The sequence below is a fragment of the Rhodococcus sp. NPDC076796 genome, from assembly GCF_040702765.1.
In the GTDB taxonomy this organism is placed as follows: Bacteria; Actinomycetota; Actinomycetes; order Mycobacteriales; family Mycobacteriaceae; genus Rhodococcoides.
On record NZ_JBFBMS010000012.1, the window covers coordinates 1 to 57671 of the forward strand.

Consider the following 57671-nt stretch of genomic DNA (forward strand, 5'->3'; position numbering starts at 1 on the left):
AGGTCGGCACCGGGCTGGCCACGATGCCGGAGGATGACCGTCCAGGCTCGGTGACGGTGCTCGTGATGACCGACGGTCACGAGAACGCGAGCCGGGAACGGTCGAATCCTGCTGTGCGGGAACTGATCCAGTGGCAGGAAGCCGAGTGCAGCTGGGACTTCGTGTTCCTGGGATCGAACATCGACGCCGTCGAGGTGGGCACCGATCTGGGCTTTCAGGGCGGCAAGTCGATAACGTACGTCTCGACGTCGGTCGGCGTGACGGCAGCCTTCGAATCCGTGGCGGCCTATCAGCATCGGAAGCGATCGGCCGGTGTCGATGCGTGTTCGGTATCGGCTTTCACCCCGGAAGATCGCAGACGAGCGCGAGGGGAGTAAGAGCGGTCGGCGACGGCCAGGTGCGTGGCCACTCGCTGCAGAATCTCGACTGCCATCCGAGTGGAACCGCGCACGGCGCTGCTGCGTCTAACAAGCAGCTGCTCGATAGGTCAACAGATTCCGGACGTTAGCCGGGGGAGGTTTTGATGGGATCTGAACCGCTGTCGTTGGTGCTGGGGGAACTACAGGGTTTGTCTCGGTCGACTTACCGTGTTGCCGATGAGCTTGCTCGCGCACTCAGTTCGGTACAACCTGATGTCGAACGTGTGGCCGATGGTTGGGTTGGTGCTTCCGGTACTGCGTTCGATGCTCATTGGGAGAAGCTGTGTAGTCGTGCCCGCGTTGTGACACAGGAGCTCGCATTGATCGCAGTCGATCTCGAGCAAGCAGCTCGGGAGTATGTCGATGCAGATGATGTGATCGCACTGCGCGTATCGGTTCTCGACCTTGACTGAACCCGACGCTGAGTTCGCCGTCGAGCTGGGCGATCTCGAAACTTTGGTCACGCGGCTCGAGGGGTTGATCGAGTCTGTTGATCGAAACGTGGCTGAGCTGTCCGCGCAGGCAGCAAGTGTGAGGTCGTGTTGGAACGGTGAGGCAGCTGAGGCCTACACCGAACGACACCTTGCTTGGCATACCGCTGTGAGTGAGTTGACCGACGAAATTTCCGAGGTTCAGGCGCACCTCAGAAACGCGCACCACCAGTATTCGGATGCCGTAGCAACGAACCTGAAAATGCTTGGGCGGGAATGAAATTCTGTGGCTCCGAATAAACTCCATGTGGATCCCAACACTTACTACGCCGCCGCCAACGTGTGTTTCAGGGTGGCATCGGGCTTGTGCGACGCAGTGCGCTCCGCGGGGAGTGTGTTGGATCGGTGTGGCTCGATGGCAGGTGCCTACCCCGAAGGTGCCACCTGGGCCGGAAGATACGACGAACATGTCAATGACTTCTATTTGGGTGCGAACGATTTGGTGGAAGCGCTCGAAAACTACGGCGACGTGTTGACCCAGGCGGGCTACAACTACGCCGTCGCGGAGTGGGTAGCCAGCCAGTCAAGTGGTCTGCCGACTATGCCTGAGCTACCGAACTACATCGAAACGACCGTTCTCACACCAGCGCCAGCGGCAGGGGGAAGTGGTGAAGGGCTGCTCGACGACGGTCTCGGGCTGGTCGGAGAGATCGGAATACCAATTCCAGACGGTGACACAGACAAACTGGAGCTCGCCTTGGGCGCGTGGGACGTACTCGCGACGGGCAGTGGATCGACCAATCTGCCAGAGGATCTCGCCGCCGCGGCAGCGTTGTTTGCCGATACGACTGGCCCCGACGTCGAATTCATCGACGACGACTTACGTGAGTTGGGCACAGCGGCATCCGACTTGATCGCGGCAGCAGCTGAATTGCGCGACGCGTGTGCCGAATACAAGGCGTCGTTAGTAGAACTGCGTGAGGATCTCGAGTCGATCCTCACTGACCTCGCCAAAGAACTTGCGGTAACCGTAGCCGTGGCAATCGCGGCCTCGTTCATCACCTTTGGGGCCGGGGCTATTGCTGGTGCCGGTGCGTCGACCAGAGCAGTGCTGAAATACGGCAAGATCGTCCGAGAGGCCATCGTCCTCTGGAAATCAGCCAAAGGTCTGCGTACCAGCCTTGAATTCGCTAAGGACCTCAAGCGGCTGCGTGCAACTCTAGGACGAATCAAGGACCTGGGAAGGCGGACGAAGCCTGCCCCGGTGGGACCGCCGCCGCATGTTCCTACCGGGTGGGTACGTTCCCCCGTAAGGAATGGAAAGGGCGAGATGTGGCAGAAGCCGGGATCGTCCGGTAATTCCGACTCGATGCGGATCATGGATCCGACTGCGCGGTACCCGAACGGGTATGTTCGCTACTACAACGAACACGGTCAGCCAATCAACATGGACGGCAAACCGGGGCCCAACCCTGAGACCCATTTTCCCATCGAGCCGGACGGCTCATTTTCAGTCCCGAGAGGGTGGTAGCACGTGGACATTCCTCTGGTAGGTCAAGTGATCGCGTCTCTGGAGTTCGGGTTCTCCCTCGCGCTGCGTACGGATCATGACTACGAACTGCGCATCGAATCGTCTTTTCAGCTCGATGCGCCTGGGTCCGACGGGTTTAGAGGTGTGCCGGACGCAACGCTCTCCGAAAACACCGAGGTCAGGCGTCTCGAGGGTAGACAGGTCACGCTTGCGCACGCTTCCGAGGACGGCGACCTGCGAATCGAGTTCGCCGACCGCACAAGCCTTGTAGTTCCTTTCGACCCCGATTTCGAAGCCTGGACCGTTGCGGCACCCCAAGGTTTCAAGGCAGTCAGCCTGGCAGGCGGCGGTCTCACAGTCTGGGACTGAGGGGGGCGTCCCCGCAGGGTCGTTTGCGATCGACTGTGGGTAGAAGCCCCACTGAATGACCTGCGCAGGAGGCTTCGGCACACAATGCATCGCCAGGCCTGTGCCGTCGGACAAGGCGAGGGAGGGATAGGTCGCCCTATTCCGGTAGATCCACAGACCGCCAGATCGGACGCTCGAGAGGGTCTGATGTCCGTTAGCCTGTGCTGCATGTTTTGGCGAAAAGCGGACCGACGCAGTGCTTTAACCCTTGATCAATTCGATGCGTGCGTAGCGTCGAACAACTTGGATGTAGTCCGAGTCGAACTGGTGTACCAGCGGGCACGCAATGGGCGCGGCTCAAAGGTGGTTCTGACGAATCTCAGCCGCGGCGGCGGAGGAGATGCCTGGATGTGGTTCTACTATCCCGAAGTCGGCGATCTACTCGCTGTAACAGCGAGCTCAGGGTGGGGCCCACACAACAACCATGATGTTCTCTACGTTGGCAACAGATTCGGTGACACTGGCGTCTTCTTCAGGGTCGATTCGAAGACCCTCCGCAGGGGGCTGAGGCATCGCGCACGGCTTGAACGAGTGGCGGTGTAAGGGACGGACTTGCCCACGCCCATTCGGCACCGGGATCTTGCACCCGGTCGAGCCGGTAGGTTTCGGTTGTTTGCCCAGCGGCGCGAATCGAACTCTGAAACTATGCGTCTTCCCCCATTGGGGACGGTGGTGCTGTAGACCGGCGAAATCCTCGAGCAGAGTGGACTTACCGCAACCACTGGGCCCGACGACGGAGACGAGTTTGCCTCGGTGCCACCTCGGATGTGCCACGTGGACAACAAGGGATTCCTGATCGACGTAGTGTTGCCCGTACCGCTCGGCGAGTGGTCGAGTGGGGGTTCTGCGCGGGAGACAATCAGTAGCTGACGTCATCCGAAGGCTATATGAAGCCCAACGCTCGCCGTCGCCCCGCCGGCACTGAGGATGAAGTTGTGCCGTCCTTCGTCGCGAAACACCATCTGCATCGGCAGGAACCAGAACCGATTCTCGCCGGTGAAGCCGGCGCCGGGGATCTGGAGGCCGCGTTGGTTGACGACGGTGTTCGCCGTTCGCGTCTAGCACTTCGAGAGTCGCGGGGAAGTCTTTGCCGATGTCGTCGGGGCCCGTCTGCAGCAGCGCGATCAGGCGGCATTCAAGCATGCGGGTGTCGCGAGGAATCGTGCAGGAATCCCAGACGCCGCCGAGGATGTCGAGCATGTCGTTCGAGGCTCGCGCATACTCCGCGAAAGACAACCCGGTGATGATCATCGGCTTCCTCACTCGTTCAACTGCCCCGAGGCAAAACGACCTTGGCTAGCCGCGTCGACCGATACGGCCACGCGCACAACTCTAGGCGGCGCGGCGGTCGACCCTCGAACTCCTATGCCGTCGTACGCAATGCCCACGCCCGCGCGAGTGCAAAGGTTGCGACGAGTACGCACAGAACCGTCACGATCACGGCGACAAAGGTGGATGCCGTCGTGGAGAATCCGAGAATCCAAGCAGTCCCCGTTCCGACGAGGGTGGCGAGGACACCTCCGATCGGGAGAAAGGCAGCCACAACCTTGGTCGTCCGGGACGACAACGGATCGTGATTTGCCCTGAGCAGCAACCGAACCGAGGCGACTCCGAGCGCGTAGGCCAAAACTCCGGTGCCTGCGTATAGCGGCAGCAAGTACTCGGTCGAGACGCTCGAATTCAGACCGGAAAAGCTTGTTCCGACCAGAATCAGTACGGGCGTCATTCCCAGCGTCACGCCGATCAGACCGGCAACGGCGACCAGCCCCACTCGGCGAGAGGGATCGACGGCGAATCGAAAGCCGCACAGGTGCAGCACCAGGCCTGCGAGCATGCCGACCACTGCGCCGGTTGAAGCAGCGACAATGGGCTGCACCCACGGCCCCAGCGTGGTGTCCGGACCATAGAACGATCCGCCGGAGACGTACGCCGAGTACCCCGCAGTCGCGGTCGCCGAGTGACCCAGCACCGCAATCACTGCGCCGAGCAAAGCAAAACCACTTCCCTGTTTGATCACGTGCCAATGATGACGGATGTCCGATCTTCGTAGAGAAATTCGGCCGGAGTGTTGCCCTGACACGGCTTCGACCCCGGGGTGCGGCGATGTCCACTCGAGTGGGGACATCGTCGCACCGATTGGGAAACGCCAGGCACAACTGCGTCCCGATGCAATGGAACCGATGCATCGGTAGCTGCGTCCAACATCAAGGATGGGTTCCAAGGACGGAGTGCTGTGAGCAACGTGCGATTGCTGATCGGGAGTGCGGTCGGACTGATACTGCTGGCAACCGGATGCGCAGGGGCGACCGAAGGCATACCCGTTGCGGCACCGTCGACGACGTCGGTGATGACAACCGCTCCGGCGAATGGTGCGTGGGATCCGTGCACCATCCCGGACTCGGCAATCGAAGACGCCGGCTTGGCGGTAGAGACGGAGTCCTCCAACTTGGTGGGGGAGCTGCCGATTTCGGAGGACTGGATGACGTGTGTCTGGACCAACCCTCTGCCGACGCCGTGGTACTACCTCGGAATCTTCTCGTCCGACGAGAGCCTGGACTATCTACGTGGCAGTGGACGTTTCGGGCAGTTCGAGTCTATTGAGGGCCTCGACGGTATGCGGTTCCGGCGGACTGCTCAGTACGGCGAGGTCAACTGCGGCGTCGCCTTCGAACACCCGGATGGCGTGTTCTACCTCATCCTCGACGGCCTTCTGGCGACCGAGCCCCTTGGAGATCCGTGTGTCGAGGCCGAACGGTTGGCGCGTTCGCTCCGGCCATCCATGCCTTCATCGAAATAGTTGGGTAAGAAGTGATGGGGTCAGAAACTAACGAGCTGGCGGCTTCGATGCAGCAGTGGCAGTCGCTGTCGATGCAGGCAGAGTCCGGACAGCTCGAAATTCCCGAAGGCGTGGCGTTCCTGTGCGACGAGGTCTGCGCTGCCTACATTCGGCACTTGCAAGATATGGCGCGTAAGACGGAGTATTTGGTCGACGTCGAGGCATTCGGCACCTTGGATTCAGCCAGGCAGCTCGGCGAAAAGTTCGAGAGGATTGCCTTCAGTGGTGATCGATCGCTGCGCGTCGTGCTGACGCAACACATCGAGGTCATCGAGCTGATGCGGTCGGTGTTCAAGCGCTATTTCGATGAGGTCGAGTACGCCGATCAGCGGACCTTGAAGTCCATCGGGGAGATCGCGGAGGGTCTGGGCAGGTGACTTGTCAGCCGAGGTCCGTAGCGATCGGTGCCGCCGGCCGTCTGAAGAGATACTGCCCGATGTCGAATCGGTATTCGAGCGCCGACTCAGCAGCGATTGAAATACATTGAGCAGCAGACCAACCGAGAGTCGCGCACGAACGGCATGGTTCTACTGAGGGTCGTCCCTCATCTGGGCGGTACCGAATACGTTCGTACTCTGCATGGCAGGCACTGGACTCAGTCTGACGATCGCGTAGGCGAACGGGGGTGACGAGCCGCCAATCTATCGGATTGTCCAATCCGTACCCCTCGGCTACTGTCGAGGCAGGTTCAAGAGCGATAGCCGTAGGTACCTGGCCGGCTGTCCGGCAACCCCGTCTCCATCGACAGGGTGCCCCAGGGGAAGAACCGGCGCGTCCCGCAACCGCAGGCGCGCAAGTCGATGGAGGGTTGCACCTCCGGGGTGAGGTGAACGATGTCCGGTAGTGACGAACTCGAAGCAGCGCAGGCGAAGTGGGAACCCATTCCGCCGGAACGCCGTCGTACTTGGTGCCAGACGCTACTGAGTTACCCGCCGATCTGGTACGGCGTGTTCCCGATGATCGAGACCCGGAGGCGGGTGCTCGAAGGCGGGTACGCCAATGCGGAAGCCTGGATCGACCTTGCGAAACGTGCTGAAGCAGTAGGCTTCACACCTCAGACGTGGCTGATCTTTCGACAGAGTCTCGAACCCGCTTACCTGAAGGATCGATTCCCGTCCCATCCCGAGAACATGCCCAAGCGGCGTGGGAACGGCGGCGTCGAGACGGTGGTGGTCGATCCCGAAGACTTCTCCGAGTGGCCATGGCTGTTCGAGGCGGGGTATCGCGCGGGCGAGGCGACCTGGCATGCGCTGTCTCGCTGAGCTACCCGAGCACAGGCAGAACCGATTCGGCGGGGCCGCTTATGCATCCTCCCCGATGTCCTCGAACCACAGGCTCCGGCGCTCAGCAAGCATGCGTTCCATCAACTGCACGCATTCGGCGTTGTCGACGACGTCGACCTGCACTCCGTGCTCGCGTAGCAAGCTCTCCGATGTCTCGAACGACCGATTCTCACCTATGACGATTCGCGGAATCTCGTACAGCAAAGCGGTTCCCGCGCACATGAAACACGGAGACAATGTCGTGTAGAGCACTGATTTTCGGTACACCGAGGCGGGGAGTCGGCCTGCTCGTTCGATGCAGTCGGTTTCACCGTGACGGATTGCGCTGTTCATCTGGACGCGACGGTTCCGTCCCACAGCAAGAACTTCGCCGTCGTGCACGAGTGCCGCGCCGATCGGAACGCCGCCTTCTTCCCAGCCGATCTGGGCCTGTTCGATTGCCAGTCCGAGAAAGTACTGGTCTCCGCGCAATGGACTGTTCACATGCTCTCCTCGGTGTTCGGAAACAGCGTATGCAATTCGTGTCCTCGAATGGACCTGGGCACCACCTATCGCAAGCGGTACCGAGAATGCGATCGGGATCGGATGTCGGCGTGGCGATGAGCGGCGCGTTCCGACGTCAGCCGAAGGCGATGCGAAGCCCGACGCTCGCGGTGGCCCCACCGGCGCTGAGGATGAAGTTGTGCCGTCCTTCGTCGCGAAACACCATCTGCATAGGCAGGAACCAGAACCGATTCTCCCCGGTGAAGCCGGCACCGGGGATCTGCAGGCCACGTTGATTCACTATGTGTTCGCCGTTCGCGTCGAGCACTTCGAGAGTCGCAGGAAAGTCCTTACCGATGTCGTCGGGGCCCGTCTGCAGCAGCGCGACCAGTCGGCATTCGAGCATGCGGGTGTCGCGTGGAACCGTGCAGGTATCCCAGACCCCGCCGAGGATATCGAGCATGTCTTCGCTGACCCGTGCGTACTCCGCGAAAAACAACCCGGTGATGATCATCGGCTGGTGTCACCTGTTTCGTAGTAGGGAAGTGATTTCATCGCATCAAGAACGGCCGGGCGAAATGGTTGCGGCACTGTGTACTTGCCGTCGCAGACCAACCACCCGTCGGCAATGAATTGCTCCAGCATGCCGCGAAGTATCAACGCCTCGATGTGTTCGTACAGATCCCCGGCACCGGCCGGGCCGACTGCCGGGAGCCGCGTCCGCGGAGTGCTCGTCATCGCGGCGAGAACAATCTGTCCGGCAACGACGTCGACGGCTGGGGACGGACGGAGGGGATCCTCGCTGAAGAAGTAACGACGAATGACGTGCGATAGGGCCGTCCGGTGGGCGGCCAAGGAGCTGGCAAGTGAGTGGGCGAACTCGTGCGCGTGCGGACCGGGAACTGCTGTGGTGGAGGTCGACTCGATCAATCCGGCCGCCTTCGCCGCATTCCACAGTGTCATCAACCCTGAGATCTCGAGCATCGATCTCGACCTCGATGCACGCGCATCCAACTCCACGCCGACGGCTTTCGCCAACTCGCGAACCGACCCTGGCCGCGGAACACCCGTGCCCGTGATCGGTCGTGACGTACCGAGCCAGCCGAGGAGTGAGCGAAGCTGCGCAATCGGCTTCGACGCGGTCAGCGCCGCCAACTCTTCGTCGGCGTCTGGCGTTGCGGGCTCGATGCCGTGGGGCGTCACCCGTTCGACCGGGGACTCGACTGTCGGCTCGACGTCGTTGGCCAAGTCCGCGGTGGTGGTACGGGATCCCCGGCGACCGAACAGTGGAATCACTTCGGCGAGGTCGCGACCTGTGCGGTGGGGAGTCACACGCACATCTTATGGAAGACGCAGGGGCTCGCGCTGGTACCCACCTCCCGACCGTCACGTTTATGCTGGCCGCGATGGACGACAACGATGATTACGACGAGCTCGATACTGCAGCCCTCGACGTCTTGCGGGGACTCGGACCACTGAGCACCGAGGACTGGGCGATTGCCATGTCCGACCGAGGATTTGGACGCCGACGCGATATGTACGAACTCGTCGACACTGTCGATTCGGTCGATCTGGCCTTTCTGCCGGACATGCGGAACATCGCAGTCGCCACGCTGTTGGAGGGCCGCGTCCTCACTCACCGCCTCAACCACTGGGAGGTGGCGTCGGACATCATCGAGTCGATGGACGACCTGTCGCCCATCACGACCCTCTTGCAGTTCGCCGAGGATCCCGCTGGCCTTCGCACGAAGTACCGAGGTATCGGTGACGACGAGATCTTCACCATTCGCGGCATCGATGACCCGCAGTGGCCGCCCAGTGAAGCGCTCGTGCTCCCGCAGGGGACGTTGAGCGACTACGAACCAGGTGAACTCGTATCGCTCGTGGTGGCCGGCGGCGAGGTTCGGATTCGGTCGGTCGACGGCCCGCTGGAGCGTGTCGACCTCTCTGCTGCCGTGCGAGAGATTGTGCCCCAGGACGAGAGTGTCGATCGCGATGCTGTTGTCTACCAACTGATGTACGACCAACCGGACCTCTTCACGAAGCCAGGACCACCGCTGTCCGAGCTTTTTGCCGATGCAGGCTTCGACCAGTCGGACGACAGTGTGGCCCGAACAGGATTCGACTTCGACGCCGAGGCGGCCACCACTCGAATGAACGTCGTCTCCAACACTTTCGGAGTCGATGCCGCCGAGGCTCGTGCTCTGGTCCTGTTCGGCGACATCGTGCGGGACATCCGCGGCGAGGCCGCCTACGACGCCCGACAGCGTGCCGAGGCGGCGGTCTCGGACGGTGCAGATGAGCTCGCCCCACTTGCTCGATCCGAGGTTGCGGCACTGGCACTGCGGAGACAGCTCGACGGCGACGGGGCTGCGGAGGCGTTGCTGAACGTTGCGGATGCGCTGCTGATTGCAGGGCCGCGGCGGGTGACAGCAGCTGCGCACTGGTTCCGCGCTACCGCGCTGGACCGGCTCGGGGACGCACTATCGGCTGAGAAGGCGTTCGAGAAGGCACTCGACGCCGACTCGCACTTCGAACCTGCGGTGCTGTCTCTCGCCGAGTATGCGTCGACGCGGGGAGACGCGGTCCGCGGTCTGTCTCTACTCGGTCGTATCGATCCCGCCGCGGGCGCGGACCTACGAGAGATGTTGGAGCCCTACGTTCCTCGGGATCGGCCCGATCTGGGGCGTAACGACCGCTGCTGGTGCGGTTCGGGGCGAAAGTACAAGGTGTGTCATCTCGGGAAGAACGTTCTCTCGCTCGAGGAGCGCGCACAGTGGCTGTACCAAAAGGCCGGCGGCTACGCAGCCACGGCGAACTCAGCGGATCTCATTATCGGTCTGGCCGAGATCCGCACTGCGCATCTCGGCGGTGGTGACGATGCTCTGTCGAAGGCCTTCGACGACCCGTTCGTCAGCGACGTCGTGTTGTTCGAGGGTGGAGGGTTCGCCGAATTCGTGGCTTCTCGCGGGCCGCTACTTCCAGCCGACGAGTTGATGCTGGCCCAGCAGTGGCTGTTGGTGGAACGGTCGGTGCACGAGATCGAGTCGGTAAGACCCGGAGAAGGCATGTCTCTACGTGATATTCGTACCGGCGATCGACATGACGTCACGGAACGCTCGGCCAGTCGGCAGTTATCTGCAGGACAATTCATCTGCTCGCGCGTCGTACCCGTCGGTGAAGGGTTCCAGATCTTCGGAGGAATCGAACCCGTCGATCCGTCGCAACGTACAGAGCTGATCGAGATCGTCGACGCCGATCCTGTCGATGCCGAAGATCTGGTGAGCTTTCTCAGCGCCCGGCTGGCTCCTCGCCGAATCGAAACGCGTGACGGTGATCCGATGGTGTTGTGCGAGGCAGTCTTCGAGCTCGGTGCAGTCGGGGGACTACGGCGGAAGCTGAGCCGCAAATACGGGGCCGCGGAGGGGAATCGTTGGCACTGGACGGTCGAATCGAGCATCCTCGGCACACTCACCCTGGACGGCACCCATCTGACGCTGGAAGCAATGTCCGAACACCGAATCGACAGGTTGATCGATGACCTGTTGACCCTCCACCCCGATGCGGATCAGATGAGCCAAAGCCGCCTCTCGGCGGAGGAAGCGATGGCCGAGAGGCCGGGCGACAAGGCAGAGCCTGTCGAGGTGACGCCGGAGCTGGCTGCGCTCCTCGACAAACAGGTCCGTGCATACGAACAGAAGTGGCTGAGCGAGTCCATCCCCGCACTCGAAGGTTGGACGCCACGCGATGCCGCTGAAGACCCGACTCGTCGCGATGATCTCATTCGTCTTTTGGACTCCTTCCCGGAAGAAGAGCGAGCTGGTGCGATGAGTGTGCGTCGACTGCGCGACATGCTGGATCTGTGAGGAACACGTCGGAGCTCCCGCTCCTGAATTGAATGGATTCGCATGGTGGGGTGGAACCGATTCGTCACGGACTGCGTCCAATGGCGTGGACGGGGGTCGATGGAACGGAGTGGTGTGAGCACGATGCGAGTGTGGGCAGCGGGCGTTGTGGGCGTAATGCTGCTCGTGTCCGGATGCGGTGGTACGACCGACGGTGCGCCGACCGCGGCACCATCGACGACTTCGGCCATCGCTGCGTCCGCGTCGACTGAAGCATGGGATCCGTGCACCATTCCGGATGAGGCGATCGAAGCCGCTGGATTGGCGGTAGAAACCAAAAAGGCAACTTTAATTGGTGAACGGCCGATCTCGCCGGATTGGTCGACGTGCTTTTGGAGGAATCCGCTCCCAGAATCGTGGTACCACCTCGGCGTCTTCTCGTCCGTGTTTTCGTTGGACTATCTGCGCGACGAGGGACCGTTCGAGCAATTCACCGCGGTCGAAGGGTTCGACGGCCTGCGGTTTCAACGCAAGATCAAGTACGACGAAGTCAGTTGCGGCATTGCAATCGGGCACGACAAAGGCGTTATCTACTTGATGCTCGATGGTCTTGCTCGAACCGAGTCCCTCGCTGATCCGTGTGTGGAGGTCGAGCGCCTGGCTCGGTCCCTTCGTCTATCCCTTCCGTCGCCGAACTGACAGGAGAAAACGGTGGGTTCCGAAGTAAATGAGTTGGCTGCGTCGATGAGTCAGTGGCAGGCGCTGTCTGCGCAAGCAGAGGCCGGAGTGTTGGAAATTCCGGAGGGGTGGCGTTCCAGTGCGACGAGGTCTGCGCCGCATACATTCGGCACCTGCAAGACATGGTGGGCCAGACCAAGTCGCTTATCGACGTCGAGGCCTTCGGCACCCGCGATTCGGCTCAACAGCTGGGTCGGAAGTTCGAGAAGATCTCCTTCAGTGGCGAGCGATCGTTGCGGGTGGTGCTACTGCAGCACATCGATGTCATCGAATTGATGCGGTCGGTATTCAAGCGCTACTTCGATGAGGCCGAGTACGCCGATCAGCGGACGTCGAAGTCGATCACCGACTTCGCGGAGGGTCTGGGGAAGTAACACGGCGCTGCCCGGATTCTGCTCGGTTCAGAGGGGGAACCGAACGGCCACTTGCTGCGTCTGATCTGTCGTGGGGTTCGACCTCCCCACGGTCGATGGGGGAGAAGATGCGGCTACCGGACAACATTCCACCTGTGGTCTACGTACCGTGCACTGCGCACGTCTCCATCGTGGATCAGGCAGTGGTCGACCTACGCACCGCCCGGGACGGGCGTAGTGCCCTGCTGGCATATTCGGCACTGGATCGGCTCCATACCTGTTGTGGCGATGACCAACCCTGGATGGTGCTGCCGACAACAGCCCTGTCGAAAATTCACGAGTCCCATCCATTCGACCTCCTGCTGATGGACGTCATGATTCCCCACCACGAACGTCGGAGCGTCCACGCATGACCCTGTATGTCGACGTTGCTGTACTACGAGATTCCGCGGACGCGATGCTCAGAATTGCCGACGACTTCGACACCGCAGCGTCATCGATCCCCGACGCCGCCGACACCGGTATCGGAGCGCCGGCGCTGGCCGGGATGCTGGCACTGTTCACCGGTCGCGGCGGCGAACTGCAGACCGCATTGGCGTCGTATTCGGTCGCGCTCGATGAGTGCGCTATCGAATACGAGACCCAGGACGCCGCGACAGCCGAACAGGTCAACGCCGCACTCTGGGAGAAGTGACGGTGCCCATCGACACGAAAGTCGACGGCAACGTGGGATCTGTGCACGCCGTCGCCGGGTGGCTTCGCAACAGCTTCGCCGCTGGCCTCAGCGCCTCCATCGACACGCTGGACGCCACCAGAAATCGAACAGACGCCGGATGGGACGGCCCTGCATCCGAGGCCTTCTTCGCGCAGGCGCTTACCACCACTGGCGGTGCCTCTGACTTGGCAACTGCAGCAGCAGATTACGCCGCCAAGGTCGACGCTTTCGCTGCGGCACTACAGGCATTGCACGACGGGATGCGTGACGTCCGATCGGACGCAATCGATGCTGGACTCGACGTAATCGATGACACCATCATCGAACCCATCGACGATGCTTTGCGCGATGAATTCGATGCTCTCGAGCGCAGAGTCGCGCAACTGCGAGGCGACGAGACCGCGGCGGGCCAGCAACTCAAGGTCGATTACATCGACGCGGCCGCCAAGACCTTCTTCTTCGGAGGGTCGGTAGCGATCGGCCTGGCGCAAGCGGCGATGGAAACGCGCGCCTGGTTGATGACCTCGAAAGCCAATGATATGTATGCGCGGGCTGTTCAATGGGCCGAGTTTGCCCGCACGGCCCCTGCCGGGTCTCCCTTCTCTGCTGTCTACCGCGATTTCGGGTTCTCCGACTTTCTTCGGAATCAAGCCGACGACATGGTCCGGAATGCAGACGACCTGTACTCGAAGGCAGGAAGATGGGGGTTGCGCGCGGGAGGTGGCTTGGCGGTGCTCAGCATCGGCTACGACATCGTCAACGGTAAGCCTGTCGACCAGGCCGTAGTTGCCGGTGGATTGGGGTTCGGGGCGTCGGTGGCCGCAGGGGCATTGATCGGCACCGCGATTCCGATCCCTGGGGTGGGCACAGTCGCAGGAGCGATCGGCGGTGCTTTCGTGGGCATCTTCACTTCTGGAATGGTCGATGATCTCTACCAAAACGGATTCGACTCGATTGGGGACTCTCTTGGCGCGGGCTGGAACTCAGCAGGAGCCACGACGGGGGCAATCAAGGATATCTCAACCGAAGTGTGGGATGCACTCTTCTGAATATTCGAGAAGTTCTACTTCGGGATAACCAGCGAAAAAGTCGGCATAAATGCTGAAATCGAATTCCTATTGACCTATTTACATGACGACCGGAGGCCTTATGCGCATTGACGACCCGAGAGATTTTGGACTAGCCGAGTACGTACACGAAAACCGCATCGACTTCAAATTCATTGCTGGCTTGGTGTTCCTGGAGTTCTTCGCTTTCGCGTTCTGTATCGGCGCAGGCAGAGCAATTCTCGAGGAAAACTCCCTCGCCTCTTTCTCTGGAATCCTTCTCGGACTCATGATCGGCTTGACTCCCGCAATGCGTATCTTTCACAGGGCGGGACGCTCGACGGGGCAGGCGGTGTATCGGACTACAACCGGATCGAGTGTCCGCTACAAACACGGCGTGCTTAGATTGAGTCTGGTTCTCATGGTCCTGGCGGGGACAGGAATCATGTGGCTAGGACTCCAGCATGGCATCGGCGGCGAAACCGTTGTCGGCGTTGTATTAACGATTCCATTCGTCGTTCTGTCCGTAGGCTTGATACGCGGTGGACGGCGGCGTCCGAGAATCGAACTCACACGCGAAGGTGTCATTCAGGAGGGATATGGGTTCAGGAAGATGGTTCCATGGGACGTGCTCCGAGATGCTGTGCTGCAACCGAAATGGCCACCCGAGATCGGACTGTTGGCACCAATTCTCGGCTCGTTCGAATACGTCAAACTGACCCGGCTGAAGCTGGACGAACAGTCGAATTTCTTCCCCGGCGCTTTGATCGACTGCCGATTCTTCGACGTCCACCCTGTAGTCCTGACCCGATGGATCCGGTTATACCTCGACCACCCGAAACTGCGACATGAACTCGGTACGGATGCCGCCACCGAACGCCTCGCAAACCTGCTGCCATGACCCACAGAGGTCTGTGGACGATCGTGTACCGAGAGCGTGTGGAGTCGATGAGTAAGTCCACGACTGAAGTGTTAATGGGCGAAACTGAATGGTGGCTTGCTGCAACCGGTACGCCGGGTGATCCCACACAGACGCATGGCTTCGGCGAGTTCGGCGGCAGCAAGGACTACATCGGTGGGCCTGTTGAGCCGCTTCGTGTTTTCAGTATTCTCGACTCCGATGATCAGGCCAGTCAGATCATCAACGGCACTGCGCTCGTTGCGAGCCAACGGATGGATCGGCTGCTCGTGACAACCGGCGATGCGTCGCTGGGGGACCAGGCCTATCGCCCGCAGTGGCTTGTCGATCACGGGCTCAGTACCGAAATGGACCGACGTGTGCAGGACGGAGTCGACAAGCAGGAAGCAGCCGATGCACGGAACTCGAAGTTCACTGCAGCGTGGACAGCGGGGCAAATCGTTGCCGGTGGATTGGGCCCCGGTGGAATCGCGGTCGCGGCTGGCTCCGAGTTTCTGAAGCCGTATGTGCTGTCTGTCGATGGCCTCGCTGCTCCAGCTGCTCGCGAAATCACCTTTGAAACCACGCGATTCGACTTCGATGCCAGAGGCGATTCGTACTCGGCAAGCACCTGGGGAAGCGAAAATTTCAGGAGGCTCACTATTCTGGATGCACTTGTAGACAAGGGTGCGGTAGACATCGAGGACGTTCCCGATGTCTACAAGAGCGACGACGGCTCATCGCTGCTTCCGTACTCAGAAGCCGAAAGGGCGTATCTCGGCGAGGATGCGCCCAAGGTGCGATTTGAGCAGTCTGGACGACGAGGATTTACGGGATGACAGTACTTGAGGGGCCCCGTATATTCGTCGCAGCTCTGGCGACGATGCTCATCGTCGTCACAGCGTGCGATTCTGTCGCCGATGACAACCCGACCCCGGAAGAAAATACGGTACCGAGTGGGCACGCCACCGAGTCCTACGTGGTTCCTGATCAACTACGTGATGCGACGATGGTCTGGTCTGCTGAACCAGGAATCGACCTGTTGTCCACGGAAGGAACCTTGGTCCGCGCATCCGAAGAGTCATTCGCTATCGGGTTGATGATCGGTCTCGACTACACCTATCTCGGTTTCGCGAACAGCTCGAACAGCCGGGGCGGAGGCGGCTTGTTCGGGGGCTTCGAAGATGACACGGGGGAAGGCCCTTACGTGGGGACGATTCATGGTCATATTCAAAAAATTGTCCCGACTAAGAATGGTTTCGACGTATTGTCTTGCGTGCTCGCGGTCGGCCTGGACAAACTCGTGGACGGCCGGTTCGTTCCGTCGCGCATAACCGAGGGGGATGGCGGAGAGCAACGATCGAGCTTCACCCGTACCGGTGACCTGACAGCGGGGCCCGAGTCGCCCCCGTCGGAGCCAGTCCCCGATCGTCCGCATTGGCAGGCACCGGCCGGCAACGAATTCAGGGGTTGGACAGTAGACGGGTTTGTCGATCTCGACCCCGCCACTGCGGGAAGTGGCCGGTGTGTTCCATGGGCACGCTCTCTCCACCCTGAGACACCTGCAGTCATCCCCAAGGATGCTTACGCGAAGGACACCCCACCGCCGGTGCAGCCTGCGTACCCCGGTTGGCCAGATCCCGCTAGCTGAGAAATTCAGCAGTACATCGTTTCAACGAAGAGGCCAATACTGTGATCAGCTCCCACGAAGAACTCGGCGCGAAAGTTCGTCGACTGCAACAAGCCGTTGCCGACATCCATGGCATCACTCAACTCGAGGGCGTCACTATCCGGACGGATGCGAACGGTCGCCTCACCGGGCTCCAGGTGAGCCGCGACGCCTACGTCCGTGGACCCGACGTATTGGCCGACCTGATCATGCGTGCGTACGGCCAGACGGCTGACGACGTCCAGCAGCGCACTGCAGCGGTGCTGGCGGAGCTGCGGGACGACCCATCCGTGGCTCGCATCGTCGACGCGACCAGCAGCAGAGCAAACTCTGAAGTGGCGGTCGAGCCTCCGCAGTTCGGTGACTTTTCCGTTGCGCAGCATAGCTTCTCGGGTCAGCCAAATTCAGAGCCTCCGAGCCGTGGCCCTGACGAGACTGAGAAGAGCGGTGATTCCTACTACCAACGCAAGTCTTGGTTGGAATAGCGTGGGCTCGACATGGTCGTCAGCGACCCGCTCTGCACTAGGTGAGCAGCGCGCAGTCTCGTTCGTGGAACGCGATCGGCATCGAACATCATCGTCCATAACTTGGGCCACCTACACCGGTCACAGCATGAATCTGCAGTTCCCGGCACCGGGCTCGGGTCCTCTTGAACGTGCATCGACCGTTGCTTTCGACCTCGGCGAGACGATTCACCGACATCGAGCGAGAGAAGACTTCGCGCAACGTCTCGGTTGTTGACCCAGGCCACTACGCCTGGTCTGGAGTCGAACTCCAACCACAGGTCGAGGTCAGGACAGCTCGGCGCAGCGCTGATCGAGTAGCTGCTTCAACTGCCGTGTTTGCTTGTCATCGAATCCGATCACGTCGACTTCATCGATTCCGTTTCGAACGCCTGCGCAGACGTCGTCGAGGATTCGCAGAGTTGCTCGCCCCGGCATTCCCAGTCGACCAGCGGACTCGACGAAATGCGAACGTGTCCAACGGTTCGCGCGCCCGTAGAAGCTCAACGCCATCGGGTCGCTCCACGACGCGTAAGGCTGGGTGCACAGAAGGTCGTAGGCGGGTGTGATCGACCAGATTCCCCGAGAGTTCTTGTGGATCGAATAGTTTTTGCCGTGCAGATCGCCGTTTCCGATCGCATACGAATAAGCCGTCAAGCGAAGAAGTTCGGCGGTGGCCTGGCGCGCGGATCCGCCGCCGCGCTCGACATTGTCGGCGAGCAGCGCAATCACCGCTTCGGTCTTCATTCGGTACTTGGACGCGGGATAGAGCCCGGATACTTGGCACGCATCCTCTTGCGGTAGCCGTTGTTCACCGATCCGGTCGAATCGCGCTACCAGTAGACCGCTGATTCCCTTGTCGTCCTCGATCACGCGGTGTTCCGGCACCGAAAGCCCGCATCTACGTGCCAGATTCATGAAGAAGCTCTCGTTCTCGACCAATCGCGGCAGTCGCGCCGGTGGGGCGAGTTTCAAAATGGCGGGCCCGGCGGTAGTCGACACCGGGGTCGAGTACATCTGTGCGGACACTTTGCCCTGGACGCCCGGCAGAGCGGACGGATCCTGGCTCACCGACTCACCTGTGGACAGGGAATCGAACAGGTGACGAAGATCTGGAACACGGTGCCTCGAATCGAATGCACTGCCCGCCAACGATGTCTCTTGACCGCGTGGCAGCACACGAACGTCCCCGATGGTGTCCGATCCGACCGCCAGCAGCAGTGTGAAGTGATCGTCCTCGGACGTTTTTGTAGCTGTCACCACTCCGGTGAGACGAACGCCTTCCGGCAGCAGGCCCGCGAAAAAGGCAGGGACGCTACCGCCCGATGCCCGCGTCTCGAGTGACGACTTCGGGATCGACCACGCGAGATCCGGCGCAGAAGCGCTGCCGAGGTAATCGCTGTCGTACCGAAACACGACGTCGTTCCCCACACGCGTCAGTGAGCCGGCGAGAAGATCGCCCTTGTAGACATCGGCTGCATCGACATCCCGCAGCTCGGATACCGGGATCATGTTGGGTTCAGTGGTGGCACAGGCGATCCGGCGCGCGTGAGCAATGTGATCTCGCAGCCCAGCGCTTCCGCGACAGCAACCGCGCCGTCGAGCTGCACTGTGTCTTTTCCGCCCTCGAGCGCCTGGACTGTGGAGCGCCCCACGCCGGCGAGCAGCGCCAACTCGGCTTGAGTCATGCGCAACTGATGCCGACGCGCGACGAAGGCCCTGGCCAGCTCGCCGGAGTGCTTCCGAGCTCGTCGTCGTGGTTCGGCCATGATCGCTCCTTGTGCTTGCGCAGGCATGCATATCGGAGCTTACATCGTGAACTATCCGGTGAACAGCCTCTATGCCTGTCGACATAGGCATAAGGGAGCCGAATGACGATATAGCCACGCTCCCCACGGTTATGCATGCGTTCTCACGCGTAAGTATCGGTGATCGGGTGAGCGAGGGACTCGGCACGGGATCCGGCCAGCACACACCGGCTGTGCGTTGCGGCGTAGAGGTCGACGGATAGTCCGGAGCGAGCAGCGGTCAGTCGTGACTGTTGAGGTCCACGACCAATCGGATCACGAGTTCCCCGTCGACGACTCGCGTTCGTTGCTCGCAGATGGTGTTCATCAACGCGGTTCCCTCGTCGATTCCGCGCCGATGTGTGAGGAGCCTGTCGATGGAGTTTTCGGAGTTGGTCAATGCCGTTGCTGCTGCGGTGAGTTGACTGTTGGTCACGCCCCGATTGCCCGTCAGTGCCACGCGCTGAGCGCCGCGGGTGAATGTCGTGACTGCGGGCGGCGTCGGGCCGCCGGTGTTGGCCTGCCGAACACCGGCGATGTCCACACCGGGCAGCAGGTCGGAGGTGGCCTTGGCCGGAACACCGCCTATCGGATGCACAGCCACTACTCGATCGCCGAGCCGACGCAGCGCCGCATCGATGGACGCCACGGTCCCAGCGCGGTGCGTGGCCACCAGAACCGCGACCGATCCGGTCAGGTCCCGTTCCCAGTCGTCATCGACGGAGAAGTTCTTCACCGATGGCAGATAGTTCGCGGTCCACTTCGCGCCCAGTTCGGTGCGATGCACCATCGCGACGTCCACAGTGGGGAACAGCCCCGGTGCGCGACGCGCCAGCGCTCACGCTGAGGCATCGTCCGACTCCAAATCGGTGGTGGTGCGGAGGCGGCCACGCGTTGCCCACAAGGCGACGACGAGGCCCAACGCCGTCGCCACAGCACCGATCCATCCGAGGTTCCGCTCGGACAGGCCCTGCGCCAGAGTGGTTCCGCCGATCAACGATCCGAGCGCGACACCGACATTGATGCCGGACGTGTTCGCGGCGAGGGCCGACGGGGCACCCTCCGCTGCGGTCAACACCCACGTTTGGTAGGCGGGTACGACTGCGAATCCTGCAGCGCCGAGTGCTATCAGAGCGACGACGACAGCGGGTTTCGAAGGAGCCGCGAGGCTCAGGGCCAGCAGTGCGACGACGAGAACTACCAACAAGCCGACAAGGGCGCGCGCCAGATTTCGGTCGGCGAGACGACCCCCGACGAGATTCCCGAGGAAGCCCCCGACACCGAACACGAACAGTAGGAAAGCAATGGTGCCTCCGTCGAATCCGGTGATGTTTTCGAGTGTGGGCGCGATGTAGGTGTAGGCGGTGAAGAAGCCGGTCTGCCCGAGGGCGCTGAACAGCAATGCGATCAGTACGGGCCGTCGGAGGATCACCCTGAGTTCCTGTGCGATGCTCGGTGTCGTTTCCGGGGCGGGGTCGGTCGGAATGGCCAGCGCCACGAACGCGATGCCGGCAGCAGCAACCACGGCAAGGGCGACGAAGGTCGCCCGCCAGCCGAAGTGTTGTCCGATCAGTGTTCCCACCGGAGCACCCAGGATCATCGCAAGAATGAGACCGCCGGCCACCCAGGAGATGGCCTGTGCGATGCGTTCGGGTGGAACGCTGCGTGCGAGGGTGGCAATCGAGAATGCGATGAACCCACTGAGCGCCAGCGCTGCGACCACACGGCCGGCGAGCAGAACGGCAATTGTGGGGGCGGAAGACGAGATGACGTTGCCGACCAGGAACACAACCATGAGCCAGACCATGGACAGTTTCGACGAGTACCGTGCCAAGTATGCCGCCAGAATTGGGCCGGTCACAGCAACGGTCACTGCGTAGGTCGTGACGACCGACGCGGCAGTGCTGACGGTGGTGCCGACGTCGACGGCAATCTCGGTAAGCAAGCCGATCACCGCGTATTCAGCACTGCCCAGGGCGAATACGCACAGCATCATCGCAAGTATCGGTGCGACGGGAATGCCTGGAGAGTCGGACTGTGGCGCAGTGGCGGTCCGTTGCTCGGTGGTCATCTAGTACCCCTTCGTGGAAGTAGTAGTGGATAGGCGGTTCATGCAATGATTTCGATAATGGCTGCGCCCCAGTTGAATCCGATCCCTGAGGAGCACAGCGCAACAAGTGATCCCTTCGGAGTTGCGCCTGTCGAGATCAGGTGATGCAGGCCCGCGAGCTGGTCGGCTGCTCCGATATGGCCGACGGTGCGGCCCCATTTCCAGAGTGTCCGGTCTTCGTCGATCCCGTACTGAGACAGAAATTTCCACTCTGCGATTCCGCGGCCAGTGTTGGGGAACACGAACCGATCGATCTGGTCGATCTTGCAGTCCGCGTCTTCCAGCGCGATGCGCAGGACTTCCTCGGTGGCGCCAGTCAGTTTGGCGATGGCCTCCTCGATCGGATGATCGGCGAGATAGATGTCCTTTCTTCCCCGTAGGTCGAGACGCGTCGAGGGATCGTTGGGAAGAGGGCGCGGCGCATCGCCTGCGTAGAGCGGCTCAAGTGACGGGTCACCGATCAAGGCGCTGCTGCGGACGGCGGCGATTCCGGAGGAGCGGTCGAGCACGACGGCTGCTGCACCGTCGGCGAGGACAAGCCCCTTGTCGCTGCGGTACCGGTCGAAGTGGGGTTGTGCGAATACGTCGGCCGCAGTAACGGCGACAGCACCGCCTGAGTTGGCGGCTGCGAACAGTGCGCCAGTGTGTAGTGCTGCGAGTCCACCGTTGGATGCCTGCCGTATTTCCAATGTGGTCAATCTGCTCGACGCTGCGTCCGGTAGAGCTGTACGAGCTATGTGGGCGGCGGGGGTCCAGTAGTCCTGACCCTGGAAGTGAATTCCGGTGTGTATCAGGGTGTCGATTCGTCGATCCTCGCCGAAGGAAAGCGCCTCTCCGAGTGCTCGCGCTGCGAGTTCGGTGGGAGCCGCCCCCGGTATCACCGAGATCGATTCGAGGTCGTCCTCGGCCGCGTCGTCGGGGTCGTAGTCGCCACGTGCGACGGCCTCGCGTACCGGATCTCGCTGTCCCAGAACCGATGCGATCCCGGTGATGTAGACGTCGTCGTGCTTCACGAAGCCCCCTCGTGGTTGCGTGTAGTGATCACTACACGAGTATGGCACTGCGGATCGAGTTCGCAACCGGAACCCGCTGATCTCCGCCTGGGTGCAACGTTCGCGTTGACCGCGGGCGATTCGTTGCGTGTCTTCGTGACCACTCTTTGCCCCTTCGTTCCACGAAGAACCGAACCTCCTGTCGAAGGCTGGGCGATTCATTTAATGATCGATACAGGAGTATGGTGAGTCACAGTTTGCGAGAACAGTTCGAGAAGGGGAGGGCCCGATGGCCGGCGTGCGAGGACAGGGGCGCAGGTTCGATGTCGACTCAGCGCTGGATCAGGCGATGTTCGCCTTCTGGGAGCACGGATACGAGGGCACCTCGGTTTCGATGCTCACCAGCGCGATGGGCATCAACCCGCCGAGTCTCTACAGTGCGTTCGGAGGCAAGGAGGGTCTTTTCTTCGCAACGATCGATCGCTATCTCGCCACCCGAGGCGACTTCATGGACCGAGCGTTCGCAGAGGAGCCCCACGCGGCAAAGCTGATCTCGCGGCTGTTGTACGACGCGGCCTTGCATTACACGGACGAGTCCTGTCCAGGCGGCTGTCTGATCATCAGCTCGGCGGTCGGCGTCACCGACGCCAATCGAAGCATCGCAGATCGATTGCGGGACATGCGCAATGCCAACGTCGCCCTGCTGTCCGAGCGCATTTCGGAGAACATCGCCGACGGCATCCTGCCCCCGTCATGGGAGCCCGTCGATGTCGCGGAATTCATCGGCGTCATCATTCAGGGCATGTCCCAGCGCGCCCGGGACGGCGCAACGCGGAGTCAACTCGAACACGTGGCAGAGATGACGCTTGCGTCGTTGGGGCCGGTGCACTCGATCGCCCACTGACAGTTGGTCAGTCCACGACCCTTGCGAACTGTTCGAGGAACAGGTCGACGTCCGCCGCCTCGATGGTCAACGGCGGTCTGATCTTCAGTGTATTTCCGTACGAACCGGTGGCCGAGATCAGCACCCCGCGTTCCTTCATGGCGTTGACCACGCGCAGTGCCTCGGCCGGATCCGGTTCACCTGCCGGGCCGATGAATTCGACTCCGACGAACAACCCCGCACCCCGGATGTCCCCGACGGAATCGACGCGATCGGCGGCCTCTCGGAGTCCTGCCAGCATGCGCGTACCCATCGAGGCCGAGTTCGCCACGAGCCCGTCGTCACGGATGACGTCGAGCACCGCTTGCGCCGCAGCGATCGTCACCGGATTACCGCCGAAGGTGTTGAAGTAGCGCAGGTCTCGGCCGAATAACTCGGCCAGAGAACCCTGCATCACCAGACCCGCGATGGGCATACCGTTGCCCATCGGTTTGCCCATGGTGACGATGTCGGGCTGCAACCCGTGCCGCTCGAATCCCCACATCGACGCGCCCAAGCGGCCGAACCCCGGCTGCACCTCGTCGGCGATCAACAGCCCACCTGCGGCGTGAACGACGTCAGCTGCAGGCTTCACGAACGGTGTCGGCTCCGGCAAGATCCCGTCGGAGGCGAAGATCGAATCGACCATCAGCGCGGCGAAACCGACACCGCTGCAGACCAAGTCGTCGATCTGTTCCTGAACCTTCTCGGCGAACCACGTGCCCAGATCGCCGTCCACCCGGTAGGAATCCGGTGCCGAAACCGTACGCACCCAGGCCGCGTCGCTGACCGACGCCGGACCCATCGACGGCGAACACGCCGCAACATCCACAGTCCCACCGTGATACGCGCTTTCGGTGACGATGATGCCCTGACGGCCGGTCGCGTGCCGAGCGATGCGAAGCGCAAGGTCGTTCGCTTCGGACCCGGTACACGTGAACATCGCCGTACACAGCCCGTCAGGGAAAGTACCGACCAGATCTTCTGCGTATCCGATCACGGCCTCGTGCAGATACCGCGTGTGCGTGTTGATCAACGACATCTGCCCAGTGACGGCCTCGACCACCCGAGGATGGCAATGCCCCACGCTGGCAACATTGTTGTACATGTCGAGGTACCGAGTGCCGTCGGCGTCGTAGACGTACACACCCTCGCCTCGTACCAACTCGAGCGGAGTCTCGTACATCAGGTGGTAGGCGGGCCCGAGGACCCGCCTCCGGCGGTCGACCAGCTCGCGCGTGTGAGCACTCAAACCAGCCGACGACGACCCGTCGAAACCGTTGACGCTCAGAGCTCCGACGCGATCGAGGGTGGTCACCTCACAACCCCTGCAGCCAGAACGCCCAACGCGGATCCGCCATCTTCATCCTCGCGCGGGCAAGCTTCCAGGTTCCGTACTTGTGGTAGTCGAAATCCCATGCGGTGCTGAGCTTGTGGTTCATGCAGCCCCACAGGCCCCACTTGACGTCGGCGAGGGCGCTGCACACCTGCACCCGGGAGATCATCGACCATTCGGCTTTCCCGTAGAACTCTTCGATCAATTCCATCGTCTGCTGCTCGCCGTAGAACATCTCGGTGATCATGACGGCGAGCTCGTAGGCACGGTCGTTGTTCGACGCGAACTCGTAGTCCACCAACTTCATCGGCAGACCGTCGCCGATGAGAATGTTTCCGGGCATCGGGTCGTTGTGACACGCAACCAGATCCAGGCCGGACGCCAGCATCGCATTCTTGGCCTGCCCGTATTCGGCGAGGATCACCTCGGAGTCGCGGGGTAACCGCACGCCGAGTTCGGCAACCTGATCGAGGTGTTCGTCGATCATGTCGAAGATTGTCTTGGTGACACTGAGCGTGCTGCCCGAATGCAGCACCCGGTACAGATCGATCATGCCCATGGGAATCTCCGGACGCTTGAGATCACCGTTGGTGCACGCCCGGTAGCCTTCCAGGAACTCGATCACCTCCACCCCGGTCACCGGGTCGAACAGCACCACCTCGGGCCCGATGTCCAGAGCGCCTGCGCGACGGGCAGCTTCGTTCGCCAGCGACCGATCGATGAACGAATCCGTTCCGGCACCGGGGAGTTTCATGAAGTAGCGCTTGGGTTTCCCGTCGACGGTGATGCGCCAATTGCTGTTCATCAGCCCTCCGGGTACCGGGGCGTAGGTGATGTTCAATCCCTCCCACTCCGCAACAGCGGCCAGAGCCTTCTCCACCTGCCGTTCGGGCTCGGTGCGGGCGGATCCCAGTGCGATCTCGTTCATGGCCACCTCAGATGTTCCGTACTCGGTCGTCGAAATGGGGGTCGCGCAATCCTGCGCGCGCCCTCAGGAACTGCCAGTCGGAGAACTTCGAGTACTCCTGCGTACCCGGTCTCATTGCGTCTGCATACGAGCCGATCAGGGCCCACCGCAGGGAGTCGGCGATGCCGTAGAGGCGGGCGCGATCGAACAGCGCACTGTCGAACGACCCCCACATCATCTCGAACACCTCACGTGCGTCGGTGTCGAACGGGCGGATCTCGGCGAGCAACGCACCGATGTCCTGCAGCGGATCCATCAGCGCTGCAACGTCCCAGTCGACGAGCCGCATACCGCCGTCGTCGAGCATCAGGACATTGGAGACGTTGCCGTCGCCGTGGCAGGGGACCGCGTCGAACCCGGCACTGTCGATGCGGACTCGAGCAGGCGCAAGAGTCCGGAGCATCCAATCGAAGTCGGCCGGAAACAGGCCGCCGACCTTCTCGACCAAACCGATGACGTGTGTCAGGTCGTCGAACACCGAAGCACGTCTGGTGATTCCGCTGAGCCCGTGAACCGATGTCCGCAACGCCACCAGCTTCTCGACATTCGCGTCCTCGTCGAACAGATCGAGCGTTGCGGTCGAACACAGTCCGGTGAAGTCCTCCATCACCAACACGCCGGAAGCCGCGTCGGAGAAGAAGACAGTCGGGCCGATGCCCGCGTCACCGGCCGTGGTCGCAGCCGAGAACGTCGCTGCGACATCGACGTAGTCGCGGGCATGCGGTTCCATCACCTTCACGTACGCGGCCGAGCCCGCACCGGAGTCCGCAACCTCGGCCCGCGCCGAATAACGCTCGGAGTCCGCGCCCCACCAACTGGGGCTCGCCATGGTGGTACTGGGGTCCAACGTCAGGTCGCCCGTTGCCCAGATCCCCAACTCGCTCAGTGTCTGCCGCACAGTCATCCCAGTACTCCGATCGTCTCTGCGGCCACAGCCGTCGGCCAGTTCATCTCGAAGCCGCGTGCACCTTCGAGCCATTTCGTCAGTCGTAGTACCGCCTGGTCTGCGAACCGAGGTCCGACGACCTGGATCCCGACGGGCATGTGTGCGCTGAAGCCGAAGCAGAGTGCGGAGGCAGGCTGTGCGGTCTGGTTGAACCACGCGGTGAAACTGCAGTGGCCCAAAGGTTGTGCCGGGTCGAGCCCGACCTCATCGGCTCCGAAGCCCACCGTGGGAATGACCGGGGAGATGACGAAGTCGAACTCGGCCGTCTGCGCCCGAACCATCTCCTGCGAGCGCATCACCGCATCGGTATCGCGCGAGAACTGAGCCGCCGAATACTGTGCCGCCGCCGAGGCCCAATCCGCGACCGCGGGCAGTACCTGCGATCGACGATTCTCGGGAATGGCCTCCCACTCCGTGCGCGCGCGAACCTGGAACAGGCGATCCAACGCCGGGTACGGATCTGTGGCAAAGACCGGAGGCATTTCGGTGACCACGGCACCCGCTGCCGTCAGTTGCATTGCTGCAGAACGCACCACGGCCTGTACGTCGTCGGAAACGGGGGGACCGTAGCCCATGTCGAGCATGACGCCGATGCGAAGTCCGGCAGGAGCGAGGACCGCGTGTATGTCGGAGGTGTCCTCGTAGGGCAGGCTCCACGTGTCGCGTGGATCGGGCCTCGAGATGACGCCGTAGAGGTCGATGAGATCGTCGACGGTGCGCGCCATCGGACCGGCCGATCGCATGGTCGACGGAGCGGTGTGCGGAATGCGGCCCTGCGTCGGCTTCAAGGCGACGAGCCCGCAGTGTCCGGCAGGCAACCGCACCGACCCGGCGATATCGGAACCGACAGAACCGAACCCGATGCCCGACGCCAGCGACGCACCTGCGCCGGCGCTGGATCCACCGGTGTTGCGGGAGATGTCCCAGGGATTGCGGGTGATGCCGTACAGCGAGCTGACGCCGGCTGCCATCATCCCCATGTCCGGCATGGTGGTCTTGCCGACGATGACGGCACCCGCTTCCTTCAGCCGGGCAGCCGGCGGCGCATCGACGGTCGACATCGGTAGGTCCGCATTGGCTGCGACGCCGTGCCGCCACGGCATCCCGATCGCATGGACGCTGTCCTTGATCGTCACCGGAATGCCGTCCAGGTCGCCTCGGCCACGGCCGGATACGAGTCGATCGGTCGCGGCCTCCGCTGCCGCACGGGCACCCGACTCGTCCACGTACGCCATCGCATTGATCACGGGGTCGGCGGCCGCCAAATGCTCCAGCGTGGCGTCGAGCAGGTGTAGGGGAGTGGTCTCACCGGTACCGAACGCCTCCCGTATCTCGGCGATCGTCTTCGTCAGAAGGGGATTCATCGAGTGCCTTTCAGGCCGACGAGTTCGACGTTCGGGCCGACTCCGATGTCGCCGCGGACGAGCCGTGCGACGGTTTCGGCGAGCATCTTCACGCCCGCGAGCAGGTCGCCGTCGTGCGTCAATTCCTTCTCGCTGTGCGAGATGCCGTCGACGCTGGGGACGAACAGCATCACCGTCGGGACGACGTCCTTGAGGTTCACCGAGTCGTGGCCGGCCATGGTGAGCATCCGACGAGATGACAATCCGAGTGCCTCGGCGGCCTCCTCGGCCAGTTCGACGCCCTCGATCTGGTAGCTCGTGGACGGCCGTAGCGCCGAGGTGTCGATGCTGACCCGCACCTCCCCGTCGGTGTTGACGGAATCGATTGCGGCAAGCAGCTTCCAGTGGGCCTGCTCGAGGACCTCGGGATCGGCGGACCGGAGGTCGATGGCCATGGTGACCTTCGACGGCACGACGATGGGGGAGTTGGGTTCGACATCGAACTCGCCGACCGATGCCAGCAGCGCCTCCTCGGGGAACTGCGTGGTGAGATCCCGTGCAGCGAGCACGATGCGCGATGCGCCGACCAACGCGTCGTGGCGCAGAGCCATATGAGTTGCGCCGGTGTGCGACTGCTCGCCGTGCACGGTGATCGAGTACTTCCGTGCGGCCCAGTTGGCGGTGACGATGCCGATCGTCGTGCCCGTGTTCTCGAGGATAGGACCCTGTTCGATGTGGATCTCGGCGTAGGCGGCGGCCTCGGGTGCATCGCCTGTGCCGTGAAACCCTATCTCGAAGAGAGCATCCCGCACGCTGACGCCACTGCGGTCGGTGACCTTCAGGATGTCCTCGGCATCGAACTTGCCGATGAAGACCCCGCTTCCCATGAGGCTGGGCGAGAAACGGGAACCTTCCTCGTTGAACCAGTTCACCACCGCAAGGTTGAATTGTGGAGCGACCGAGCCACGTTCGACGCATTCTGTGACCTCGTACGCGGCGTGGGCCGCGGCGAGGACCCCGTAGGCCCCGTCGTACTTCCCGGCCGTCGGCTGACTGTCGAGATGCGATCCGACGAGGACGTACGGTGCGCCGGGCACGAAGTCGACGGTGCCGTACATGTTTCCCACCGCGTCGACGGTGGTGGTGAAGCCGTGCCGGTCGAACCAGTCGGCGAGGAACCGCCTGGTTCGACCGTCGTCCGCGGTTGCTGCCTCGCGGTGCACGCCGCCGGCGGCGGTGGCACCGAACTGCGAGATCGCTGCGAAATCGTCGAGAAAAGCCACTAGATCTTCTCCGGTGCGGGGTTGGCAGCGAGTTCTTCGATCTGGTCCTCGAAGGACAGGTCGACCGGTGCCGTGCGGGTAGGACGCTTGCCGACCTCGAACATCTCGTCGACGCGGGCCTTCTCCTCGGTCGTCGTTCCGGTGACCTTGGAGACGATGAGGAAGACGGTCAGGTTGACGGCCATGCCGACTACGCCACCGGTGAGGCTGCCCAGCCCGGCGATGTCGTCCGGGTAGATCGCGGTGAGCAGCAGAGCGACGGAGAAACCGGAGATCATGCCCGCGACTGCGCCCTTACCGTTACCGCCGCGCCAGAACACTCCGAGGAACAGCGGAATGGCAAGCTGCACAACGCCTTGATACGAGATCTGCGCGAGAAGCTGCAGCCGTGTCATGTTGAAGGTGGCGTAGGCGACGATGGCCGCGGCGGCCATGAAGGCGAGCATGCTGCCCTTGGCCACCTTGGTGAGCTGGCTGTCGGTGAGCTTGCGCTTGTCGGAGTTGACGAGGTCGTTGGCGATCTGCAGGCCGCAGACCTGGACGCTGCCGTCGATGTGGCCCATGGATGCGGCGAACACCATGGTGGCACCGAGTCCGAGGAGCCAAGTTCCGCCGTAGCTCTCCATGATGGTGAACCAGCCGGTCTGCGGTGAATCGGCCACGGCGGGGATGACCGTGCCGGCGATGCCGACGAGCATGAGCAGGGAGTAGAAGACGCCGGAGATCAGCACGGTGCGGATGGTGCCGGACTTGACTGCGCGGACGCTGGAGGCGGTGTAGATGCGCTGAAAGCTCGTCGGCCAGCAGAGCGATCCGACGACGCCGGTGAAGATGAGGGCGAAGAGGTAGAACGGGCCGTAGGAGTCGCCGTCGCCGGGGACGCGTAGATACTCGTCGGCGACGTCTCCCAGAGTCGAGAAGCTGATCGGACCGCCGGCGACACCGGAGAGCAGGATCAGGCAGAGTGCCGCGGAGAAGACATACGCGACGATGCCTTGGAACATGTCGGTCATGATCAGGCCGCGCATGCCCATCTTGACGGTCCAGTACTGGCGGATGACGATGACGGCCAGGCCGACGAACAGGCACGTGGTGACCGACCATGCTCCAGCACTGGCGATCTGGAAGACCTCGCCGAGTGCCTGCATGCCGAGCACCACCCAGGGGAAGAGCGAGACGATACCGATCACGCTGGCGACTATCTTGGTGCCGCGCGAGTTGAAGCGCAGGCCGAGCAAGTCGGGCTGTGAGCGGAGGTTGTACTTCGCTCCCCACCGCCAGGCGCGGGTGGCCATGAAGTACATCATGGCGACACCGAGACTGGAGTACGCGAGGCCGTACATACCGAATACGCCTGCGCCGCTGGCGAGTCCGAAGAACGCGATGAACACCGAGCCCGGCCACCACGAGTTGACGTAGCTCATCGCGACGTACCAGGGGCCGTAGCTGCGACCGCCGACCGAGTACTCGTCGAACGTCGGGGAGGTCTTCTGTTGGGTGGTGTACAGAATGAAGATGACGACGGCGTAGAAGACGCCGAGCATTCCCAGCATGATCAACATGTCATTCTCCAGTCAGCGGTGCGGTAGCGGGGAGGAGGTCCTCGTCGAGTTCGCCGCGGATGTCCTCGACGATGTAAAGGCCCCACAGGGTCAGTCCGAGCACGACTCCGTTGATCAGCCAGTACATGATGGCGAACGGGATGCCGAGGATTTCGTAGCGAATTCCGCTGCCCCACATGTAGAGCGGTGGGAACAGCGCGAAGAGCAGAGCGAGAGCGTAGATACCGCCGAAGAACGTCATGATGCTCTTTCGGCTCAGGCCGCGAATGTACTCTTTCATGTGCGTCATCCTTGGTTGACTATTTTGAGAACCGAGTCGTGAATTGCGCCGTTGGTCGCAATCCCGTTGCCTTTGTCGAAGTCTCGCGCTCCGTCGAGCGAGGTGAACGTGCCGCCGGCTTCCTCGATGATCACCGGCATGGGGGCAAGATCGTAGATCTGCGTCGTGTAGTCGACCACTGCATCGGCCTGGCCGCTCGCGACCATCATGTAGCCGTAGGCGTCGCCCCAGGTGCGCAGCACTGCACCCGTGGCGTGGAGGTCGACGATGGTATCGGGGTGCCAGTCCTCGAGCCAGGTTGCCATCACGTAGGCACCGTCGAGATCGGTCCTGCTCGAAACATGTACCTGCTTACCGTTTTTCCAGCACCCTTTGCCACGCTCGGCGTGCATGAGGATGTCGGCACTGGGCAGGTTGATGACGCCGAAGACGATCTCGTCGCCTTCCTCGATCGCAATCAGGTTGGCGTACAGCGGAACTCCGTGCACGAACGACTTGGTGCCGTCGATCGGGTCGACGATCCAGCGGTAGTCGGAGGTGCCGCCGGTTTCACCGAACTCCTCCCCGAGAAAGCCGTCGGTGGGGAAGTGCTCGGCGACGCCGGCTCTGATGTGCGTCTCGATATCGCGATCCGCTTGTGTAACAGGGGAACCGTCCTGTTTCTGTTCGACGGTGAGGGCTGAGGTGTCGAACCAGCGACGAGCGATCTCGCCCGCCGAGCGGGCGAGCTCCACGCCGAGAGCGGCGCGTGCCGACCTGGAATCCTCCACGGTGTTGCACCCTTCGGTAGATGTTGCGTTCTCGGGTAGGTGCAACGATGGGCGTAGACCATTTCTGGTTTTCTCGTCGATACGTGAACGTCGTGTAACGCGTGACCTGGTTGCGGGTCATAGGACACCCGCCGTGTTAATCGTGCGTTAATGCCCAGGTCGAGGGGTGTTGCGCGGCCCTGATTGAAGATTGAATGGACACTGCAGTCATTCCAGGAGAAATCGAGGTGGTCCGGTGCTGTTGATGGAGCAGACCCACGCCGCGCTTCTTCGGTTGGCGGCCGAGCTCGAATCGCGGTCCGTTGCCCGGTTGCCTCCCGAACGCGAACTGGCCGAGCGGCTCGGTACGTCACGGACGACGCTGCGCAAAGCGCTGGATCTCCTCGAACGTGACGGCGTCATCCGACGGACGAAGGGTAGAGCCGGCGGCGCGTTCCTGACCTCGGTGACACCGGGTTCGTCGTCGCCGGAAAGTGCGCAGTCCCTCTGTCAGAGCCGGCGACTGCTCCGAAGCCTCAACACCGTCAAGGGCGTCCCACAGATGCTGCACGAGCAGGGATTTCGAGACGGGACCAAAGTCATCTCGGCGCGCATCTCCGAGCCGAGCCCGGAGGCGGCGCAGGTTCTGGGAGACGGACCGGTGGTGTCGCTGCTGCGGCTGCGCTTCGCCGACGGCGACACGCTGTCGCTGGAGCAGATGTACCTCAGTGACAGCATCTGTGGCCGAGTGCTGGAGACCTCGTTGGACTCGGTGTACGAGGCTCTGCGTACACGGCTCGGCGTATCGGTCTGCATGGCAGACGAATCCATCGAATTGGCGACGATCAGTGCGCCCGCGGGCTCGCTGCTCCGACAACCCGAGGGAACGCCCATCCTGAAACTCGAACGCATCGGATACGACCAGTCCGAACGACCCGTCGAATATTCCGTGGACCTGTTCCGAGCCGACCGAACCCGATTGAGTGTGCGCACCTCGTCGCTGGTGAGTGCGTCGGTCACCGAGACGGCGACCTAGACGCGTAGGCCCGGAGACCGTGGTCCCCGGGCCAGGACGTGCAGAGCTACTCGTTGCAGCAATGCCCGGCGGGCTTCGGCGTCTCCGGTGCCAGATCCAGCATCGGATTGCCGTCGAAGAATCCCGTGGGCTTGAGGTGCAGACTCACATGACTGACCGGCATGACCGGCCAATCCTCGGGGCGCACCACGTGGTGTGCAGCGATAGTGGGCCAGATGACCAGGTCGGCGTTTTCGAGGGAACGGTCACCGCTCGTGTACTTCACGAGCCCGTCGAGTCCGGGGTTCTGTGCCACGTACTCGCCGGCCGCGTAGCGCTCACGTTCTGCGTACGGCGTCGCCCACAGGTGCTTGGTGGCGAACCCGCCTCGGCGCGCCTGCTGCGAACCTGGCTGTGCGAGAGGCAGAGCGACCGCACCGGACGGCTCGATCTTGTACCCGATGTGCCCACCGAGCTTGTTCTTCTTGTCCGCGTTGGCGATCAACCAGGAGCGGGCACTGAGTGGATCGGCGATGCGTTGCGCTTCGGACTCGCTCGTGAGCTGTCGTTTGGTTTGTCGCCAGGCGTTGCCGTGCGGATTCTCCGGCCCGGCGGGGACTGCCTCGGCTTCGAGTTCGTAGAGGTTGTTGCGTGCCCCGTCCACGTTCATGTCCAGACGAACGCTGAAGAAGTGTTGATGATGCGGCCCGTAGAGACCGGGAGCGACGAGGGTGCCGAACTCGGGGACCGTGCCCGGCTCGATCGCACCGGTGGAGATGATGCCGGTCAACTTGATCTCGAACTCGATGGACCCGTCGAGATACAGATGCCAGTAGAAGCCGTAGTCGTAGTTGCCCACGGTGGCGAAGAACGACACGACGAGACGACGGTTGCGCCGGACCTGGCCGACGTTGTCGCGAAAGTCGGTGTGCTTCCAGCCGATGCTGTAGTCCTCCTCGTGCATGCAGATCGCATTCGGCAGCTCGATCGGTTGACCGTCCTGATCGTTGACGTACGCGTCGAAATAGTGGATTTCGCCGAGGCAATCACAGCCCAGCTGTAGGGAATTGGCGAGAACGCCGAGCCCGTACTCGCCCTCGTCGAACACGTTCTTGTTCCACTGGCTGTCGCCCGGATCGCCGTAAGGCACGTACATCTCCGACAGGGATGCTCGATGGACGATCGGGCGCAGGGTTCCCCGATCGACGTATCCGACTTCGTGCAGCACGAGGCCTTCCCGCGGCGTGAACCCCACGCGCATGCGCCAATTCGCCCACTCGACGTAGTGGCCGTCCACCGTGAACGACGCACCGTCGGGTTGAGTGATGTCGATCTTCTTCATCGGTGCCCGCTGCTGCGCGAACTCCGGGACATTGCCGGGGCGTTCGTAGAATCCGGGTAGGTAGTTGCCCGGCGTGTGGGGGATGGGGACGACGCCGGTGTCTGCGACGTCGACGACCTCCATCGTGTCCATATCGACCGTCACGACGAGGTTTTCGACCGGCCGCGCATAGCCGTTCTCCTGCGCTTCGCTCCGCACGAACGTCAGAGGGCGGGCGAGGCGTCGACCGCCGGGATTGTCGCCCTCCACGGTGTGGCCGCTGGCCCACTTGTCCACCATTGCCAGCGAGAAGTCGGTGACGCCGCGCTTGACCATTGCCGCCTGCCAGCGCGGGTCGGCCTTGATGACGTCCTCGCAGCGAAGAAATTCCTCCAACGTGATGGGTGGCTGGGCGTCGGCGATCTCGGTGTAGCTGATCAGGGCCTGGTGGGTGAGCGAGACAACTGCCTCGAAAGTGGCATGTGCGTCACGGTCACGCAGGACGACGAATGCTCGACGGTCCGTATCCGATTGCTGCAGATCAGTTTTCGCCGGCTCCAGCAGCTCGATGTAGACGAAGCGTGCCGCGGAGGTCAGATTCTGCTCGCGAACGACTATCGCCGACGTCCTCGAAATCTCCTGCGGGGTCAGCGGTTCGAGGGGGTGAACTACAACGGGCGCAAAGGTATCGGTCATCGTGGCTCCTGCAATGGGTAGTGGAGAAATTCTGGCGGAATGCGGCGCGTGCGAAGGAACACGACGACGGCGGCGAGCATGAGTTCGATTGCCGCTACAGTCGAGGCCGGCGACACGTCGCTGACACCGCCGACAACGACGGCCTGATGATGTCCTGTCGGACCGGAGGCATGCGCAAGCAGCATCACGGCACTCGACGCCGCCATGACCACCCACGGACGATTGTTGTTCGACCGCCACAGATCGGCAGCACACAGCAGGCACACCACAGCCATGGCGGCGACGACAACACCGACCGCGCTACCGATGCCCATCCTCAGGTGAAGAACGGCCGAGATCACCGCAAGTGCTGCTGCACAACGGTTGATCAACACTTCTCGTGGCTCCCTGTCGTCGCTGTCGGTTACGACGCTAGGGGTAGACCATTTCTGGTATTCGTATGTCGTGTGAGAGCCGTGTAACTCGCGGTGAGCGCGAGATCAACCCACCCGGCCGCGTGAGACCTTCAGCGTCAGGGGCACGAAGATCGCCAGCAGCACGATCGAGGCAATGAAGGAGTACAGCATCGGATTCGACGACGCCCAGGTCACCGGTTCGTTGATCAACGTCGACGGTGCGATGGGATTACCGAACGCCTCGCGGGTGGCGCGGGCCACCGATGTGACCGGGTTCCATTGCGCGAAGATTCGCAGCGGCCCCGGCAGCGTCGCCGAGGGGATGAATGCCGAGGAGATGAAGGTCAGTGGGAACACGATGATCATCAGTACGCTCTGGGCGCTTTCGGCTGTGGCCGAAATCAATCCGACGACGGCACCCATCCACGACATCGCGAAACCGAAGAACACCAGCAACGCGATTGCTCCCAGGGCAGAACCGACTGAGCCGTTGATGCGCCAGCCGACGACGAATCCCGCACCGATCATCACCGCGATACTCACCACCGATACCAGCGCGTCGGTCAGAGTGCGCCCCAGCACGATCGCCAACCTCGACATCGGCAGCGAGTGGAATCGTTCGACAATTCCCTCACGACTGTCGGTGGCCAGCCCGATGGCGGTGAACCCGGCACTGAACACCACGGTCTGCGTGAAGATCCCGCCCATCAGGAACTGTCGATACTCGCTCCCGCCGAGCGCGCCGCCGAGGACGTAGGAGAACAGCAGCACGAACATCAACGGCTGCACCGTCGCACCGAGCAGCAACTGCGGAACGCGCAGTATCACCAACAGGTTGCGCTGCGTCATCGTCGCGCAGTCCATGAGGAAGCTTCCGATTCCCTCGCGTCGAACGGGTCGCGCAGCCACCGTGGTCATCGAACGATCCTCTCGGCCTGCGGGGCACCCATGTGATGACGGCCGGCATCCTCGTCACCGGTCAGGTCGAAGAAGACGTCGTCGAGATTAGGTGCACTGACGTACGCATCGTGGACGTCGATGCCCGTCCCGTACAGACGGGACAGGATCAGCATCAGCGACCGCGAACCGTACGGCGCGTCCGCGGCGAACCAGCCGTCGCGAACAGTTGCGGGGTCGGTGCGCACGTTCATGCGGGACAACAACTCGGTCGCCACTCTCAGACTGTTGGGATTGAGAACCTGTACGTGTGCACTCGGTACGCGCAGACGGGACTTCAGCTGCGTCGGTGTGCCCTCGGCGACCACGCGGCCCTTGTCGAACACCACCACGTCGTCGGCCAACCGCTCGGCCTCGTCGAGGTACTGCGTCGTCAGCAGCACCGCGGTGCCGTCCCCGGTCAGCTCTTCGACCACGTCCCAGAGCTCGCCGCGACTGCGCGGATCGAGGCCGGTGGTCGGCTCGTCGAGAATCACCAACGGTGGCCGCGCCACCAGGGCACCGGCCAGATCGAGGCGTCGACGCATACCGCCCGAGTACGTCGACGCCGCCCGTCCGGCAGCGTCCTCGAGGTGGAACATCGCCAGCAATTCCTTGGCTCGCGTACGCGCCCGAGACCCACCGAGCCCGTACAACCGACCGAGCATTCGCAGGTTCTCGTACCCGGTGAGTCGGCCGTCGACGGCGGCGTACTGCCCGGACAATCCGATCAGTCCGCGCACCGCCCGCGGATTCTCCGCCACATCGATGCCGGCGACCGTCACCGATCCGCTCGTGGGAGCGCTGAGGGTGGCAATGATGCGCACCGCGGTGGTCTTGCCCGCGCCGTTGGGACCCAACACCGCGGTCACCGTCCCCGCAGGCACCACCAGGTCGACGCCACTGAGCGCCACGTGATTGCCCTTGCGCCCCACGTATTCTTTGACGAGGTTCCGTACCTCGACCACTGTCTCGCTCATCGGTACTGCCCCGATGCGGCTGCCGGCGTGCGTGATTCGATGCTGCGCGCCACCGCGGCCAGGGCCTTCGGGGTACCCATCTCGTTGTGGGTTGTCGGAACCGGATGATCTGCGATGGTTCCACCGACGAATTGTCGCCATTCCCAGGGTGATCGAGGCACGCCGCGGTAGCGCGACGCGGAGAAGAACGTGAGGTCGCCGCCGAAGAATTCGGGCCGATGCTCGTAGCCGAGGCGAACGAACAGACGGTATCGATCGTACAGGCGTCGAATCTGATCGTCGTCGAGCAGCGTTGCCGCACCGCCCTGCCTGCGTACCAGAGCTATCGCATCGTCGAGAGTCAGATCGTCCTCGACCTCGAACTCGCCCACGAATTCGCGCAGCAGGTCCGCCACCGACATCTCCTGTCTCGGTGCCGTCTCCTCGCACAGCGGGTAGGCGTCGAGAACGATCAGTTCCACTGCCTCGCCCTGCTTCTCGAACTCGACGGCCATCGCCTGCGCGATGAGCCCGCCGAGCGACCATCCCGCGAGACGGTACGGCCCATCGGGGAATTCCATGCGGATGGCGTTGACGTAGTCGCGTGCCATCTCCTTCACCGACTCCGGTTCCGGTGCGGTGGTCACGATTCCGCGGGCCTGAATTCCGACGACAGGAGTATCGGCATCCAGATACGGAAGAATTCCGGTGTAGCTCCAGACCAGTCCGATGGCCGGATGAATGCAGAACAGTGGTGTCCGATCGGGCGATCCTCCGCGCAGCGGTATCAGGACGTCGAACGGAGAGCGCGCACGCAGAGTCACCGGAGCCTGCTGGGCGGCGACACCGCTGTGGCCCAGCGCGTCGAGTCGGGCTGCGATCGCGTCGGGTGTCGCGACGTCGAAGAACCACGTCACGTCCACTCGATCTCGATCGGAATCGGCGACCTGCTCACGCAGAGTATCCATCACCATCACTGCGGCAAGGGAATTGCCGCCGAGGGCGAAGAAGTCCGAGTCCGCGTCGATGGTGTCCACATCGACCGCGAGCACCCCTGCGAAAGCAGACCGCACCGAATCCACCGTCGAAGCAGTGGGGCGAGCGACGGCGGCCGTCACCGGTCCCGCAGCGAGCGCGACCCGATCGACCTTTCCGTGTGAGGTGAGGGGGAGCTTGTCGTGCAGCACTATTCGCGCGGGCACCAGGTGTCGGGGGAGTACCTCGGACATATCCGCACGGAGGTGATCGACATCGACGACGTCCGTGGTGCTCACGTGCGCGACGAGTGACGAGCCGGTCGCGGTGTCCTCGACGAGCACCACCGCGGACCGCACCGACGGGTTCGCGGACAGCACGGCCTCGACCTCGGCCGGCTCGACTCGAACTCCGCGGATCTTGGTCTGCGAGTCCGACCGTCCGAGAATCCGCAGCTGGGTACCGTCCGGTGTCGAGACGGAGCGAACGAGGTCGCCGGTTCGGTAGAGCCGTGAGCCCGCATCGCCGTACGGATTTGCGACGAAACGAGTCGCCGTCAATGCAGCCCGACCCAGATAGCCCCGAGCCAGGCCGGCACCCGCGACGTAGAGCTCGCCCATGTCCGGTCCGTTCACCTTGCGCAGGTCGGAATCGAGGATCAGCGTCGACGTGCCCGGAACCGCAGACCCGATGTGCGGTGCCACCGCAGTCTTCTGCAGACCCATCGTTGCCGCGACCGTCGACTCGCTCGGGCCGTACGCGTTGACGAAGCGACGGCCCTCGGCCCAGGTGTCCAGCAGCGCTGCCGACAGCGCCTCACCTCCGGTGCCGATCGTGGTGACCGACAGCAATGCGTCGGGCGAGAGTGTCCCCAGTGCGGCCGGGGTGATGAAGATCGTGTCGACGCGCTCGCGTCGAATCAGGTTGCCGAGCTGCGTACCCGCGAAGGTCGACGACGGTGCGACCACACAGGTCGAGCCGCGAACGACCACCAACAGCATCTCCAGAATCGCGGCATCGAATCCCGGCGACGCCACATGCAGAACCCGGGACCTGGGACCGGTGTCGAACTGCAATCCCAGCGACACCGCGAATCGTTCGAGCCCGCGATGAGTGACTGCAACCGGCTTGGGCCGACCCGTCGTTCCCGAGGTGTAGACGACATAGGCAATGTCGTCGGAATGCGGCCGTGGCAGCGGCAGATGCCGATCGCCGGGCTCGATGTCTCGAATGGATCGCCACGTCACGCTCTCGCGGGGCAGGTCGGCGTCCGAGCCGTCGCACAGCCCCAGGATCGGAGCCGAATCCTCGAGGATGTAGCGCAACCGCTCGCTCGGGTACGAGGGGTCGAGTGGCAGGACTGCCGCACCGGTTCGCGCGATCGCCCAGAACGCGGTGACCGAGGCCAGGGAACGTTGCGCCGCGAGAGCGACACAGGTTCCCGGCCCCGCACCGGCCGCCCGAAGCGAATCAGCCAGGGCAGCAACGGCATCGTCCAACTCGCGGTAGCTCATCGAGCCGTCTGCCGCAGCGACTGCGACCGCATCCGGATCGAGCGAGACGGCCGCGTCGAACAGCGCGCCCAGCGTGGGAGGCGAAAGAACGATGTCCGACACGTCGAGCAGATCACCGACGGTGCTCGACGGTGCTGCGGCAGCTCGATCGAGTATCTCGACCAATCGTTGCCCCAGATGACGAGCGGTGCTGGGCAGAAACAGATCTCGCGCGTAGGTGATGCGTACATCGGCACTGCCGTCGAGGACGGGGCGGACGGACACCACGAGGTCGAACGCCGACGTGGTGATCGGGGCTTCGATCGTGGCGATGGTTCGGTCGCCGGTGTCGATCGTGAGCGGCGGCGAATCCTGTACGGCGAGCACGATCTGAACGAGGGGATTGCGGGCGGGGTGACGCGGTTGTTCGAGCGCGGACACGACCTCGTCGAACGGGATCATCGCGTGCTCGAACGCGTCGAGATCGGTCTCGCGCACCTCTGCCAGTGCCTCCGCGAACGACGCGGACCGAGCGAAGCCGGTGCGCAATGCCAGCGTGTTGACCGCCATGCCCACCATCGAATCGAGGGCCGTGCCACCGCGTCCCGAGTGCGGTGTACCGATCACGACGTCGGTGGTGCTGCCGGCTGAAGTTCCGACGGATGTGAGCGCGGCCAGCGCGGTGTGCACCACCATGAATTCCGAGGATCGGTGGGCCCGGGCGAGACTGCTCACCCGGGCACGTACCTCGGCGGACATCGACACCGTGACGGTGGCCGCCCGCCCGGTGGGAGCACTCGGCCGCGGCATGTCCAACGGAACGGCGTGTTCGACGGGTGCGCCCTGCAGCTTCTCCGTCCAGTAGTCGAGGCCGGTTGCTCGCGCTCCGTCGGTCATCGCGGCTTCGAGTGCGAGCTGGTACTCGGCGTACTGCAGCGGCCGACTCGGCCACACCGGGGTGTTGCCACTCTCGCGAGTGGTGTACGCGAACAACAGATCAGCAGACAGCGGGGCGATCGATTCACCGTCGGCGGCGATGTGGTGCACGACCAGGACCACCACGTACTCGTCGTCCCCGGTCCGCGACACCGTGGCTCGGACCGGAAGTTCGATCGACAGATCGAAGGGGTGCGCACCCGCCTGGTCCAGAAGGTCTGCGAGCGAGCAGCTTTCGCGCGAGTCCGCGATGCTCACCTCGACCCGACGCTGCGGCCAGACCCGCTGCACCGGTCCCGTCGGCGTGGTCGGGAACGTGGTCCGCAACGACTCGTGGCGCTGCACCACATCGTTCAGCGCGGCTTCCAACACGTGGGGGTCGAAGGCACCGGTGACGCGGAGGCCACCCACGATGTTGTACGCCGTTGCCGTCGAGGCGATTCGGCTCGTGATCCACATGGCCTGCTGCTGGGGTGAGAGAGGAATCGACGACCCTCGCGTGGAGCGGATCTGTTCGATCAATTCTTCGGTGAGCCAATGTGATTGTGGCATCGAGTGGCTGGAATCCCCGTGCACTGTGTCGAGGTGTGCGGCAAGCTCGGCAACCGTGGGGTTGTCGAAAATCGCCCGCACCGGGACGTGGTGGCCCAGGCTCTCGCCGATACGGGTGGCGTACCGCGTCGCGGACAGCGATGTGCCGCCGAGGGCGAAGAAGTCGGCCGAGGTTCCCACCGACGGGACGTCGACGATCTCGGACAGAATCTGCAGCAGAGTCGATTCGAGTTCGGTTCGAGGCTGGTCGTCGACGGAGGTGACGTCGAACGACACTGCAGGCAAGGCGGATCGGTCCAATTTGCCGACCGGGGTGAGCGGGATGGCGTCGAGGACCACGATCCGGGCGGGCACCATGTGTCTTGGTAGCCGCTCGCGGACGATCCGCGTCAACTCACCGGCGTCGACGGTGCCCTCACCGTGCACGTAGGACACGAGCACCGTCTCCCCGGACGGGGAGGTGGCCGTCGTCGTCACGGCGAGATCGACTCCGGGTGCCGCACCGAGAACGCCGTCGATCTCACCCAGTTCGATTCGTAGACCGCGGATCTTGACCTGGAAGTCACTGCGTCCGACGATCTTGACCGTCGGGTCGTGTGCGCCGTCGACGTACGCGAGATCTCCCGTGCGGTACATGCGTGACCCGGGAGGGCCGAAAGGATCAGCGACGAATCGGGTGGCCGTCAGCGCCGGACGATCGACGTATCCGCGCGCGAGTTGTCCACCGGACAGGTGCAATTCGCCGGTGACGCCGCTCGGTACCGCAGACAGTCGTGTGTCGAGAACGGTCGCGCGGACGCCGGAGACCGGCATTCCGATGGATACGTCCCGGGTCGGGGCGAGAACAGGTAGATGGGTGGAGATGGTGGATTCGGTCGGCCCGTAGACGTTGACGACGCGACGTCCGGCCGCCGCGAGAGCGAGCAACTCCGGTCCGAAGTTCTCGCCGCCGATGCCGATCGTGGTCATCGACGACAGATCCGGACCGGTGAGGTCGAGGGTGGCCAGCACCGACGGCGTCAGGAAGCAGTGCGTCACCCGATGAACGTCGATCACCGCTTGCAGTTCTTCCGCACCGACGATGTCGGCCGGAGCGACCGCCAACGTGCCCCCCGAGCGTATCGCGAGCGCAATCTCGAGCATCGACGCGTCGAAACTCGGTGAGGCGAAGGCCAATACGCACGAACGCGAGTCGGCCCCGAACGCGCGTACCAGCTCGGCCCCGGCGTCGGAGTACGCCTGCCGGGAGATTTCGACGCCCTTGGGAGTGCCGGTGGTTCCCGAGGTGTAGATGACGTATGCCGCATTGGCGGGCGACACCTGCGGGGCGTCCCGGCCGTACGTCCCGGCAGGGGCGAACAGCGATTCCAGCGACATCCAGAAGTCGTTCGATCCATCCGTGGGCAGGTGCGTGAGACCGACGACGGCGCGGCTGTCGCGCACCATGAACTCGCGGCGATCCTCCGGGTAGGCGGGATCGACCGGAACGTACACGCCTCCCGAGCGAGCAACGGCGAGTACACACAGCACCGATTCCATGGAGCGAGGCAACATTCCGACCACTCTGGTCTCGGCCCGCACACCTCGCCTTCGAAGAGTGGCGGCCCCGCGAGTGACGAGTGCGTCGAGATCGCCGTAGGTCATGGATCGTTCGTCTTCCACCAGTGCCACGGCGGTCGGCGAACGCCGCGCGCAGTCTCGCAGTGCCCGGTCGATACTCGCACCGGCCGGATCGGCTCGACCGCTGATCATCGGCAGCAGCCGCGCCCGTTCGCATGGAACCAGTACGTCGATCCGGTGGATCGGACGGTCGGGTTCGGCGGCCATCTGGGCGAGTACCGATGTCAGACGCTGCAGTAGCGCGTCCGCGGTGGGCTCGTCGTAGAGGTCCCGTGCGTAGGTCAGCACGATCGTCGTCTCGTCGGGCCTGGAGGCCGAACGGGAGAGCACCACCTCGAGGTCGTACTTGGTGACGGGTAGGTCGATGCCGTACGCGCTCACGACTCCGCCGCCGATCTCCATGTCGACATCGGGGGTGACGCGATCGGTCAACATGACCTGGAACAGTGGGTGGCGGCCGGGCAGGCGTACCGGGTCCAGGTGTTCGACCAGGGAGTCGAAGGGCATGTGTCCGCGAGAGAGCGCCTCGAGGTCGACACCTCGGACCGCGAGCACGTGCTCGCGCACGGAGTGGCTCGGCGTGATCTCGGTGCGCAGGACCACCGAGTTGACGAACATTCCGACCACGCGGTCGAGGTCGGGATGCCCACGCCCCGCGACAGCGGTACCGATCACCACATCGTCGCCGGCACCGGAACGGGACAGCAGCAGCGCCAATGCCGCGTGTACCACCATGAACTCCGTCGACCCGGTGCCCGCGGCCAGGCGATCGATGGCAGCCTTCGCGTCCGAGCTCAGCACCGTGGACACTGTTCCGCCGAGGCCGGTCGGCGTACTCGGTCGAGCGCGCATGGTGCCCGGTGGACGGGTGTCGGGAAGGCCCGTGAGCGTATCGGACCACCACGTCCGGAGAGCGCTCAGCGACGAACCGGTGTCGGAGGCCTCTCCCAGCTCTGTGCGCTGCCAGGCGACGGCATCAGCGTACTGGACGGACAGTGAATCCCACTGCGGCGCAGCGTCGTCCAATCGAGCGCGGTATGCCTCGCCGATGTCGGCGGCCAACACGCCCAGTGACCACCCGTCGACGCAGATGTGGTGCAGGACGATCGCAACGACGTGTTCGTCGCGATCCGGTAGCGAGATCACTCGGCCACGAAGCGGCAGATCGTGTTCGAGATCGAACGGGCGCGTGGCGATCTCGGACAGGGAGTCGAGCAGTGCTGTGTCATCGACATCGGCTCCGTCGATGGTCACGGCATCGAACGGCAGCGGATTCTCGATGCTCGGGGCGTCCAAGATCAGCTGCAGCGGCACATCCTCGGACGGTTCGACGCGGAAGACGGTACGCAAGCTCTCGTGGCGCCGGACGACGTCGTCGAGTGCCAGCCGGATGGCGGGGATGTCGAGCTCGCCTCTGACTCGAAGAGCGAGCGGAATGTGATACGCGGCCGACGGCTGGTAGCGCTCGATCCACCACATGCTGCGCTGCGAGGGTGAGGCGGGCAACGGCTCAGTGCGTGAAACAGCAACCGGTGCAGTGGATCCAGCGTCGTCGGCGAGGTCGATCACGGCGGCGGCCAGTCGCTCGACCGTCGAATGCAGAAAGACCTCGCGTACGCCGACGCGGTATCGGCCGTCCGCCGCGAGGCGAGCGGCGACGACGGTGGCGAGCAACGAGTTGCCGCCGAGAGCGAAGAAGTCGTCCGTGGCCGACACCGATGGTACGTCGAGTACCTCCGAGAACACCTGGGCGACAGTGACTTCCTGAGGTGTTCCGGGTTCGCGCCGATCGGCCACGACCTGATCGACGGGCTCGGGCAGCAGGCGGCGATCGACCTTGCCGTTGGCGTTCAACTCGAACGCATCGAGCACGTTCACGCGGTGGGGCACCATGTACGCGGGGAGAACGCCGACGAGCGAGGCGGTCACCTCGTCGGGGTTGAGCACCGCATCGTTCTCGGCGACGACATATCCCACCAGGGTGCGGGCCACTCCGTCGCCGTGCACGACCACGACAGCGTCACTGACCAGTGGGTGGGCGCGAAGTGCCTCCTCGATCTCACCGAGCTCGATCCGGAACCCACGCACCTTGACCTGATGGTCGCGTCGGCCGATGTAGGTGAGTTCGCCTGTGGAAGTCCATCTCACGAGATCACCGGTCCGGTAGAGCCGGCCCCCTCCGAAGGGATCGGCCACGAATCGGCTTGCCGTCAGACCGCGTCGATCGTGGTAGCCGCGGGCTACGCCGGTCCCGCCGATGTAGAGCTCGCCCACACATCCCGGGGGAGTCGGGTCGAGTCGGCTGTCCAACACATACGCCCGAATGCCGTCGATGGGACGCCCGAGCGCAACTTTCTTTCCGGCCTCGAGCTGTCCGAGGGTGACCGCGACCGTGGTCTCGGTGGGGCCGTAGACGTCGACCATCCGCCGTCCGGGAGCCCAGTCGTCGACCAGCGCGGCCGGCACGGCGTCGCCGCCGACTCCGATCGAGACGAGCGTCGACCCGGCGGCGGGGGAGACCGTCGCCAGCGCGGACGGCGTGATGAACCCGGCGTCGATGCAGTGCTCGGTGAGCAACGCCCCGAGCTCGTCGCCGCCGTACACCCCGGTGGGCAGCACCACGAGGGTTCCGCCGGCACCGAAGGCCAGGAACATCTCGAGCACGGAGGCGTCGAAACCCGGTGATACGAAGTGCATCACCCGTGACCCGACGACCGTGGCGTGGGCCGCGATGGCCGCGTCGGCGATGGGTCCGATACCGCGATGGGTGACGGCAACGCCCTTGGGGATGCCGGTGCTGCCGGACGTGTAGATCACGTACGCGAGATGATCGAGAGTGAGCGGTGCGAGGCGGTCGGCGTCGGTGATCGGACCGTCGGTGCATCCACGCGTGGGATCGTCCTCGACGACGATCCAGTCGATGTCGGACGGCAGTCGGCCGAGCATGTCCCGCGTCGTGACGCCGACGTGCGCGCCACAGTCCGCCAGCGTGCGTTCGATGCGATCGAGTGGATGCGCAGGATCGATCGGTACGTACGCACCGCCTGCCTTGGTGACGGCCCACACCATGGTCACCGATCTGTACGAGCGCGGGAGTACCACGGCAACCGGCACGTCCGGACCGACCCCCATCGAGATCAGCTGTCGCGCGGACGAATTCGAGCGACGGTCGAGCTCGCGGTACTCGACCACGGTGTCACCATCGACGATCGCAGGACGGTCCGCCGCACGACGCACACCGCGGCCGAAGATCTCCGGCAGGGTCGCCAGGGCAGCAGGCGCGCCGCCACTCCACTCGTGCAGCAGGAGTTGACGGTCCGATTCGGTGAGCACGCCGATGGAGCCGATCGGGCAGTCGGGTTGCCGGGTTGCGAACTCGTGCAGGAATCGAGCGAACCGCGCACTGTGCATCTCGATGTCGGCGAGTTCGTACGTGGCAGGGTTGCCTTCGATATCGACGCGCATCTGCCCGTTGTCGGAGTTCGTGTGCAGGGTGACGGCCATGTCTGCCGTCGGACCCGAGGTCAACAGGTCCAGTCGCGCGTCGAGATCGCCGAGCCGGATCCGGTCACCGAACAGCATCGGGTTGATGGTCGGTCCCAGCGTGGCACCCGAGGCCCGCAGGTCGCCGGCGATCTCCGCGGCGGGGAGCAGTTGGTGCCGTAGAGCACCTCCGATGCGGTGGCCGATGTTGTCGATCAGATCCGCGATGGTGGTCGTCGATTCGACACGGGCACCGATGGGAACGGCGTTCGCCGTCATGGACGCGGAGGATCTCGCCCAGGCGGTGACGCGGGCAGCCATCGGAAGAGTGAGAACGACGTCGTCGGTGTCGGTAGCCCGGGCGAGGTACGCCGCGAATGCCGCGACCACCAGAGCGGCGACGGTGGTCTTGTACGTTCCGGCTGCACTGGCGAGGGCTTGGTCGGTGTGCAGGTCGAGAGTTCTGTCGCACCGATGGTTGAACGACGACGGTTCGGCCGTGCGTCCGGAGAACGACACGGGCTCCGGGAGTTCTGCCGACACTGCCGCCCAGTACGCGCGATCCTTCTCGATGCGCACCGATGCGCGGTACGCCGCCTCGGCCTCGACGAACGCGCGCGGATGCCTCGCTTTGCGGGGCGGCGGAATCTCGCCGCGTTCGAGTGCCGTGTAGACCTCGCCGGTACGGACGGCGACCACTGCCGAACCGAATCCGTCGATCACGGTGTGGTGTGCTCGTGCGTACCAGAAGTACCGTAGGTGACCGACTTTCAGGACGGCCGACCTCGACAGTGGTGTCGAGTACAGGTCGATCCGAGCCGTGAACTCCGCGTTCATCCATTCGCGTGCAGCCGCGATCGGGTCGGGAGATCCGGTGAGGTCGTAGTACTCGAGTTCGGTGGGCAGGATCGCCGCATCGACGAACTGACGCACGGTATGCGGGCCGTCCTGGCCGTCGCCGGGGGCGAGCAGGCGGGTCAACAGTGAACCCGTTTCGGCGGCGGTGATGCGCACCGAGTCGACGAGGAGATCGAAATTCAGGTCACCACGGACGTCCATGTAGTGAGCCACGCTGTGTGCGGCATGCGGATGCAACTGCTGCGCCAGCCACATCGCGTACTGCGAGGACGTCAACTCGAACGGATCTTCGTAGTTGTCGTCCAACGTCACGAACCCGAGTACCTGATTTGAATCGGTCACAATTACCCCCGCGCAACTTTGCGCCCCGTCATACTCCGCTTACTCGGAACCCCGAGGGAACGGTAGCAAACTCCGAGAAGGTTGGATTGATGCTTTACATACCGAAGTCCAGTAAAACTAGTTTTAGTTGAACTTATGGTTTGTTTAGCGAGCCTCGACAAATAGCCTGTGGAATGACGCTCGACGGTGTATGCGCCGGAACGCGGACGCAGAAAGCCGCCCCGAGCGGGTGCTCGGGGCGGCCGGCCTCGGTGCGGTGAACGGTGTCGTTACACCAACTCGATGACGTCCAATGCTCCGTCGGCATGGAAGTTGCGTAGTCGCTTCTTGTCGTACTTGCCGACGCTGGTCTTCGGGACCTCGTCGATGAACGTCCAGCGTTCCGGCAGCTGCCAATGAGCCACGCGGCTGTCGAGGAACTCCTTGAGCTCTTCGGCTGTCACCGAAGCGCCCTCGCGGACGACGACGGCCACCAAAGGGCGCTCGTCCCATTTGGTGTCGGGCACGCCGATGACCGCGGCCTCGCGTACGGCGGGATGTCCCATCACCTGATTCTCGAGTTCCACCGACGAGATCCATTCGCCACCGGACTTGATGATGTCCTTGGACCGATCGGTCAACCGGAGGTAGCCGCCCTCGGAGATGGTGCCGACGTCGCCGGTGCGCAGCCAGCCGTCGTCGAATTTGTCGTCTGCGTCCGCGCGGTAGTAGCTGCCGGTGATCCACGGGCCACGCACCTCGAGTTCGCCGACGGTCTTACCGTCCCACGGCAACACCGTGCCTGCATCGTCGACGAGTCGTGCTCGCACCCCGGCGACGAATCTGCCCTGCGTGCAACGTAAGTCGAACTCGTCCTCCGGCGACAGCCCGGCGTCGGGCTTGCCGGAGGTACCCAAAGGCGAGGTCTCGGTCATGCCCCACGCCTGGGAGATGTGCACCCCGTACTTCTCGTGGAACGCCCGCATCAGACTCGGCGGGCATGCGCTGCCGCCGACCACCACGTCACGCAGACTCGACAGGTCCGCCGGGTGATCTTCCAGATGCTCCAGCAGTGCCTGCCAGATCGTCGGAACCGCCGCAGCAGCCGTCGGGCGCAGCGTCGACATCATCTCCGCCAACGGAGCAGGCTGGAGGAACCTGTCGGGCATGATCAGCGACGCACCGACCATCAACGCCGCATACGGCAGGCCCCACGACATCGCATGGAACATCGGCACGATGGCCAACACCTTGTCGGACTGCGCAATCGCCATCGCGTCGGTCATGCACGCCTGCATCGAGTGCAGATAGATCGACCGATGCGAGTACACCACTCCCTTGGGGTCGCCGGTGGTGCCGGAGGTGTAACACATTGCGGCAGCTGATCGTTCGTCGAGCTCAGGCCAGTCGAACTCTTCCGGCTTCCCTGAGAGTAGGTCCTCGTAGCTCAGCACCTCGATACCGTCGGGTGCAGTGACCTGCGCCGGGTCGACCCCGACGACAATCAGGTGACGCACGGTCTCGAACGTCGGGAGCAACGGCGTCAACAGTGGCAGCAGGCTCGCATCCGCGATGACCACCTGATCCTCGGCATGATTGACGATGTAGGTGAGCTGCTCGGGGAAGAGTCGAATGTTGAGGGTGTGCAGCACTGCGCCCATCGCAGGAATCGCCATGTAGGCCTCCATGTGCGGGGCGTTGTTCCACATGAACGTTGCGACGCGCTGATCGTCGTCGATGCCGATCGACCGCAGACCGTGCGCCAGTTGCGCTGCCCGCCTGCCCAATTCCCCGAAGGTCACGGTGGTCGGACCGGTGTCCGTCCAGGTGGTGATCTCGGCCGAGGAGTGGATGGACGTCCCGAATCGAACCAGCTGGCCGATGGACAGTGGGGTGTCCTGCATGGTGCTCTTCATCGATATCGCTCCTGAAGTTCTCGGCACACACGTCGCTGTGCTGCGCGTCACACCTTGCACCTTACGGACTTCCCCCGACGGGTGGTCCCGGGTACCTCACATCCGGGCGTCGACCTCGCGAACCATGTCCCGATAGATCTCCGACGCTGGATCGACGACGTCAAAATGGCCGCCGGGTCCTTCCACCGGGACGACCGAATCCGAGCCCGCAAACGCGGCGGCACAGTAGGCGCGACTGATCTCGAGCAGGTTGGGATCGTCCGATACCGCACACACCACCAGCTGCGGGACTCCGAGCGGAAGCCGCGAGATCGGCGACGATGCCCCGTACGTCTGCTGGGCGTCGGCGAAGCGCGCACCGAGCGCAGTCGACACCGCACCTTCACCGAGCCACCGCTCGTCACCGACCCGAAGATCGAGAACACCGGCCAGACTCACTGCGAGAGCAGGACTCACGGTCTTACCGACCGAGTCGGCCGCGAGTCGCATCGCAAGCTGACCGCCCGCCGAGTGGCCCATCAGGACGATTCGGTTCAGGTCCAGATCGCCGGGTGCGGTCTCCAGCGCTGCCAGCGCGGCGGCGACGTCGTCGGTCGTCGCATCCCAGCCGTGTTCGTCGGGGCGACGATATTCGACGTTCCACGTGGCGTACCCCCGCGCGGTCAGATCGACGGCCATCGCGTCCATCAGATCGAATTCCCATCGCGAACGCCAATATCCACCATGGATCAGCATCGAGACGGGAAACGGGCCGTCGCCCTCGGGCAACCGCTGCTCGACGCGTTGCTCGGGGTGATCTCCGTACGACAGGATCTTCCCGGGGTGGAAGCGGTGGAAGAACACACTGTCGATCGCGAACCGGAGGCCGTCGAGTCCGCGGCCCCGGATGTGTGTGCGAATGCCGTCGGACCTGTCCGCCTCGCACTGCCCCAGATCGACTCGAACGACACTGCTGTACGACGCCATGTCGATGGGGACGCCACCCCCTGGAACGACGATCGCCTCGTCGGAACCCGCTGGAGTGTCGACGATTCCGCCCGTCAGTCCTCGAGCCGACAGCGCCCTGGCGACCAGTTCCTGCGCCGTCGCGAGATCGGCGAACACGCCGGGAGCGGCGACGATGTCGAGGTGCGTGGAGGGGTGCGTCATGGCTTCACGCTACCCAGAACGGCGTCGACCGAGCCCGAAACGCAGTGTCCGGGCTCGGTCGAAGGACGGTGATCAGTTGTCGACGGCCTCGTTCAGTTCACGCAGACGGGGGAGTGCGCGGTTGGTGAGCAGGTCCTCACGGGTCTCGGCGGAGACGGCCATGCTGTCCTTCCACAGCGAGCGGCCGGCCATCGCACCGCGCGCGCCGTTCGCCACCGCGATGCGCACCTGCTCGATGAACGTCTCGTGGTCGACGCCGGCCGAGAGCACGGCCCACGGAACACCCTGTGCCGCTTCGGTAACGGCAGCGCAGGCCTCGGCGGAGCCGGGGTAGGGGAGCTTGAGTACCTTGGCACCGCACTCGACCGAGATGCGGGTGGAGTCGGCGATGATCTTGCCGAAGCCTGCCTTGTAGTCCTCGTCCGATTCGCCCTCGAGCTTGTAGGTCAGGATTTCGACGATGAGCAGCAGACCCTCGGCGGAGCATGCCTTGACGAGGTCGCGGATCTCCTCGGCGACACGGGAATCGACACCCTGGCGTTCGGGGCGCATGTAGAAGAGCATCTTGGCGACATCGCCGCCCAGGTCGCGCACGACGCGCGGGGTGACGCCGTCGACGTACCGGGTGTACCGAAGTCCGTCGGTCTCCTCGAAGCCCGAGGCATCCATGCCCACGACGAGTGCAGTGCCCCGCGAGAGCACACCCTCGTCGACGATCTTCGGCAGTGCTACCTCGGGGTCGAGCAGGATCGCCGGGGCGTAATTGCCGAGGTAGCGAACCAGATCGGCCTTGGCGTTGGCGAGCTGCTCGAACGTGACCGAGCCGGGTCCGTCGGGAGCGTCCGTCATGACCGCCTTCATGCCGTTGCGCTGATCTCCGGCGACGATGAGCATGTTGCCGTCGGCGGTGGAGATGGCGGCCATTCCGCGACGTTCGAGGGTGGTGAGTTCGTTCATTGTTTTCTCCTGGTGATGTGGTGGGGTCGAACGCAAGTGGGACAACGTTGTCTCGCTGCAGAAATGTGGGCTCAGATTTCTATGAGCGTCAGTAGTCGCGCAGCGAACAGTGCTGCGCCGTAGGCGGTGTCCTGGGCGCGAGTGGAGACCGAGACATCGGGGAGCACCTGCGCGCGGGCATCTCGAACGCTGGCCATACCCGCCCAGCCGCCGGTGAGCAGCGTGGTTCGCGCGGGAGTAACCTCGGCGTCGAGGGCGGCGATGAGGCGGGCGATCTCGTCGTTGCCGTGCAACAGAATCGAACGGAACAACTCCGCCGCGTTCACCCCATCCGTGCGCACGGTGATGGACAGCACGCCGTCGTCGTTGCGGGCTCCGGCGATCTCGATCCCGCCGTCGGTGGACGGTCCGCCGGCAGGCAACGCGCACACTCGCTGATCGAGTAGGTCACGCCCGGCGCGGTCGGTGATGTCGCACAACTGCAATGCTCGTCGCATCAACAGTCCGGTCTTGACCCCGGCGACGAGTACGTGTTGGCCCGGAACCACATGACGCACCGAATTGATCAGATGATCGGCCAGACGGCTTCGCGCTGCGGGAGTCAGCGGTGCGTCGAGCACTCGCAGCAGAACCTCGGCGGTTCCCATCGACACGTGATAGCGGTCGTGGGGGATTGCCCCACCCGATACGGCGGAGACGAGGTGGTCGTGGCCGGCCACGGTCAACCGTGCCCCCACGATGGCGTCGGGAAGGGCGCGTCCGGTTGCCACTCCCAGATCCGTGCCTGCGTCGACGAGGGGCGGGATGAACTCGGGCCCGACGCCCAAGTGCGCCAACATCTCTGTCCACGGCTCGCCGGAGTCCTGATCGAGCAGGCCGGTTCGGGAACTGAGCGAGTAGTCGGCCACCGCGCGGCCGCCGAGGGACAGCACGACGAACTCGGGCAGATTGAACCATCGCAGTCCGGCCAGGTTCAGGCCGTTGTCGCGGAGGTGCGCGATCTTGACCACCGACACCTGGACGCCGACGGGAAGGCCCGTCTTGCCGGCGAACCGGTCACGGAGATCCTGGGGCAGTGCATCGACCTGCTGCTGCCCTCGAGGATCGAACCACGCGAATGCCGGCGCGCGGACAACGTTGTCTTCATCCAGAAGAAAGCCCGTCTCTCCCATTCCGGATACTGCGATCGCATCGATGCGCGACGCGGGATCGCCGGTCACCTCGGGCAGTCGACGCGCGACGGCGTCGAGCAGATTCGCGATGGTGGCGAGCAGATCCTCGGCCTGGAGGTCGGTTGTTCCGCCGCGGCCGTGCCGCCACGGTGTAGGACTCTGCTCGATGAGCATTTCGGTGCCGGCATCGTCGGTGACGAGCACTTTGACGCCGGTGCTCCCGAGGTCCAGTCCCGCAACAAGTCTGGGGTTCACGGAGTTGGTCTCATTTCTGTACGGGTAGGGGGAGTGCATGCGAGAGTCTTTCCACCAGCGTGGTGGGCGCAATCTGTTGCTCCGCTTCGAGATAGGGATCGTCGAAGCGCTGCACCAGGCGATCGAAAGCGAGTGTGCCGATGCGATAGGGGTCTTGGTCGATGCACGTCACCGATGGACTGACGGCATCCGCGAGCGAGAAGTTGCCGAACGAGACCATCGCCACGTCGGTGCGATCGATCTCGTGCAGCACCGACACCACGGCCGTCGCATGCCGCGCGTTGGCGACGAAGAAGGCGGTCGGCGGGTTACGCAGTGCCAGAAGCTTCTTGACCACGGGCCGCACCGAGTCAGCCGCGTGCGACACCGGGGGAGCAAGTGCTGCGTCCGGCTTCTGTCCGAGATTCGCGAGAACATCGAAGTAGGCCTCACGGCGCAACTGTGCGGTCTGGAGTCGATCGTCGAAGCCGAGCAACGCAATTCGGGTGTGGCCACCCTCGACCAGTTTCTCGACGGCCTGCTTGGCGGCACCGTAATCGTCGACGATGACCGAATCGAATCCCGGGATGGAACGGTCGATGGTCACCGTCGGCAATGTTCGACGCCGAGGCACGAGAAAGTCGCTGTGATCACCGACAGGCGCGAGGATGATGCCCCGCACGTGTTGACCGGCCAGCAACGCCAGCTGGTCACGTTCGCGGTGAGCGTCGAACCCGGTGCTGCCGACGATGACGGCCAGTCCGTGTTCGAGAGCCCGATCCTCGACCGCACTGACCAGCGATGCGAAGAACACGTCGTCGATGGAATCGACGACGATGCCGATGGTGTTTCCCGATCCCGATTTCAGCGAGCGCGCAGCCGAATTGGGGACGTAGTTCAGGGTCTGCACCGCGGCCTCGACGCGTTCACGCAACTCGGGCAAGACCGTGTCCACGCCGTTGACGACTCGGGAGACGGTCTTGAAGCTGACGCCTGCCAATGCGGCGACGTCTTTGATGCTTGCGCGCTCGGTCACGTGAACTCTCGATCGGAGGGATTGTGTTCGCTGTAGCAAGGGTGCGAGACAACGTTGTCCTGTATGATTCCCGCTATGCCTCATGTCTGTCAAGACGTTCCCGTGATCTATCGCGATGAACTGCCGGTTCTGGTCGTCGCGGGTGCTGCAGGAAGTGGAAAGACCACCCTGGGACGCGAGCTGGCGCGCCGCTTCCACATTTCACTGCTCGACCTCGACACTCTGACCAATCCCCTTCTCGACCAACTGGATTCGATGTGGGTCGGCCCGCACTGGAACAGTCCAGGGCCGCACTCGGAGCAGATTCGTGCCGGACGATACGCAGTGTTGCTCGCCGCAGCCCGGGATCTCGTGGAGATCGGTCAGCGGCCCGTCCTGGTAGCTCCGTTCACCCGTGAACTCACCGGCGGTGCGGAATGGGAGCATCTGATCGCGCACTTGGCTCCCGCCACACCGTCGGTCGTGCACGTGGACGGCTCGCCGGAGCTGCTGGCGCGTCGACGGGCCGACCGCGGGGCAGCGCGCGACGCACATCGGTCGACGGACACCCCGGCGGAGAAGCCGCATGTTCCTCATCTGCGGGTCGATGCCGAACTGTCGACCGAGCAGCAGGTGCAGCTGGTCGCGGACACACTCGAATGCTACGGGCAGCGGTGATCGCTTCCGGGCGTGCACGATTGGCGCTCGATCAGCTCGACCCCGAGTATGTTGCGCCGTTTGAAGCGCTTACCGGGATTCTCGATACGGCCCAGTAGTCGCTCGATGGCCAACCGGCCGAGCCGAGCAGGATTCTGGTCGATCACCGTCACCGGCGGCCGCACGGCATCCGCCAGCGGGAAGTCGCCGAATCCGACGAATGCCAGATGTAGCAATTCCATCTGCTGCAGAACGGGCACACAGGCCATGGCCACGCGTGCGTTGGAGAGAAACAGCGCAGTCGGAGGATCGTCGAGCGCGGTCAGGGCGGTCAGGGCGCTGCGTGCATCGTCGCGGCCCATGACGCCGAGCGCAACGAGAGAATCGTCGAACTCGATTCCTCCGGCCTGCAACGACTCTCGATACCCCTCGAGCCGATTCCGGCTGGTAGGAATATTGGCACTGTCGCCGATGACCGCGATGCGAGTGTGGCCGAGCCGAAGCAGATGATCGGTGGCCAACACCGCCCCGCCGTGGTCGTCGTCGACGAAGCTGTCGGCCTTGAGGCCGTCGGGTCCGCGATCGACGAAGACCGTCGGAGTCTTGTCGATCCAGCGCTCCAGATAGCCGTGATCGGCGCCCGTGGGTGCGATGATCAAGCCGCTCAACTGCCTACGCAGCAGCGACTCGACCAGCGCCTGCTCCTGATCACCGTCGTGCCCCAGGCTGGTGACCAGCACGGCCATGTCTTCCTCGCGGGCGCGCTCCTCCACCGCTCGTGCGATGGAGGAGAAGAACGGATCGTCGATATCGGGCACGGCCACACCGATCGCCGCCGCTTGACCGTTGCGAAACGACGTCGCCATCGTGTTCGGAACGTAGTTCAGTGAATTCAGCGCATCGGTGACGCGAGAGCGCGTTTCGGGGTCTACGTGCGGATCGTTGTTGTACACCCGTGAGACGGTCTTGGCGCTGACTCCAGCCAGTGCCGCGACATCCTGCATGGTGGTCATGATTTACCCCCGTCCGCTCGTCGTCCGCTCGTCATCGACTGGTGTAGCCGCCGTCCACCGGCAACGACACTCCGGTCACCATGGAAGCATCATCGCTCAACAGGAAGGCAATCGGCGCGGCAATCTCGTCCTCGGTGGCCCAGCGACCCAACGGCATCTGCGCCAGGAACGGCTCCTCGATCTCCGGACGGCCCCAGTAGAACGCGGACATCTCGGTCATCACTACGGTCGGATTGACTCCGTTGACCCGGATTCCGTGGCGACCGAGTTCGAGGGCCGAAACCCGAGTGATGTTGTCCAGAGCGGCTTTCGACGAACCGTACGAGATGTGGCCCGTCAGAGCGACGAGACTGGCCTGGCTGGAGACGTTCACGATGGCCCCCGCGCCTGCGGCGATCATCGCGGGGACGGTGTGCTTGATGACGAGCAGAGCGCCGCGCGCGTTGATGGCGATGACCTTGTCGAAGATGGAGATGTCGGTGTCCTGCGGCGTCGCGATCTCGCCGCCGAAGCCGGCGCAGTTCACCACTCCGTAGAGCTCGAGGCCCTCGACGGCGTCGCGCACACTGTCCTCGGAGGTCAGGTCGAACGCCAATGGCTGCGCGCCGGTCTCGTCGGCCAGCTTGTTCAGTCCATCCACCGACTGACCGGCCGCGACGACGTCGGCACCGTCGGCCACCAGCCGACGCACCGTTGCAGAGCCGATACCGCCGCTGGCACCTGTCACCAAGATCTTCCGGCCGTCGAACGTCGCCATGAGGTCTACCTTTGCTGTTCCGAATGGGCATGTCATCGATGTCATGTGGCCGCTGAGCGAAACTGATGTCATCGGTGTCATGGACGGTACCGCAGTACACCTCCGGCGGCTCGAAAATCGAACAGATCGAGCATTTATGCAGCTCGAAGACGGTACCGCTCGGTCCGATAGGGGTTCGACAGTGCAGCGCGATCCGTGTGCAGCATTTGTGTCATGTCACCGGTGACATGAATTTTCACGAAACACGTGACAACGGGGGTTGCGTGGGTCACACTCGTTTACACCACGAGCCCCGCAGGGAGCTCGACCTGCCTCGCAGACCACGATCATCGACCGTGCTGCACGGGCACCGGTGGGGGTGTCCATCCCGCACCCGGCGGCTTTCGATTCGACCAAGGAGTATCCATGGCCAGCGTTGCACCTGTTGCGACACCGATCCTCGAGGCGAGGGGATTGTCGAGGAGCTTCGGAAACGTGCGCGCACTCGACTTCGCCGATTTCGACATCTACCCCGGCGAGGTCGTCGCCCTCATCGGCGACAACGGTGCCGGCAAATCGACGCTGGTCAAGGCGCTCTCCGGCAGTCTCGCGGTGGACACCGGTGAGATCCTGTTCGACGGCACCGCGGTCGACCTCGACAGCCCCACCGTCGCAGCCGAACTCGGCATCGAGACGGTATTCCAGGATCTCGCTCTCGCGCCGCATCTGAACGCGCAGCAGAACATGTTCCTCGGGCGCGAACTGCCGGCGAAAGGGCTACTGGGGCACCTCGGGTTCCTCGACGTGTCCACGATGCGCAAGCAGTCCCAGGACGCCCTCGACGAGCTCGGTGCCACCGTGCGCAGCCTCACCGTTCCCGTCGGAGCCATGTCGGGTGGTCAGCAGCAGGCCATTGCGATCGCTCGCGCGGTCGCCTGGGCCAAAGGCGTTGTCTTCCTGGACGAGCCGACGGCGGCCCTCGGAGTAGTGCAGACCCGCAACGTTCTCGACACCATCCGCAGAGTCGCCGACCGCGGAGTGGCGGTGGTCTTCATCAGTCACTCGATGCCACACGTCATCGAGGTCGCCGACCGCGTCCAGGTGCTGCGGATGGGCAAACGCGTCGCCACCCTCGACGCCAAGAACACGACCATGGAAGAACTCGTCGGCGCGATGACCGGCGCAACCACCGGAGCCACGCGATGAGCAATCAGATCATCACCCCGTCCATCGAACCGCTGCCACCGAGTCACAAGCCGTCGCGGCACAGCTTCGACGTCGTCGAGACGCTCGGAAAGCTGGCCCGCGTCCAGGTATTTCAGATCGTGCTGGTGTTGGCAGCGATCTGCATCGTCTTCTCGATCATGGCTCCCGGTAGCTTCCCCGAGTGGGGCAACATCCGTCAGATCATCCAGAACGTCTCGATTCTGGCCGTTCTCGGAATCGGTATGACCTTCGTCATCGTCACCAGCGGCATCGACCTCTCTGTCGGATCCGTGCTCGTCTTCTCCGGTGTCGTCTCGGCCAAGACCATGGCCGCAATAGGCGGCGACGGGTGGGGAGTGGCCACGATCGGCATCGTGGTGTCACTGTTCTGTGGCCTGTGCTGGGGCTTGCTCAACGGGTTCCTGATCGGGAAGGCCAATGTGCCACCGCTGATCGTCACCCTCGGTACCTTGGGCGGTGCGCTCGGGCTCTCGCAGGTCATCACCGGCGGCGTCGACATCCGTGACGTACCACCGGTTCTGGTCGATACGATCGGCTACGGAAACCTGCCGGCCACCACGATTCCCCTGATCTCGAGCATTGCGCTCGTGCTCGTGGTGA

At 63.5% G+C, this 57671-nt stretch carries 51 protein-coding genes, 1 pseudogene and 1 riboswitch (1 of these 53 running past the window's edge); of the genes and pseudogenes, 23 read left to right on the forward strand and 29 right to left on the reverse strand.

Features of this window, described 5'->3' with window-relative positions; translation table 11 throughout:
• The 5 genes and pseudogenes from AB0366_RS23865 to AB0366_RS23885 all read left to right on the forward strand — a co-directional run.
• A pseudogene (locus AB0366_RS23865) lies at positions 1 to 377 on the forward strand (VWA domain-containing protein); the annotation flags it as partial.
• A gap of 146 nt (positions 378 to 523) precedes the next feature.
• Complete coding sequence (locus tag AB0366_RS23870) at positions 524 to 832, forward strand: WXG100 family type VII secretion target (protein ID WP_366246181.1); 309 nt, start codon at positions 524 to 526, stop codon at positions 830 to 832.
• Positions 825 to 1130, forward strand: a complete 306-nt coding sequence (locus AB0366_RS23875; RefSeq protein ID WP_366246182.1) for a WXG100 family type VII secretion target — start codon at positions 825 to 827, stop codon at positions 1128 to 1130. The genes AB0366_RS23870 and AB0366_RS23875 overlap by 8 nt, the downstream gene beginning before the upstream one ends.
• A 135-nt stretch (positions 1131 to 1265) precedes the next feature.
• Positions 1266 to 2381, forward strand: a complete 1116-nt coding sequence (locus AB0366_RS23880; protein WP_366246183.1) for a hypothetical protein — start codon at positions 1266 to 1268, stop codon at positions 2379 to 2381.
• Positions 2382 to 2384: 3 nt separating this feature from the next.
• Positions 2385 to 2750, forward strand: a complete 366-nt coding sequence (locus AB0366_RS23885; RefSeq protein ID WP_366246184.1) for a DUF6188 family protein — start codon at positions 2385 to 2387, stop codon at positions 2748 to 2750.
• Between the two features lie 1402 nt (positions 2751 to 4152).
• On the opposite strand, the gene AB0366_RS23890 is transcribed toward AB0366_RS23885, so the two are convergent.
• Complete coding sequence (locus tag AB0366_RS23890; RefSeq protein ID WP_366246185.1) at positions 4153 to 4806, reverse strand: hypothetical protein; 654 nt, start codon at positions 4804 to 4806, stop codon at positions 4153 to 4155.
• Between the two features lie 216 nt (positions 4807 to 5022).
• Between AB0366_RS23890 and AB0366_RS23895 the strand changes: the two genes are divergently transcribed.
• From AB0366_RS23895 to AB0366_RS23905, 3 genes are all read left to right on the forward strand, one after another.
• Complete coding sequence (locus AB0366_RS23895) at positions 5023 to 5586, forward strand: DUF3558 domain-containing protein (RefSeq protein ID WP_366246187.1); 564 nt, start codon at positions 5023 to 5025, stop codon at positions 5584 to 5586.
• A 14-nt stretch (positions 5587 to 5600) separates the two neighbouring features.
• Positions 5601 to 6002 carry a hypothetical protein gene (locus AB0366_RS23900; protein ID WP_366246189.1) on the forward strand — a complete coding sequence of 134 codons (402 nt, stop codon included), beginning with the start codon at positions 5601 to 5603 and terminating at the stop codon, positions 6000 to 6002.
• A 309-nt stretch (positions 6003 to 6311) separates the two neighbouring features.
• A riboswitch (SAM riboswitch) is annotated at positions 6312 to 6430 on the forward strand.
• A 28-nt stretch (positions 6431 to 6458) separates the two neighbouring features.
• The gene (locus AB0366_RS23905) at positions 6459 to 6887 is read left to right on the forward strand and encodes a mandelate racemase/muconate lactonizing protein (protein WP_366246190.1); all 429 of its coding nucleotides are present in this window, start codon (positions 6459 to 6461) and stop codon (positions 6885 to 6887) included.
• Positions 6888 to 6926: 39 nt separating this feature from the next.
• On the opposite strand, the gene AB0366_RS23910 is transcribed toward AB0366_RS23905, so the two are convergent.
• The 3 genes from AB0366_RS23910 to AB0366_RS23920 form a co-directional block, all read right to left on the reverse strand.
• Positions 6927 to 7391, reverse strand: a complete 465-nt coding sequence (locus AB0366_RS23910) for a nucleoside deaminase (protein ID WP_366246191.1) — start codon at positions 7389 to 7391, stop codon at positions 6927 to 6929.
• A gap of 136 nt (positions 7392 to 7527) precedes the next feature.
• The gene (locus AB0366_RS23915) at positions 7528 to 7905 is read right to left on the reverse strand and encodes a hypothetical protein (protein WP_032384867.1); all 378 of its coding nucleotides are present in this window, start codon (positions 7903 to 7905) and stop codon (positions 7528 to 7530) included.
• A complete protein-coding gene (locus AB0366_RS23920; protein WP_366246192.1) occupies positions 7902 to 8723 on the reverse strand; it encodes a hypothetical protein in 822 nt (273 codons plus the stop codon). The genes AB0366_RS23915 and AB0366_RS23920 overlap by 4 nt, the downstream gene beginning before the upstream one ends.
• A gap of 74 nt (positions 8724 to 8797) precedes the next feature.
• On the opposite strand from AB0366_RS23920, the gene AB0366_RS23925 reads away from it, so the two are divergent.
• From AB0366_RS23925 to AB0366_RS23970, 10 genes are all read left to right on the forward strand, one after another.
• Entirely contained in the window at positions 8798 to 11257 is a 2460-nt protein-coding gene (locus AB0366_RS23925) for an SEC-C domain-containing protein (protein ID WP_366246193.1), read from the forward strand.
• A 123-nt stretch (positions 11258 to 11380) separates the two neighbouring features.
• The gene (locus tag AB0366_RS23930; RefSeq protein ID WP_366246295.1) at positions 11381 to 11935 is read left to right on the forward strand and encodes a DUF3558 domain-containing protein; all 555 of its coding nucleotides are present in this window, start codon (positions 11381 to 11383) and stop codon (positions 11933 to 11935) included.
• 107 nt (positions 11936 to 12042) lie between these two features.
• Positions 12043 to 12348 (forward strand): hypothetical protein, encoded by a 306-nt coding sequence (locus tag AB0366_RS23935; protein WP_366246195.1) that lies wholly within the window; start codon positions 12043 to 12045, stop codon positions 12346 to 12348.
• 95 nt (positions 12349 to 12443) lie between these two features.
• A complete protein-coding gene (locus AB0366_RS23940; protein ID WP_366246196.1) occupies positions 12444 to 12740 on the forward strand; it encodes an SAV_915 family protein in 297 nt (98 codons plus the stop codon).
• On the forward strand, positions 12737 to 13021 hold the full coding sequence (locus AB0366_RS23945) for a hypothetical protein (RefSeq protein ID WP_366246197.1): 285 nt from the start codon (positions 12737 to 12739) through the stop codon (positions 13019 to 13021). The genes AB0366_RS23940 and AB0366_RS23945 overlap by 4 nt, the downstream gene beginning before the upstream one ends.
• Before the next feature lie 41 nt (positions 13022 to 13062).
• Entirely contained in the window at positions 13063 to 14091 is a 1029-nt protein-coding gene (locus tag AB0366_RS23950; protein ID WP_366246198.1) for a hypothetical protein, read from the forward strand.
• A gap of 100 nt (positions 14092 to 14191) precedes the next feature.
• Positions 14192 to 14989, forward strand: a complete 798-nt coding sequence (locus AB0366_RS23955) for a hypothetical protein (protein WP_366246199.1) — start codon at positions 14192 to 14194, stop codon at positions 14987 to 14989.
• Between the two features lie 47 nt (positions 14990 to 15036).
• Positions 15037 to 15825, forward strand: a complete 789-nt coding sequence (locus AB0366_RS23960; protein WP_366246200.1) for a hypothetical protein — start codon at positions 15037 to 15039, stop codon at positions 15823 to 15825.
• Positions 15822 to 16637: a hypothetical protein gene (locus AB0366_RS23965; protein WP_366246201.1), complete on the forward strand. Its 816-nt coding sequence runs from the start codon at positions 15822 to 15824 to the stop codon at positions 16635 to 16637. The genes AB0366_RS23960 and AB0366_RS23965 overlap by 4 nt, the downstream gene beginning before the upstream one ends.
• 41 nt (positions 16638 to 16678) lie before the next feature.
• Positions 16679 to 17140 (forward strand): hypothetical protein, encoded by a 462-nt coding sequence (locus AB0366_RS23970; protein WP_366246202.1) that lies wholly within the window; start codon positions 16679 to 16681, stop codon positions 17138 to 17140.
• Between the two features lie 306 nt (positions 17141 to 17446).
• On the opposite strand, the gene AB0366_RS23975 is transcribed toward AB0366_RS23970, so the two are convergent.
• The 5 genes from AB0366_RS23975 to AB0366_RS23995 form a co-directional block, all read right to left on the reverse strand.
• Positions 17447 to 18670 carry a type II toxin-antitoxin system HipA family toxin gene (locus tag AB0366_RS23975; protein ID WP_366246203.1) on the reverse strand — a complete coding sequence of 408 codons (1224 nt, stop codon included), beginning with the start codon at positions 18668 to 18670 and terminating at the stop codon, positions 17447 to 17449.
• Positions 18667 to 18927 carry a helix-turn-helix domain-containing protein gene (locus AB0366_RS23980; protein ID WP_366246205.1) on the reverse strand — a complete coding sequence of 87 codons (261 nt, stop codon included), beginning with the start codon at positions 18925 to 18927 and terminating at the stop codon, positions 18667 to 18669. Before AB0366_RS23980 ends, AB0366_RS23975 begins: the two co-directional genes overlap by 4 nt.
• Before the next feature lie 259 nt (positions 18928 to 19186).
• The gene (locus AB0366_RS23985; protein ID WP_366246206.1) at positions 19187 to 19735 is read right to left on the reverse strand and encodes a hypothetical protein; all 549 of its coding nucleotides are present in this window, start codon (positions 19733 to 19735) and stop codon (positions 19187 to 19189) included.
• A gap of 48 nt (positions 19736 to 19783) precedes the next feature.
• On the reverse strand, positions 19784 to 21016 hold the full coding sequence (locus AB0366_RS23990; protein ID WP_317804324.1) for an MFS transporter: 1233 nt from the start codon (positions 21014 to 21016) through the stop codon (positions 19784 to 19786).
• Between the two features lie 38 nt (positions 21017 to 21054).
• Positions 21055 to 22068, reverse strand: a complete 1014-nt coding sequence (locus AB0366_RS23995; RefSeq protein ID WP_366246208.1) for a ketoacyl-ACP synthase III family protein — start codon at positions 22066 to 22068, stop codon at positions 21055 to 21057.
• Positions 22069 to 22336: 268 nt separating this feature from the next.
• On the opposite strand from AB0366_RS23995, the gene AB0366_RS24000 reads away from it, so the two are divergent.
• Positions 22337 to 22951, forward strand: a complete 615-nt coding sequence (locus AB0366_RS24000) for a TetR/AcrR family transcriptional regulator (protein WP_366246209.1) — start codon at positions 22337 to 22339, stop codon at positions 22949 to 22951.
• A gap of 7 nt (positions 22952 to 22958) precedes the next feature.
• Here AB0366_RS24000 and AB0366_RS24005 read toward each other — a convergent pair whose 3' ends face one another.
• Genes AB0366_RS24005 through AB0366_RS24040 form a run of 8 tightly spaced genes read right to left on the reverse strand, consistent with a single transcriptional unit; the run spans position 22959 to position 31456 of the window.
• Entirely contained in the window at positions 22959 to 24287 is a 1329-nt protein-coding gene (locus tag AB0366_RS24005; RefSeq protein WP_366246211.1) for an aspartate aminotransferase family protein, read from the reverse strand.
• Between the two features lies 1 nt (position 24288).
• The gene (locus AB0366_RS24010; protein ID WP_366246212.1) at positions 24289 to 25233 is read right to left on the reverse strand and encodes a phosphotransferase; all 945 of its coding nucleotides are present in this window, start codon (positions 25231 to 25233) and stop codon (positions 24289 to 24291) included.
• Between the two features lie 7 nt (positions 25234 to 25240).
• On the reverse strand, positions 25241 to 26176 hold the full coding sequence (locus AB0366_RS24015; protein ID WP_366246214.1) for a phosphotransferase: 936 nt from the start codon (positions 26174 to 26176) through the stop codon (positions 25241 to 25243).
• Entirely contained in the window at positions 26173 to 27582 is a 1410-nt protein-coding gene (locus AB0366_RS24020; protein WP_366246215.1) for an amidase, read from the reverse strand. Before AB0366_RS24020 ends, AB0366_RS24015 begins: the two co-directional genes overlap by 4 nt.
• Positions 27579 to 28844 (reverse strand): M20 family metallo-hydrolase, encoded by a 1266-nt coding sequence (locus AB0366_RS24025; protein ID WP_366246216.1) that lies wholly within the window; start codon positions 28842 to 28844, stop codon positions 27579 to 27581. Before AB0366_RS24025 ends, AB0366_RS24020 begins: the two co-directional genes overlap by 4 nt.
• A complete protein-coding gene (locus AB0366_RS24030) occupies positions 28844 to 30406 on the reverse strand; it encodes a sodium:solute symporter family protein (protein WP_366246217.1) in 1563 nt (520 codons plus the stop codon). Before AB0366_RS24030 ends, AB0366_RS24025 begins: the two co-directional genes overlap by 1 nt.
• 1 nt (position 30407) lies before the next feature.
• Complete coding sequence (locus AB0366_RS24035; protein WP_094640059.1) at positions 30408 to 30686, reverse strand: hypothetical protein; 279 nt, start codon at positions 30684 to 30686, stop codon at positions 30408 to 30410.
• Between the two features lie 5 nt (positions 30687 to 30691).
• Complete coding sequence (locus tag AB0366_RS24040) at positions 30692 to 31456, reverse strand: inositol monophosphatase family protein (RefSeq protein WP_366246218.1); 765 nt, start codon at positions 31454 to 31456, stop codon at positions 30692 to 30694.
• Between the two features lie 244 nt (positions 31457 to 31700).
• Between AB0366_RS24040 and AB0366_RS24045 the strand changes: the two genes are divergently transcribed.
• Positions 31701 to 32471, forward strand: coding sequence for a GntR family transcriptional regulator (locus tag AB0366_RS24045; protein ID WP_366246296.1), 771 nt, complete (start codon positions 31701 to 31703; stop codon positions 32469 to 32471).
• A 46-nt stretch (positions 32472 to 32517) separates the two neighbouring features.
• On the opposite strand, the gene AB0366_RS24050 is transcribed toward AB0366_RS24045, so the two are convergent.
• From AB0366_RS24050 to AB0366_RS24095, 10 genes are all read right to left on the reverse strand, one after another.
• Entirely contained in the window at positions 32518 to 34467 is a 1950-nt protein-coding gene (locus tag AB0366_RS24050) for a primary-amine oxidase (RefSeq protein WP_366246219.1), read from the reverse strand.
• On the reverse strand, positions 34464 to 34841 hold the full coding sequence (locus AB0366_RS24055) for a hypothetical protein (RefSeq protein ID WP_366246220.1): 378 nt from the start codon (positions 34839 to 34841) through the stop codon (positions 34464 to 34466). The genes AB0366_RS24050 and AB0366_RS24055 overlap by 4 nt, the downstream gene beginning before the upstream one ends.
• Before the next feature lie 105 nt (positions 34842 to 34946).
• Positions 34947 to 35780 (reverse strand): ABC transporter permease, encoded by an 834-nt coding sequence (locus tag AB0366_RS24060; protein ID WP_366246222.1) that lies wholly within the window; start codon positions 35778 to 35780, stop codon positions 34947 to 34949.
• A complete protein-coding gene (locus AB0366_RS24065) occupies positions 35777 to 36778 on the reverse strand; it encodes an ATP-binding cassette domain-containing protein (protein WP_366246224.1) in 1002 nt (333 codons plus the stop codon). Before AB0366_RS24065 ends, AB0366_RS24060 begins: the two co-directional genes overlap by 4 nt.
• The gene (locus AB0366_RS24070; RefSeq protein ID WP_366246225.1) at positions 36775 to 47016 is read right to left on the reverse strand and encodes an amino acid adenylation domain-containing protein; all 10242 of its coding nucleotides are present in this window, start codon (positions 47014 to 47016) and stop codon (positions 36775 to 36777) included. Before AB0366_RS24070 ends, AB0366_RS24065 begins: the two co-directional genes overlap by 4 nt.
• 269 nt (positions 47017 to 47285) lie before the next feature.
• Positions 47286 to 48911 (reverse strand): long-chain fatty acid--CoA ligase, encoded by a 1626-nt coding sequence (locus AB0366_RS24075; RefSeq protein ID WP_366246226.1) that lies wholly within the window; start codon positions 48909 to 48911, stop codon positions 47286 to 47288.
• Positions 48912 to 49007: 96 nt separating this feature from the next.
• Entirely contained in the window at positions 49008 to 50060 is a 1053-nt protein-coding gene (locus AB0366_RS24080; RefSeq protein WP_366246227.1) for an alpha/beta hydrolase, read from the reverse strand.
• 72 nt (positions 50061 to 50132) lie between these two features.
• Entirely contained in the window at positions 50133 to 51017 is an 885-nt protein-coding gene (locus tag AB0366_RS24085; RefSeq protein ID WP_366246228.1) for a hypothetical protein, read from the reverse strand.
• A gap of 71 nt (positions 51018 to 51088) precedes the next feature.
• A complete protein-coding gene (locus AB0366_RS24090) occupies positions 51089 to 52444 on the reverse strand; it encodes an FGGY family carbohydrate kinase (protein ID WP_366246229.1) in 1356 nt (451 codons plus the stop codon).
• 10 nt (positions 52445 to 52454) lie between these two features.
• Positions 52455 to 53459 (reverse strand): LacI family DNA-binding transcriptional regulator, encoded by a 1005-nt coding sequence (locus tag AB0366_RS24095; protein WP_366246230.1) that lies wholly within the window; start codon positions 53457 to 53459, stop codon positions 52455 to 52457.
• A 102-nt stretch (positions 53460 to 53561) separates the two neighbouring features.
• Here AB0366_RS24095 and AB0366_RS24100 point away from each other — a divergent pair, with 102 nt between their 5' ends.
• The gene (locus AB0366_RS24100) at positions 53562 to 54116 is read left to right on the forward strand and encodes an AAA family ATPase (RefSeq protein WP_366246231.1); all 555 of its coding nucleotides are present in this window, start codon (positions 53562 to 53564) and stop codon (positions 54114 to 54116) included.
• Here the strand turns inward: AB0366_RS24100 and AB0366_RS24105 are convergent.
• The gene (locus tag AB0366_RS24105; RefSeq protein WP_366246232.1) at positions 54101 to 55108 is read right to left on the reverse strand and encodes a LacI family DNA-binding transcriptional regulator; all 1008 of its coding nucleotides are present in this window, start codon (positions 55106 to 55108) and stop codon (positions 54101 to 54103) included. The genes AB0366_RS24100 and AB0366_RS24105 overlap by 16 nt on opposite strands.
• Before the next feature lie 31 nt (positions 55109 to 55139).
• The gene (locus AB0366_RS24110) at positions 55140 to 55865 is read right to left on the reverse strand and encodes an SDR family oxidoreductase (protein ID WP_366246233.1); all 726 of its coding nucleotides are present in this window, start codon (positions 55863 to 55865) and stop codon (positions 55140 to 55142) included.
• A gap of 405 nt (positions 55866 to 56270) precedes the next feature.
• Here AB0366_RS24110 and AB0366_RS24115 point away from each other — a divergent pair, with 405 nt between their 5' ends.
• Positions 56271 to 57050 (forward strand): ATP-binding cassette domain-containing protein, encoded by a 780-nt coding sequence (locus AB0366_RS24115; RefSeq protein ID WP_366246235.1) that lies wholly within the window; start codon positions 56271 to 56273, stop codon positions 57048 to 57050.
• Positions 57047 to 57671, forward strand: partial view of an ABC transporter permease gene (locus AB0366_RS24120; protein WP_366246236.1) — the 5' portion only. The gene runs 473 nt beyond the window's last position; only the first 625 of its 1098 coding nucleotides appear in the window; its start codon is at positions 57047 to 57049; the stop codon falls past the right edge of the window. Before AB0366_RS24115 ends, AB0366_RS24120 begins: the two co-directional genes overlap by 4 nt.

Coding starts and splice junctions, on each gene's coding strand:
- AB0366_RS23945 (WP_366246197.1), top strand. CDS start 12,737: ATGACCCTGTATGTCGACGTTGCTGTACTACGAGATTCCGCGGACGCG.
- AB0366_RS23915 (WP_032384867.1), bottom strand. CDS start 7,905: ATGATCATCACCGGGTTGTTTTTCGCGGAGTACGCACGGGTCAGCGAA.
- AB0366_RS24110 (WP_366246233.1), bottom strand. CDS start 55,865: ATGGCGACGTTCGACGGCCGGAAGATCTTGGTGACAGGTGCCAGCGGC.
- AB0366_RS23905 (WP_366246190.1), top strand. CDS start 6,459: ATGTCCGGTAGTGACGAACTCGAAGCAGCGCAGGCGAAGTGGGAACCC.
- AB0366_RS23925 (WP_366246193.1), top strand. CDS start 8,798: ATGGACGACAACGATGATTACGACGAGCTCGATACTGCAGCCCTCGAC.
- AB0366_RS23940 (WP_366246196.1), top strand. CDS start 12,444: ATGGGGGAGAAGATGCGGCTACCGGACAACATTCCACCTGTGGTCTAC.
- AB0366_RS24050 (WP_366246219.1), bottom strand. CDS start 34,467: ATGACCGATACCTTTGCGCCCGTTGTAGTTCACCCCCTCGAACCGCTG.
- AB0366_RS23985 (WP_366246206.1), bottom strand. CDS start 19,735: ATGGTGCATCGCACCGAACTGGGCGCGAAGTGGACCGCGAACTATCTG.
- AB0366_RS24020 (WP_366246215.1), bottom strand. CDS start 27,582: ATGAATCCCCTTCTGACGAAGACGATCGCCGAGATACGGGAGGCGTTC.
- AB0366_RS24060 (WP_366246222.1), bottom strand. CDS start 35,780: ATGACCACGGTGGCTGCGCGACCCGTTCGACGCGAGGGAATCGGAAGC.
- AB0366_RS24000 (WP_366246209.1), top strand. CDS start 22,337: ATGGCCGGCGTGCGAGGACAGGGGCGCAGGTTCGATGTCGACTCAGCG.
- AB0366_RS24045 (WP_366246296.1), top strand. CDS start 31,701: ATGGAGCAGACCCACGCCGCGCTTCTTCGGTTGGCGGCCGAGCTCGAA.
- AB0366_RS24030 (WP_366246217.1), bottom strand. CDS start 30,406: ATGTTGATCATGCTGGGAATGCTCGGCGTCTTCTACGCCGTCGTCATC.
- AB0366_RS24105 (WP_366246232.1), bottom strand. CDS start 55,108: ATGACCACCATGCAGGATGTCGCGGCACTGGCTGGAGTCAGCGCCAAG.
- AB0366_RS23955 (WP_366246199.1), top strand. CDS start 14,192: ATGCGCATTGACGACCCGAGAGATTTTGGACTAGCCGAGTACGTACAC.
- AB0366_RS23990 (WP_317804324.1), bottom strand. CDS start 21,016: ATGACCACCGAGCAACGGACCGCCACTGCGCCACAGTCCGACTCTCCA.
- AB0366_RS24015 (WP_366246214.1), bottom strand. CDS start 26,176: ATGACTGTGCGGCAGACACTGAGCGAGTTGGGGATCTGGGCAACGGGC.
- AB0366_RS24010 (WP_366246212.1), bottom strand. CDS start 25,233: ATGAACGAGATCGCACTGGGATCCGCCCGCACCGAGCCCGAACGGCAG.
- AB0366_RS23900 (WP_366246189.1), top strand. CDS start 5,601: ATGGGGTCAGAAACTAACGAGCTGGCGGCTTCGATGCAGCAGTGGCAG.
- AB0366_RS23880 (WP_366246183.1), top strand. CDS start 1,266: ATGGCAGGTGCCTACCCCGAAGGTGCCACCTGGGCCGGAAGATACGAC.
- AB0366_RS23930 (WP_366246295.1), top strand. CDS start 11,381: ATGCGAGTGTGGGCAGCGGGCGTTGTGGGCGTAATGCTGCTCGTGTCC.
- AB0366_RS23965 (WP_366246201.1), top strand. CDS start 15,822: ATGACAGTACTTGAGGGGCCCCGTATATTCGTCGCAGCTCTGGCGACG.
- AB0366_RS24065 (WP_366246224.1), bottom strand. CDS start 36,778: ATGAGCGAGACAGTGGTCGAGGTACGGAACCTCGTCAAAGAATACGTG.
- AB0366_RS23870 (WP_366246181.1), top strand. CDS start 524: ATGGGATCTGAACCGCTGTCGTTGGTGCTGGGGGAACTACAGGGTTTG.
- AB0366_RS23960 (WP_366246200.1), top strand. CDS start 15,037: ATGAGTAAGTCCACGACTGAAGTGTTAATGGGCGAAACTGAATGGTGG.
- AB0366_RS24115 (WP_366246235.1), top strand. CDS start 56,271: ATGGCCAGCGTTGCACCTGTTGCGACACCGATCCTCGAGGCGAGGGGA.
- AB0366_RS23980 (WP_366246205.1), bottom strand. CDS start 18,927: ATGGCCGAACCACGACGACGAGCTCGGAAGCACTCCGGCGAGCTGGCC.
- AB0366_RS24035 (WP_094640059.1), bottom strand. CDS start 30,686: ATGAAAGAGTACATTCGCGGCCTGAGCCGAAAGAGCATCATGACGTTC.
- AB0366_RS24085 (WP_366246228.1), bottom strand. CDS start 51,017: ATGAACGAACTCACCACCCTCGAACGTCGCGGAATGGCCGCCATCTCC.
- AB0366_RS23975 (WP_366246203.1), bottom strand. CDS start 18,670: ATGATCCCGGTATCCGAGCTGCGGGATGTCGATGCAGCCGATGTCTAC.
- AB0366_RS24075 (WP_366246226.1), bottom strand. CDS start 48,911: ATGAAGAGCACCATGCAGGACACCCCACTGTCCATCGGCCAGCTGGTT.
- AB0366_RS24080 (WP_366246227.1), bottom strand. CDS start 50,060: ATGACGCACCCCTCCACGCACCTCGACATCGTCGCCGCTCCCGGCGTG.